This window comes from Stenotrophomonas sp. YJH_SMC_6, assembly GCF_059371335.1.
Genome location: NZ_JCAFUM010000019.1, coordinates 1 through 56,424, shown reverse-complemented (window position 1 = coordinate 56,424; position 56,424 = coordinate 1). Strand labels below are relative to the sequence as shown.

The following is a 56,424-nucleotide window of genomic DNA, read 5'->3' as shown; positions in this document are numbered from 1 at the left end:
GCACTTCCTGAACACCCAGGACTGGAGCCGCAGCGATCTTGACGCGCTGCTGACCCAGGCCGCGCTATTCAAGCGCAACAAGCTCGGCGACCAGCTCAAGGGCAAGTCGATCGCGCTGGTGTTCTTCAACCCCTCCATGCGCACCCGCACCAGCTTCGAACTGGGCGCGTTCCAGCTCGGCGCCCACGCGGTGGTGCTGCAGCCGGGCAAGGATGCGTGGCCGATCGAGTTCAACCTCGGCACGGTGATGGACGGCGATACCGAGGAGCACATTGCGGAAGTGGCCAAGGTGCTGGGGCGTTACTGCGACATCATCGCCGTGCGTGCGTTCCCCAAGTTCATCGACTGGGCCTACGACCGCCAGGACATCGTCCTCAACAGCTTCGCCAAGTATTCGCCGGTGCCGGTCATCAACATGGAGACCATCACCCACCCGTGCCAGGAACTGGCCCACGTCATGGCCCTGCAGGAGCACTTCGGCACCCAGGACCTGCGTGGCAAGAAGTACGTGCTGACCTGGACCTACCACCCCAAGCCGCTGAACACCGCCGTGGCCAACTCGGCACTGACCATCGCCACCCGCATGGGCATGGACGTGACCCTGCTGTGCCCGACCGCCGACTACATCCTCGACGATCGCTACATGGGCTGGGCCGAGCAGAACGTGGCCGAGAGCGGCGGTTCGCTGAAGATCAGCCATGACATCGACAGCGCCTACGCCGGCGCCGACGTGGTCTACGCCAAGAGCTGGGGCGCGCTGCCGTTCTTCGGCAACTGGGAGCCGGAGAAGCCGATCCGCGACCAGTTCAAGCACTTCATCGTGGACGAGCGGAAGATGGCACTGACCAACAACGGTGTGTTCAGCCACTGCCTGCCGCTGCGCCGGAACGTGAAGGCCACCGACGCGGTGATGAATTCGCCGCAGTGCATCGCCATCAACGAAGCCGAGAACCGCCTGCACGTGCAGAAGGCGATCATGGCGGCGGTTGCCGGGCGCTAGATCGAACAAGGGGTAGCGCCGACCGTTGGTCGGCTGCTCCCGCAGCGGCGCATCCAACATTCCAGCCGACCAACGGTCGGCTCTACCGAATTCCCATCCCCCAAGTGGACCTGACTCCCATGAGCAACAAAGACGTCGTTCTCGCCTTCTCCGGCGGCCTGGATACCAGCTTCTGCGTGCCGTACCTGCAGGAGCGCGGCTACAACGTGCACACCGTGTTCGCCGACACCGGCGGCGTGGATGATGAAGAGCGCGATTTCATCGAAAAGCGCGCCGCCGAACTGGGCGTGACCAGCCACGTCACCGTCAACGGTGGCCCGGCCATCTGGGAGGGCTTCGTCAAGCCGTTCGTGTGGGCCGGCGAAGGCTACCAGGGCCAGTACCCGCTGCTGGTCTCGGACCGCTACCTGATCGTCGATGCCGCGCTGAAGCGTGCCGCCGAACTGGGCACCAACATCATCGCCCACGGCTGCACCGGCATGGGCAACGACCAGGTCCGCTTCGACCTGGCCGTGAAGGCGCTGGGTGACTACCAGATCATCGCGCCGATCCGCGAGATCCAGAAGGAACACACCCAGACCCGCGCCTACGAGCAGAAGTACCTGGAAGAGCGCGGCTTCGGCGTGCGCGCCAAGCAGCAGGCCTACACCATCAACGAGAACCTGCTGGGCCTGACCATGTCCGGCGGCGAGATCGACCGTTGGGAAGCCCCGGGCGAGGGCGCTCGTGGCTGGTGCGCACCGCGCAGCGAGTGGCCGGAGCAGGCGCTGACCGTCACCCTGAAGTTCGTTGAAGGCGAAGCCGTTGAACTGAACGGCAAGGCGCTGCCGGGCGACCAGATCCTGGCCCAGCTCAACAAGCTGTTCGCCCCGTACGGCGTCGGTCGCGGCGTGTACACCGGCGACACCGTGATCGGCCTGAAGGGCCGCATCGTGTTCGAGGCCCCGGGCCTGGTCTCGCTGCTGGCCGCACACCGCGCGCTGGAAGATGCGGTGCTGACCAAGCAGCAGAACCGCTTCAAGCCGGACGTTGCACGCAAGTGGGTGGAGCTGGTGTACGAAGGTTTCTACCACGACCCGCTGAAGACCGACATCGAAGCCTTCCTGAAGTCCTCGCAGGCCAAGGTGAACGGTGAAGTGGTGCTGGAAACCCGCGGTGGCCGCGTCGATGCAGTGGCGGTGAAGTCGCCGCACCTGCTCAACACCAAGGGTGCCACCTACGCGCAGTCGGCCGACTGGGGCGTGGAAGAGGCCGAAGGCTTCATCAAGCTGTTCGGGATGAGCTCCACTGTCTATGCGCAGGTCAATCGTGGTTGACCTGTGACGGGGTGCCGGCCGCTGGCCGGCGCCTCGCAACGTCGATGGAGGGTAGTGCCGGCCGCTGGCCGGCTCGTGGCACGGCTGGATCATTGCGGAGCCGGCCAGCGGCCGGCACTACCGATTTCGAACCCTACGGATATTCAGACACATGCTTGAACAGACGCTCGATCACCTGCAGGCCCTGGTGTCTTTCGACACCCGCAACCCGCCGCGTGCGATCACCACCGGTGGCATCTTCGATTACCTGCGCGCGAACCTGCCCGGATTCAATGTCGAGGTGATCGACCATGGCGCGGGCGCGGTCAGCCTGTACGCCGTGCGTGGTACGCCGAAGTACCTGTTCAACGTGCACCTGGATACGGTGCCGGACTCGCCGCACTGGAGTGCCGACCCGCATGTGATGCGGCGCCTGGACGACCGCGTGGTCGGCCTGGGCGTGTGTGACATCAAGGGCGCGGCCGCTGCACTGGTGGCTGCGGCCAATGCCAGCGATGGTGATGCCGCGTTCCTGTTCTCCAGCGATGAAGAAGCCAACGATCCGCGCTGCATCGCCGCGTTCCTGGCCCGCGGCATTCCGTACGAAGCGGTGCTGGTGGCCGAGCCGACCATGAGCGAAGCGGTGCTGGCGCATCGCGGCATCAGCTCGGTGCTGATGCAGTTCGCCGGTCGTGCAGGGCACGCCTCGGGCAAGCAGGATGCGGCTGCCAGCGCGCTGCACCAGGCGATGCGCTGGGGCAATCGCGCGCTGGACCATGTGGAATCGCTGGCTTCGGCGCGCTTCGGTGGGCTGACGGGCTTGCGCTTCAACATCGGCCGCGTCGAAGGCGGGATCAAGGCCAACATGATCGCGCCCGCTGCCGAAGTGCGCTTCGGCTTCCGGCCGCTGCCGTCGATGAACATCGACGCGTTGCTGGCCACCTTCGCCGGTTTCGCCGAGCCGGAAGCGGCGGTATTCACCGAAACCTTCCGTGGCCCCAGCCTGCCGGCCGGCGACATCGCCGAAGCCGAGAACCGCCGCCTGCTGGCACGTGACGTGGCCGATGCGCTGGAACTGCCGATCGGCAACGCGGTGGACTTCTGGACCGAGGCCTCGCTGTTCTCGGCCGGTGGTTACACCACGCTGGTGTTCGGCCCGGGTGACATCGCCCAGGCCCACACCGCCGATGAGTTCGTGACGCTGGAGCAGTTGCAGCGCTACACCGAAGCCGTGCACCGCATCATCGCCGCCGGCGCCTGATTCTTCCCTTTCCGACGAAACCGAAATGTCTCCTGCCCTCCAGCCCCATCGCCAGACCCGCCAGACCATCGTGCGCCTGCTTTCCAGCATGGCCAGCGCGAAGGAGATCAGCCAGTACCTCAAGCGCTTCTCGCAGCTGGATGCCAAGCGCTTCGCCGTGGTCAAGGTCGGCGGCGCGGTGCTGCGCGACGACCTCGACGCGCTGACCTCTTCGCTGTCGTTCCTGCAGGAAGTCGGGCTGACCCCGATCGTGCTGCACGGCGCCGGCCCGCAGCTGGATGCCGAACTGTCGGCCGCCGGCATCGAGAAGCAGACCGTGAACGGCCTGCGCGTGACCTCGCCGGAAGCGCTGGCGATCGTGCGCCGGGTGTTCCAGCAGTCCAACCTGCGGCTGGTCGAGGCGCTGCAGCAGAACGGCGCGCGCGCCACCTCGATCACCGGCGGCGTGTTCGAAGCCGAGTACCTGGATGTGGATACCTACGGCCTGGTCGGCGAAGTGAAGAAGGTCAACCTGGCACCGATCGAGGCCAGCCTGCGCGCCGGCTCGATCCCGGTCATTACCAGCCTGGGCGAGACCGCCGGCGGCCAGATCCTCAACGTCAACGCCGACTTCGCCGCCAACGAGCTGGTACAGGAACTGCAGCCGTACAAGATCATCTTCCTGACCGGCACGGGCGGCCTGCTGGACGAGGCGGGCAACGTGATCGATTCGATCAACCTGTCCACCGAGTACGACCACCTGATCGCGCAGCCGTGGATCCACGGCGGCATGAAGGTGAAGATCGAACAGATCAAGGATCTGCTCGACCGCCTGCCGCTGGAATCGTCGGTGTCGATCACGCGCCCGGCCGACCTGGCCAAGGAACTGTTCACCCACAAGGGTTCGGGCACGCTGGTGCGCAAGGGTGAAAAGGTGCTGCGCGCCACCGCCTGGAACGAACTGGACCTGCCGCGCCTGAAGGGCCTGATCGAATCCAGCTTCGGCCGCGCGCTGGTGCCGGACTATTTCGAGAAGACCAAGCTGTTGCGCGCCTACGTCAGCGAGAACTACCGCACCGCGGTCATCCTCACCGACGAGGCAGAGGGCGTGTACCTGGACAAGTTCGCCGTGCTCGACGACGCGCAGGGCGAGGGCCTGGGCCGTGCGGTCTGGAACGTGATGCTGGAAGAGACGCCGCAGCTGTTCTGGCGCTCGCGCCATGGCAACCCGATCAATCACTTCTACTACGCCGAATCCGACGGCTGCTACAAGCAGGACCACTGGAAGGTATTCTGGTTCGGTGCCGATGGCATCGACCGGATCAAGACCTATGTCGATCATTGCGCGCAGCGCACCCCGAGCCTGCAGGGCTGAGCAATGAGCAACCTCGATGCCTGGAACACGGTTCCTACCCTGCGCGGCCAGCACGTAACCCTGCAGCCGCTGCAGATGGAACACGTGCCCGGCCTGCGCGATGCGCTTGAAGGCAGCGGCCTGGACCAGCTCTGGTACACCCAGGTGCCGTCGCCGGAACAGGCCGAGACCTATGTGCGGGCCGCGCTGCAGGCGCAGAGCGAAGGCAAGGTGCTGCCGTTCGTGATCCGTGATGCGGCTGGCGGAATCGTCGGCAGTACCCGTTTCTATGACATGGATGCCGGTGTGCCGAAACTCAGCCTCGGCTACACCTGGTATGCGCCGCGCGTGCAGCGTACCGGCGCCAACACCGAAGCCAAGCTGTTGCTGCTGCAGCACGCCTTCGAAACGCTGGGCTGCATCAGCGTGGTGCTGGAAACCAGCTGGTTCAACGCCACCTCGCGCACTGCCATCGCCCGCCTCGGCGCCAAGCAGGACGGCGTGCTGCGCAACCACAAGCGGCATGCCGACGGCACGCCGCGCGACACCGTCATCTTCTCCATCATCGATGCGGAATGGCAGGGCGTGAAGCGCCACCTGCAGTTCCGCCTGGACAGTCACGCATGAACGATTCGACCTTTACCCTTGGCATCGTCGGTGCCCGCGGCCATACCGGCGCCGAGCTGATCAAGCTGGTGGCCGCCCATCCGCGGCTGGAACTGGCTTTCGTCTCCTCGCGCGAGCGCGCCGGGCAGCGCCTGTCCGACCATCACCCGGAATTCCAGGGCGATCTGCAGTACGAGAACCTGGACGCCGACGCGGTGGCGGCCAAGGGTGTGGACGCAGTGATCCTGGCCCTGCCCAATGGCCTGGCCGCACCGTTCGTGGCTGCGCTGGAAGCGGCGAAGCCGGACACCGTCATCGTCGATCTCTCGGCCGACTATCGCTTCGACAACAGCTGGTACTACGGCCTGCCGGAGCTGACCCGCGGCCGCTACAACGGCCAGAAGCACATCAGCAACCCGGGCTGCTATGCCACGGCGATGCAGCTGGCGGTGCATCCGCTGCTGGACCTGCTGGCCGGTCCGCCGCAGTGCTTCGGTGTCTCCGGCTACTCCGGCGCCGGTACCACGCCGTCGGACAAGAACAACGTCGAACTGCTGGCCGACAACCTGATGCCCTACGCGCTGACCAACCACGTGCACGAGCGCGAGGTGTCGGTGCAGCTGGGCGTGGCTGTTGAATTCATGCCACATGTCGCGCCGCATTTCCGGGGCATCACGCTTACCGCCAACCTGTGGCTGAACCGCGTGCAGACCCGCGAACAGATCGTCGAGCGCTTCCAGCAGGCCTATGCCGGCGAACCCCTGATCGACGTGGTGGATGAAGCGCCGTGGGTCAGCCGCATCGCCGGCCGACACGGTGCCCAGGTCGGTGGCTTCACGCTCGCGCCGGGCGGCAAGCGGGTCGTCGTGGTGGCGACCCTGGACAACCTGCTCAAGGGCGCAGCCACCCAGGCCATGCAGAACCTCAACCTCGCGCTGGGCATCGATGAACTGATGTCCATCCCGCACTGAACACGCCTTCCGGAGCCCCCATGGCAGACCTTCTTTGGCAGAAGCCCGGCGTCGCTGTCGACGCCCAGATCCAGACCTTCCTCGCCGGCGACGACGTGATCCTCGACCGCGAGTTCTTCCTGCATGACATCGCCGCCAGCGCCGCACATGCACAAGGCCTGCAGCACATCGGCATCCTCAGTGCCGACGAGCTGGACGGCCTGCTGCGCGAACTGGAGGTGCTGGCGCAGGACTTCCGCGAAGGCCGCTTCGTGCTCGATACCCAGTATGAGGATGGCCACTCGGCGATCGAAGCCCGCCTGACCGAACGCCTCGGCGATGCCGGCCGCAAGATCCACACCGGCCGCAGCCGCAACGACCAGATCCTGGTCGCCACCCGCCTGTGGCTGAAGGAGAAGCTGCAGCGCGTGGCACAGCTCAGCGCCGAAGTGGCCAAGGTCGCGCTGGACCGCGCACAGGCCGAGAAGGACCTGCCGATTCCCGGCTACACCCACATCCAGCGCGCCGTAGTGTCCTCGGCCGGCATGTGGTGGGCGGGCTGGGCCGAGGCCTTCATCGACAATGCCATCCGCGCGCGTGACACCCATGCGCTGGTCGATGCCAATCCACTGGGCACGGCTGCCGGCTACGGCGTGAACCTGCCGCTGGACCGCGAGCACACCACGGCTGCGCTCGGTTTTGCGCGCATGCAGATCTCGCCGATCTACGCACAGCTGTCGCGCGGCAAATTCGAGCTGGCCGCGCTGGAAGCGCTCGGTGGTGCCACGCTGGACCTGCGCCGCATCGCCTGGGACCTGTCGCTGTTCACCAGCGCCGAGTTCGGCTTCGTCGCGCTGCCGGCGCAGTACACCACCGGCAGTTCGATCATGCCCAACAAGCGCAACCCGGACGTGATCGAGCTGATGCGTGCGACCCACGCCAGCGTCGCCGCAGCGCGCACCGAGATCGAGCAGCTGCTGTCGCTGCCGTCGGGCTACCACCGCGACCTGCAGTCGTCCAAGGGTGCCATCTTCCACGGCTTCGGCCGTGGCCTGGCCGCGCTGGAGCTGCTGCCGGCGCTGCTGGCCAACCTGGAATGGCGTGACGACAAGCTGCGTTCGGCCATCGATTCGGGCATGTATGCCACCGACGTGGCGGTGGAAGCGGCCGTGGCCGGCGTGCCGTTCCGTGAGGCTTACAAGGCCGCTGCGGCCGGTGCCGACAGTGCAGGGCAGGGGCGTACCCCGGAAGGCAGCCTCGCCGCGCGCGTGTCGCCGGGTTCGGCCGCCGACCTGCGCCTGGACGAACTGCGCGCGCGCTGGCAGGCGCTGTCCTGATGGCGGGCACTGTCTACCTGGTGATGGCGATGCGCCGGCCGGACTTCAACGATGCAGCGGTGCAGCCGCACCGCGATTTCCTCGATGCGTTGCAGGCGCAGGGCAAGCTGCAGCTGACTGGTGGTTTCGCCGACGGCAGTGGTGGCGCCTATGTGCTGTGCAACGTGGACAGCCTGGCGCAGGCGCAGGCCATCGTCGCCACCGATCCGCTGGTGACGATGCAGGCCTCCGAGCTGACCGTGCACGAATGGAACACCCGCTGAGACACTGACCGATGATCCAGCACGCTGCCAACGTCGCCTCGCCGTTCCCCGAACAAGCGCTGCCGCCATGGCGGCGTGCGGTGCTGAAGGTCGGCAGCAGCCTGCTGGCAGCCGATGGCGGCGGCCTGTCACCACGCCACGCGCTGGGCCTGGCGCAGTTCGTCTCGGCCAATGTCCTGGCCGGGCGCGAGGTGGTGATCGTGTCTTCCGGCGCGGTCGCTGCCGGGCGCGCGATCCTGCCGCGGGCCGATGAGCCTGGCGCGGCGATGGCGGCGCGGCAGGCGCTGGCTGCGCTCGGCCAGGCCCAGCTGATCGGGCTCTGGCAGCGCTTCTTCGAGCGCCCGGTGGCGCAGGTGCTGCTGACCCATGACGACCTGCGCAACCGCCGCCGCTACCTCAACGCACGCGCCACGCTCAACGAACTGCTGCGGCTGGGCGCGTTGCCGGTGGTCAACGAGAACGACACCGTGTCGGTGGACGAGCTCAAGCTTGGCGACAACGACAACCTGGCGGCGACGGTGGCGGCGCTGGTCGATGCCGATGCGCTGTTCATCGCCACCGATATCGATGGCCTGTACAGCGCCGACCCGCGCACCGTGGCCGACGCGCGGCCGCTGCACGACGTGCCGGAACTGAGTGACGAGGTGCTGGCGATGGCCGGCGGCGCCGGCTCGCGCGCCGGTACCGGCGGCATGCGGACCAAGCTGGAAGCGGCAGCGAAGGCGGGTCGTCTCGGCATCGAAACCTATCTGTTCAATGGCCGCAGCGGTGACGTGGTACGCGCGCTGGCCCAGGACCGCCTGTTCGGTACCCGTATCCACGCCGCGCGCAGCCGTGAGGCGGCCCGCAAGCACTGGCTGCGGCACGCGCCGCTGGTCGAGGGTGCGATCGTGATCGATGCCGGCGCGGCGCAGGCGATGCGCGAGAAGGGCGCCTCGCTGCTGCCCGGCGGCATCACCGGCGCGGAGGGCATGTTCCGCCGTGGCGACATGGTGCAGGTGTGCTGGAACGCGCCACAGGGCCGCGTCTGCGTGGCGCGCGGGGTCAGCCAGTACGCGGCCGATGATGTGCGCCGGATCGCTGGCCGCCATTCGCGCGACATCGAGGCCGTGCTGGGCTACAACTACGGTGGCAGTGTCGTCCATCGCGACGATCTGGTGCTGCCATGACCGGTTTGAAGGACTCCCCGATGAGCGAAATCGAAGCGCAGGCGCGTGCCTGCCGTGACGCGGCCCAGATCGTTGCCGGCCTCGACAGTGCGGCGCGCCGCACGCTGCTGCTGGCAATGGCCCAGGCGCTGGAAGTGAATGCCGGGCTGATCCTGGCCGGTAATGCGCGCGACCTTGCCGCTGCGCGCGAGAAAGGCATTGGCAGTGCCATGCTCGACCGCTTGGCGCTGGACCCGGCACGCCTGTTCGCGATGGCCGAAGCCGTGCGTGAGGTCGCCGCGCTGCCCGATCCCGTCGGCCAGATCACCCGCGACGATGTGCGTCCAAACGGCATCCGCGTGCAGAAGGTGCGCGTGCCGCTGGGCGTGATCGCGATGATCTACGAGGCGCGCCCGAACGTGACCGCCGAAGCGGCCGCGCTGTGCCTGAAGGCGGGCAATGGCGTGATCCTGCGCGGTGGTTCCGAAGCGATCCACTCCAACACCGCCATCGCCCAGGCGCTGGCCGGCGCCCTGCAGGCCAATGGCGTACCGGCGGCGGCAGTGACCGTGCTGACCGACCTGCGCCGCGAAGCAATGCTGGAGCTGCTGCAGCTGCATGAACTGATCGATCTGGCGATTCCGCGCGGCGGCGAAGGCCTGATCCGCTTCGTTGCCGAGCATGCGCGGGTGCCGGTGATCAAGCACTACAAGGGTGTCTGCCACCTGTTCGTGGATGCCAGCGCCGACCTCGGCAAAGCCATCGACCTTCTGGTGGACGGCAAGTGCAGCCGTCCGTCGGCCTGCAACTCGTTGGAAACCCTGCTGGTGCATCGTGATGTGGCCGAAGCCTTCCTGCCGCGCGTGGCGCAGGCGCTCGGTGAGCGTGGCGTGGAGCTGCGCGCGGACACGAACGCGCAGCCGCTGCTGCCGGGCAGCACCGCCGCCAGCGAAGACGACTACGCTGCCGAGTTCCTCGACCTGGTGCTGGCCGTGCGCGTGGTTGATGACCTCGAGGCGGCCATCGCGCACATCCGTGCCTATACCTCCGACCATACCGAAGTGATCGCCACCGAAGACGCCGGCCATGCCGAGCGCTTCGTCAACGCACTGCGCTCGGCGGTGGTGATGGTCAATGCCTCGTCGCGCTTCTCCGACGGTGGACAGCTGGGCTTGGGCAGCGAGATCGGCATTTCCACCACGCGCCTGCATGCGTACGGCCCAATGGGCCTGGAAGCACTCACCGTCGAACGATTCGTCGTGCGCGGTGAAGGGCAGACGCGCAAGTAGATCCACGCGATGCGCGGATGCCCTTCGCGGTAGACCCCGGTGCCGACCAAGGTCGGCGCCCACCAGGCCCAAGCGCCGACCAGGGTCGGCAGCTACCCAAGCAAGCGCCGACCCGGGTCGGCGACTACCGGGGCGTCACACCACCTCGCGGCGGATACCGATCGGCCGCGCGTGATCGTCCATGTGCAGCGTGGCGGCCTTGCAGCCCAGCAGGCGCTCGGCAAGGCCGGTGCTGGCACCCAGATCGGCCGCGACTTCATTGAGGCTGGCCAGCGGTCGCGGCAGGCGTCGCTCGTGGCCACGGAAGCGCGCGCGGTTGTACTCGGCCCAGCCGATCAGCAGCACGCTGGCACACAGCAGCATCAGCGGCAGTGCCACCAGCACATAGGGGTCGAACTGGCTTTGCCGTTCGTACAGCTGCTGCCAGGCCAGCTGGCCGCCGATCAGCCACGAGAACAGGGTCACCAACGGTGCCCACAGGTAGAAGTAGAACCCCCAGAACGCGAGGGTGACGAAGCCCCAGGCGGTGCGCTGGAAGCGTGGTTGGCGATGCGGCTTGCGGATCATCCGCGAGTCGAAGCGGTTGGACGGGCGTTGTGCGTTCATCGGATCCCCCGATCGGGACTGGTCCAGGTGGCGCGCTTGCTGCGACGGCGCAGCAGGGTCTTCGGCAACGCCACCAGGGTGGTGGAAAGACTGATCAGCCAGTACGCCATCGGGTACCAGATGACCCAGAAGTAGTTGCGTCCAATCTGTGTTTCGTAACGACGGTCGATGATCAGGCTGCTGGCGAACTGCATCAGGCAGACCAGGGCCAGGATCACGCCATGCCATTGCGGCAGCAGGCTGGCGATGTACAGCTGCGGCGGCATGTCGATGAGCTTGCCCAGCACCCACAGCACCACGATGAACAACATGGTGTAGGCCCAGATCACGCTCAGCACGTACTCCAGCAGTACGCCCCACATGCGCCGTTCCTTCCAGTGCAGCAGTGAACGCGCATGCCGCAGCATCACTTCCACGCCACCCTGCGCCCAGCGCAGCCGTTGCCGCCACAGACCCTTCAGCGTTTCCGGCATCAGGATGAAGCACAGCGCGTTGGGTTCGTAGCGGATGTCCCAATGCGCACGCTGCAGGCGCCAGCTGATGTCGATGTCTTCGGTCACCATGTCGTCCGACCACCAGCCGACCTGGTGCAGGGCGGTGCGGCGAAAGCCGGCGATCACTCCGGAGATGGTGAAGATGCGCCCGTACACGCGCTGCGCGCGCTTGATCATGCCGATGATCGAGGAGAATTCGGCCACCTGCAGGCGTCCAAGCAGGGTGGAACGGTTGCGGATGCGCGGGTTGCCGGTGACCGCACCGACGCGGTTGCCGCTGACCAGGTGCCAGACCATCCAGTGCAGGGCGTGTTCCTCCAGCATGGCATCGCCATCGATGCACACCAGGTACTCCGAGCGGGCCGCCAGCGCACCCATGCGCAGCGCGTTGGCCTTGCCGAGGTTGCGGTCCAGGTGCAGCACGCGCAGCCGCGGATGCTTCGCCGCCAGCACGTCGAGCCGGGCGCCGGTGTCATCACTGCTGCCATCGTCGATGGCGATCACCTCGTAGTCGGCCGGATAGCGCTGTGCCAGCGCCGCGCCGAGTGTGTCGTCGAGGTTCGCGGACTCGTTGTGGCAGGGAATCAACAGGCTCGCGAACGGTGGATCGACCATCAGCGGCGGGTCGTTGCGTGGGCGCGAATGGCGTTCGCGCCGGAAGTAGTAATACAGGCCGCCCGACATCCAGAAGAACGCCATCACCATCGGGTAGTAGAAGGCGAACTGGAACAGGACCTGCAGCAGCGGGTGCATGTCCATGTCACTTCTCCGGGTACGGGAAGTTGCCGGCGGACATCGCCGCGCGGGCATCATGGGTGGAAGGCTGGCTGGCGATGAAGTCGTCCGGGTACCAGGCGAAGTGGTGCACGCCCTGCGCCTGCAGCTGGCGGATCTGCGCGCGCAGCCGCTCGGCGGGAATCGGTTGCCCGCTGCGCCAATCGACGGTCTGCAGTTCGAACAGGGTGTGCTGCAACTGGGGATCGTGCGCACGCACCGCGGCCAGCAGCTGGTCGAGCCAGCGTTCCGGATGCCTGCTGCCTTCCATCCACGGCATCGCCATCAGTGCGGTCTGGTCGTAGGCCTTGTTGAACAGGTCCAGGCGCTGCGCGAACCAGGCTTCGCTCTGCGGACGCAGTACCGGCTCCGCGTACAGGTTGCGCACCGTGGCCAGCTTCGGCCGCCAACGCTGCGCACTGTCGCGCAGGGCCAGGGTGAAGTCGATCAGCGCCCGGGTGCGAGCGCTGCCATCGTCGCCGGCCGCCAGCGTCGGCAGTTCTGTGTCGCGCAGGTAGCCATCATCATGGAAGAGCAGGCCTTCGAAGTACGAGTTGACGGCCAGATCCTCGTAGATGTCGAGCATGATCTGGCGTGCCTTCGGATTGGTGAAGTCCAGCCGGTACATGCCGTCGGCATCGCCGTTGTGGATCGCCAGTGCCTTGCGCTGCACGGGGTCGGGCAGCTCGAAGCCGAGCACCGGCAGCCATGCGTAGACCTTCACCCCCGCGCGCGACTTCAGCTGCCAGGCGACCCGGCTGAACAGGTCCGCGCGCATCGGCATGTGCCGGTTGGGGAAGTACAGTGCATCGGCGGTGTTGTTGCCGTCCGGATCGGCGAACGCCTGCAGGTAGACGTGGGTGGGCGAGATGCGTTTGACCCGCTCGATCAGCGCATCGAGGTTGCGCCCCTGCTGCGCCGGGTCCGGGTCGTACACATCATCCAGGTCGACCTGCAACGCGCGGATGCCGTCGAGCGCAACGTCGCGCCGCAGCTCGTAGGCCAGGCCCTCCACGGTCGGGTTGTCGCTGAGCAGGAAGCGCGCCAGCCCATGCAGGTCGCTGGCCACTGGCGTGCTGCGGCCTTCCAGATCGAAGGACACCGGCATGCCCAGCTGTTCGGCGATGTCGTTGCTCAACTGGTTGTAGGCCGCGTACGGCCAGACGATGGCGCGCGGGCGCACGCCCAGATGCTGCTGGATGCGCTGCACGCTGCGGCCGAGATCGGCGCGCAGGCGCTGCTCGTACTGCGCCTCGCTCTCGTAGCTGCGCGTGGCCGGCCGGTAGATGCGGGTGACCACCGCTGGCGTCGAATTGCCCTGCGGATTGGCAAGCACTCCGTGGTGCAGGTCGTCTGTATGGCTGGCCACTTCGATCAGGCCGCTGTCGTGCATCTGCTTCAGCTGCGCCCAGGTAACGAAGTCATCGTGGCCGAACGGCCGGTAGCCATAGTCGATCGTGCGCCCGGGCGCCATGTCCACGTAATCGGTGATCACTGCCACCAGCGCCGGGTAGCGGTACGCCTGCAGCAGCGGGAACGCCTTGTCGTAGACGCTGCGCAGGCCATCATCGAAGGTCAGCAGTACCGGTTTCGGTGGCAGCGTGGCGCGTCCCTGGGAGGCGTCGATCACCTGCGACAGCGACACCGGGTGGTAGCCGTGTGCCCCCAGCCAATCCAGGTGCGCGGCGAAGTTCTGCGTGCTCACCGCGTAGGTGTCGGCGTCTCCCTTGGCCGCGACCCGGTCGCGGATGTCGTGGTAGCTGAGGATCAGCAGGCCGTTGTCAGTGGCATCGAGATGCAGGGCCTGCTGCGCGAATGCCGGCGGCGTGGCGGCCAGCAGCAGGAGCACGATCAGTCGCAGGATGCGGGCCATGTCACTCTCCCCAGCGCAGTGCGGCTTCGAAGCCGATATGACGCTCGCGGTGGCCGTCGTAGACCGGCCGCGACCAGCGCACGCCGTACTCGAACACGCGGCCCTGGCCCAGCTGCCATTCGTGCATGTAGGACACCGAAGGGACCAGAGCGCTGCCGAAGCCATCCTGCCAGTAGTCACCCAGCGAGACCGTCAGGCGGTGCCGGAAGTGGCGCTCGTAGTGCCGCCACAGCTGCTGGTCGATGCGCAGCCCGATCTCGACCATGCGGTCGCGCTTCGGGTTGAAGTAGGGCGCGTCGTCGCGGCTGCCCCGGCTGGTGTAGGCACTGGCCAGGCCGTCGATCAACCAGCGCGGGCGGGTCAGCAGGCGCTGTTCGATGCTGGTGCTGAACAGCTCGCGGTGGTTGCCGTCGTCGTAGCGGAAGCGGCTGGCGCCGAACATCCAGTGGGTCAGCTCGCTGCGCCGGTAGTCGACCTGCGCGCTCACGCTGTCAGCGGTGATGCCCGCCACGCGCGCCTGCATCGAGGCTTCCGGGTCATTGCGTGCGGCCACCAGCCCGGCATGCCAGTAATCGTTGAACTGCCAACCCACGCCGATGCGCAGGCCGGTATCGCCAATGTGGTCGTTGGCGCGCAGTACCGCCGCTTCCGCATCCAGCTGGCCAAAGCGGTAGCGTACGCCCGCGCCCAGCCACAGCGGGTCGATGCGCTGGTCCTGGAAGTCGACCGAGCGCCTGTCGGCGAAGGCGAACAACCGCCAGCGGTCGTCGAGCACCGGTGTCTGCACTTCCATGCCGTAGTGACGGTCGTTGTTGCCCAGCGGCGAGGTGCCGCCACCGCCGGAGCTGCGACCAATGTCGGTCCATGCCTTCAGCTGCCAACCGCGATGCGCGCGCCAGGCCTGGTCCATGCGTTCGACGGCGGGTTGGGTCGGGTAGCGTGCGACAAGATCGTCGTGCAGTGGCCTTGCCAGGTCATCGCGCTGCAGGGCGACGTAGGCCTCCTCCATGCCCAGCCGCGGCTCGATGTCGCGAGGGTCCAGCGCATGTGCCATCTGCTGGCGCTGCAGTGCCATGCGTGGCCATCCGCGCATCATGTACACGCTGCCCAGCGCGCTCTGCAGGCCGCCGTTGCCCGGTGCGATGTCGACCATCGATTCCAGGTCGTGCTGTGCGGTGCGCAGGTCGCCGCTGTAGGCGCGTACCATCGCCAGATTCAGGTCGGCCTCGTAACGTGACCAGTTCGCGTACGGTGACTTGCCGTTGCTCCAGCGCCACGCCGGCTCCTTGTCACGCCAGGCCTGCAGCAGGTCGATCGCCTTTTCCTGCTGCTCGCTCTCCAGGTAGGCATAGGCCAGTTCCGAATGCGAGGCATCGCGTGCCGGGTCGCCGGCCACTGCCGCCTGCAGCACCGGTATGGCTTCTTCCGGATGCAGGGTGCCCATCAGCGAATCGCCGACCGCAGGCAGCACATAGTCGGGCAGGGCATGGCCTTCGGCCTGCAGTGCGCGGGCTTCCTCGCGCACCTGCGCATGGCGGCCCAGCCGGTTGAGCAGGATCAGCCGGTCCATGCGGACGCGAAGCGGCGCCTGCGCGGGCGGGGTGCCTTCGCTGCCCAGGTAGCGCTGCATGCGCGCCAGGGTCGATTCGGCTTCTTCCAGGCGGCTGTCTTCGCTGCTGCTGTAGGCCAGGCTCCAGACCACCAGCTTGGCCAGGTAGTCGCCTTCGATGCGTTGCTTCTGTGCAGCGTCGAACAGCTGCGGGCGCTGCTGGTACAGCTCCCAAGCGCGCCAGGCGTTGCCGATGTCGCCCAGGGTCAGTACGCGCAGCTTGAACAGCAGGTCGTCGTTGGGTTGCTCTTGGCTGGCGCGCTCGATCGCGCCGAGGGCATCCAGCCAGCGGGCCTGGTCGCGGTAGCGGCCGATCTCGGCCAGGGCCGCCTCGCGGTCAGGCGGGGCAGCGCTGCTGGCCCAGGCCAGGGCGGTACAGGCAAGGCCGACGCAGAGCGCCAGCCGGCGGTGGACAACCATTGGGGACCCCCTTGGCTTCCGAACCAGACAACCTGAGAAATGTGACGCACATCACATGCCAGCTTTTGGCGTGGCCGTGGCCCGCGTCACTCCCTTCGTGCATTCCCGTCCAGCAAGGACGGATACAAACCCGGACAGCGACCTGCAATGTCTTGTCTGAAACGAGAGTCCCCCGCACACCGAATGGCGGCCTGGGCGGCGCTGCCGCCCCCATGCCCGATGCCGGCACGCGGCAAGGATGGGCATTCGTGGGCACTATCCGCCCGGAATTGTCAGCCCGGTGTCAAAATGCGCAGACGGGCTGACGAGCGGTAGGTAGGGCCGGTTGCGAGGCCCTGCGCGGCTTACCAGAGGTCTTCCAGCTTGCGCGGCTTGCAGGCCACCCAGGAGGCGCACAGCATCAGGGTGGCGCAGCCGAACAGGAAGCTGAACGGGAGCGTCCAGCCGTTGCTGACCGTATGCAGCCAGCCGACCAGGAACGGCCCCAGACAGCTGAAGCTGTAACCCACGCCCTGCATGAAGCCGGACAGTGCCGCCGAGCCGGTGGGGGTGCGCGTGCGCAGGTTGATCAGGGTCAGCGCCAGCGGGAAGGTGGATGGACCGACGCCGAGCAGGCACGCCCACAGCAGGGGGGCCTTCATCGGTGCCAGCAGCAGGCCGGTGAAGGCGATCACGAACGAGAAGAAGCCGATCAGCACCAGCGGGAACGGGTTCTGCATGCGAACTGCCATGGATGGAATGACCAGCGACGGCAGCAGCCCGAGCGCCGAGAACACCGCCACCATCACGCCACCAAAGGCCGGTGTGCCGCCGGCCTCGACCACGATGCGTGGCAGCCAGGTGAACATCGAATAGGTCATCAGCGAAGTCATGCCGAACATCAGCGTCATGCTCCAGCCCAGTGAGGTGCGCCAGACTTTCCCATGCGGCTGTGCGGCCGGGTCGGTGGCATCTGCCTGCGGCTTCGGTGCGCGCCTGGCCAGAACCAGCCACGGCAATGCTGCGGCCAGTGCCAGCAGTGCCCACATGCCCAGCGACACGCGCCAGCCAGCGGCGTTGGCCATCGGCACCGCGAGCAATGCGGGCAGCATGGTGCCCAGCTGCAGCACGCTGATGTAGAGCGTGCTCATGGTGCCGACCTTGTTGGCGAAATAGCGCTTCACCAGCGGCGGCACCACCACGTTGCCGATGCCCATGCCGGCCAGTGCCAGCACCGAACCCAACAGCAGCGTACCGACGTTGCCGGCGCTGGAACGCAGCAGCAGGCCGGCCATCGCCATCACCATCGCCAGCAGCGTGGTGCGCTCCAGGCCCAGGCGCCGCGCCAGCGCCGGCGTGGCCACGCCGAACAGCGCGAACGAGGCGGTCGGCAGCATGCCCAGCACGCCGGTCATGGTGGTGCCGAAGCCGAACTGCTGGCCGAGCACGTCCAGCAGCGGGGTGATCGAGGTGACCGCAGTGCGCAGGTTGACCGCTGCCAGCAGGATCGCGGCAAACGCGAGGACACGACCGTGCAGCAGCGACGGCGAATCGGAAGTGGAGGAACTCATCGGTGGTCCTTGCAGGTGTCGCACGCCGGTGCAATGGCATGCAGCGCCGGCATCGGTCTACGCCGAAGCGGCAGGTGGGGGTGGGGGCTGCTGGCGGGCCGGCAGCGCGGCCATTGTACGTGCGGGCTCCGGCAAGGTCCCGTCATGCGGGCGGCCAGGTGCCCTGATACAAAAAAACCCGGAGGACAGTGATGTCTTCCAGGCTTCTTGGTGACCACCGAAGTGGTCGGGGAGACAGGATTCGAACCTGCGACCTCTACGTCCCGAACGTAGCGCTCTACCAGACTGAGCTACACCCCGAAGGGAGCCGCCTATTCTAGCGATTCACCCCGATGGCGGCAAGGGGTGAATGCTGTTTTCTTCACACTGCCGAAGCAGTGCCACTTCAGGGAACAAAAAAGCCTGGACGACTTCACCAGGCTTCAATGCGACCACGTGAGTGGTCGGGGAGACAGGATTCGAACCTGCGACCTCTACGTCCCGAACGTAGCGCTCTACCAGACTGAGCTACACCCCGAAGGAGCCGCCTAAGATACCGTGTGAAGGCCAAGGCGGCAAGGCTTTTTTACAGCTCAGCGACGATTTTCCTTCTCGATGCGGTTCTGCTCGCGGGCTTCGAACCACATGCCGTTGAGGATGGCCACCGTCGAGGCGAGGCCGGCACCGAGAATCCAGGCGAAATACCACATGATCAGTCTCCTTCATTCCGGGTAGGTGCCGACCGTTGGTCGGCACACGTGCAAGCAATCAATACGCGTTCGGGTTGTTGCCCATCTCTTCGGTGGTGGTCTTGCCCTTCAGCACGCGGTACACCCAGGTGGTGTAGGCGAGGATGATCGGCAGGAACACCGCCGTGGCCAGCAGCATGATCCACAGGGTCAGGTGGCTGGACGAGGCGTCCCACACGGTCAGGCTGGAGGTGGGCTGGCTCGAGGACGGCAGCAGGAACGGGAAGATCGCAAAGCCGACGGTCAGGATGATGCCGGCGATGGCTGCCCCGGAGGCGATGAAGGCCAGGCCGCCGCGACGGGCCCGCAGCAGTACCGCACTGGCCAGCAGGCCGGCCAGGCCCAGCAGCGGCGCCAGGATCGTGGCCGGCATGGCGCTGTAGTTGCGCATCCAGCCACCGGCGGCGCCGAGTTCGGCGGTCTTCAGCAGCGGATTGGTGGCGCCGTCGGTGACCACCTGCGAGGTGACCTGGTAACCCGGCAGGCCGAAGGCCACCCAGGCACCGCCCACCGCGAACAGCACGAAGGCGATGATCGCGGCGATGCTGCCGAAACGGGCCGCACGTTCGGCCACCGGGCCGTCGGTCTTCAGCACCAGCATGGCGGCACCGTGGGCGACCAGCATCGACACGCTGAGCAGGCCGGCCAGCAGCGCGAAGGGCATCAGCAGGCCGAAGAACGAGCCGGTGTAGAAGATGCGCATGCTGTCATCGAAGTGGAACGGCACGCCCAGCACCACGTTGCCCACCGCCACGCCCATGATCAGCGCCGGGATGAAGCCACCGATGAACAGCGCCCAGTCCCAGGTGTTGCGCCAGCGCTCGCTGGGCATCTTGCTGCGGAACTTGAAGCCGACCGGTCGCAGGATCAGCGCGAACAGGATCACGAACATCGCCAGGTAGAACCCGGAGAAGCTGACCGCGTAGAGCGGCGGCCATGCGGCGAAGATCGCGCCGCCGCCCAGGATCAGCCACACCTGGTTGCCTTCCCATACCGGACCGATGGTATTGATCACCAGCCGGCGCTCAGCGTCGTTGCGGGCGACGAAGGGCAGCAGGGTGCCCACGCCCAGGTCGAAACCATCCATCACGGCGAAACCGATCAGCAGGATGCCGAGCAGCAGCCACCAGATCACGCGCAGCGTGGTGTAGTCCAGAAGAATGAAATCCATCTTGGTTCTCCTGCCTCAGGCCTGGCCGGCGGCCGGCGCCGAGGCATTGTGGGAAGCATGCGGCTGGGGCGACTGCAGTGACGGCAGCACCTCGTCCGGACCCTTGCGGATCGCCTTGAGCATCAGCTTGATCTCGACCACGATCAGCGCGGTGTAGATGGCAGTGAAGCCGGCCAGGGTCAGCACGATTTCATGCAGGGCCAGCCCCGATGCTGCATAGAAGGTCGGCAGCACGCCATCGACCGCCCACGGCTGGCGACCATACTCGGCCACGAACCAGCCGCACTCGATCGCGATCCACGGTGCCGGCAGCGTCCACAGGGCCAGCTTGAGGAACCAGCGCTTGTCCTGGAAATTGTTGCGGCAGGAGTAGTAGAAGGCCAGGGCGAAGAAAGCGATGAGGTAGAAGCCGAGGCCGGCCATCACGCGGAAGGTCCAGAACAACGGCATCACGCGCGGCACCGTGTCCATCGCCGCCTGCGAGATTTCCTGCGGGGTGGCGTTGAGGATGTCATCACGATAGCGCTTGAGCAGCAGGCCGTGGCCCAGGTCCTGCCAGTGACGGTCGAACATCTCGCGCGCTTCAACGTCGTTCTTGTTGGCGCGCAGGCGTTCCAATGCACCGTAGGCCAGCTGGCCGCCACGCACGCGGTGTTCGGCGCGCTCGACCAGTTCCAGGATGCCGGGAATCGGCTGGTTCAACGAGCGGGTGGCGATCAGGCCCATCAGGTAGGGGATCTTCACCGCGTAGTCGTTCTGGTGGGTCTCCTGGTTCGGGATGCCGAAGGCGGTGAAGTCGGCCGGCGCACGCTCGGTCTCCCACATCGCTTCGATCGCGGCCAGCTTCATCTTCTGGTGTTCGCTGGCGGCGTAACCGCTCTCGTCACCCAGCACGACCACCGACAGCGATGACAGCAGGCCGAACGCCGCGGCCACCGCAAACGAACGACGGGCCAGGTCCTTGTGCTTGTTGCGCAGCAGGAACAGCGCGCTGATCGCCATCACGAACACCGCACCGGTCACGTAGCCGGCGCTGACGGTGTGCACGAACTTGGCCTGCGCCACCGGGTTGAACACCACCGCCATGAAGTCGACCACTTCCATGCGCATGGTTTCCGGGTTGAACACCGCACCGGTCGGGTTCTGCATCCAGCCATTGGCCACCAGGATCCAGATCGCCGACAGGTTGGTCCCCAGCGCCATCAGCCAGGTCACCATCAGGTGCTTGACCTTGCTCAGGCGGTTCCAGCCGAAGAAGAACAGGCCGACGAAGGTCGCTTCCAGGAAGAACGCCATCAGGCCTTCGATGGCCAGTGGCGCACCGAAGATGTCACCCACGTAGTGGCTGTAGTAGGACCAGTTCATGCCGAACTGGAATTCCATGACGATGCCGGTGGCAACGCCCATGGCAAAGTTGATGCCGAACAGGACGCCCCAGAACAGGGTCATCCTGCGCCAGATCTCCTTGCCGGTCATCACATACACGCTCTCCATGATGGCCACCATGAAGGACAGGCCGAGGGTGAGCGGTACGAATAGGAAGTGGTACATCGCGGTCAGCGCGAATTGCAGCCGCGACAGTTCTACGACTGTCTGATCAATCATGGCCTGGCTACCTCGTTGGATAGTGCCGTTGCAGGTGGCGGGAAGGGTGGTCTACGACGTGAATGATGTGACCGACTACTTCAAACAGCCTTGATCCAGATCAATGTATGAACAGGTGCCCCGGTTGATCGTATGCCAACCTGATGAAGACTGCGACCGCCGGCCGCAGGGGCGGGCTATTGCCTGCGCCTACAATGCCGTGTCTCCCCCGTTGCCCGTGAAGACCTCTTGAGCGCTGCCGAAACGACCCCTGATGGCCTGTCCCCGGAAGCTGAAACCGCCCGCCAGCGGCGTGTGCGCACGGCCTGGCTGGCCGACCTGGCACGCTCCGCCCGGGGCCGCCAGCGCCTGGCCGCGCTGTGCATCAGCCTGTCCGGCGCACTGTTGATCGGCCAGGCTGCCGCCATCGCCTGGCTGGTGCAGCAGGTGCTGGTGGAGCGCGTGCCGCTGGCCTCTGGCCTGCCGGTGCTGGCGGGATTGGCGGTGATCCTGGTGCTGCGCACCCTGCTGGGCAGCGCCACCCAGGCCGCCGCCGGTGACGTGGCCGACGCCGCACGCCTGGCATTGCGCGAACGCGTGTTCGCACGCCTGCTGGGCCACGGCCCACTGTGGCTGCGGCAGCGCCGCACCGGCGAACTGGGCGAACTGATGCTGCATCACGGTGATGCGATCGAGAGCTATTACAGCGGCTTCCTGCCGGTGCGCACTGAAGTGGTGGTGGTGCCGCTGCTGATCCTGGCCGCGGTGGCCTGGGTGGACTGGGTGGTGGCGCTGATCCTGCTGTTCACCGCGCCACTGGTGCCGTTCTTCATGATGCTGGTGGGCTGGGGCGCCGAAGCGGCCGGCCGTGCGCAGCTGGGTGAGCTGGCACGCATGAGCGGCCATTTCGCCGACCGGATCAAGGGCCTGGGCCTGCTACGCCTGTATGGCCGCGGTGACGCCGAGCTGGAGGGTATCGAGGCCGCCGCTGAAGGCGTGCGCGTGCGCACGCTGAAGGTGCTGCGGATTGCCTTCCTGTCGTCCACGGTGCTGGAATTCTTCGCCTCGGTGAGCGTGGCGATGGTGGCGCTGTACCTGGGCCTGAGCTATCTGGGCATGATGTCGCTGCATGCAGCGGTGCCGACGCTGGGTGCGGGGCTGTTCTGCCTGCTGCTGGCACCGGAATTCTATGCGCCGCTGCGACGGCTGGCCGCGCACTACCATGATCGCGCCAATGCACTGGCCGCCGCCGCCGAAGTGGAGCGCCTGCTGCAGTCGCTGCCCGATGAGCAGGGCCTGGTCGAGAACGAGGTTGCACCGCTGGCGGTGGAGCCGGCCGAGGCCGCGTTGCCGCCGCTGCAGGCACAAGGGCTGGTGCTGCGCCCGCTGGGCGCGCCGCAGGATGTGCTGCAGGATCTGGACCTGCGGCTGGAGCCGGGCCAGCGCCTGGCCCTGGTTGGTCCCAGCGGCTCCGGTAAAAGCACCCTGCTGGAAGCGCTGGCCGGCTGGCTGCCGCCGCGCGCCGGCAAGCTGCAGCTGCGGCCTGGCGTGCAGGTGGCTTATGCCAGCCAGCGCCCCTACCTGTTCCACGGCAGCATCGCCGACAACCTGCGGCTGGCTGATCCCGGTGCCAGCGATGCGCGGCTGCGCGCGGTGGCCGAGGCCGCGCAGGTGCTGCAGTTCGCACAGCGCCTGCCACAGGGCCTGGACACGGTGATCGGCGAACGTGGCTTCGGCCTGTCCGGCGGCGAAGCCCGTCGTATCGGCCTGGCCCGGTTGTTGCTGCGCGACCCGCAGGTCCTGTTGCTGGACGAACCCACCGCGTTTCTCGACGCCGATACCGAGGCCGCACTGCTGCGCAGCCTGGCTGCCTATGCGCGGGGTCGCAGTGTGGTGGTCGCCACCCACAGCCCGGCGGTGATCGCCTGGGCCGACCGCTGCCTGCTGCTGCCGGAAGGGCGCCTGGTCGAACCGGCACAGGCGGTGCGCGCATGAGCCGTTCGCCTGATTCGCTGCGCGCGGTGTTTCTGCGCCATCGGCCGCGCCTGCTGCTGACCGTGCTGCTGCTGTGGACCACCATGCTGGCCGGCACCGCATTGCTCGGCCTGTCCGGTGGCTTTCTCACCGCCGCCGCGTTGGCTGGTGCGGCCGGCCTCGGCCAAGGCTTCAACTTCTTCTCACCGTCCGCGGGCATACGCGGGCTGACGATGGCGCGCATCGTGTCGCGCTATTTCGAGAAGCTGGTCGGCCACGACGCCACGCTGCGCATCGCCCGCGACCTGCGCGTGTGGTTCTTCCGCCGCGCGTTGCCGCTGGCACCCGCACGGTTGGGGGCTACGCGCACCGGCGACCTTCTGGCGCGCCTGCTCGGCGACATCGGTGAAGTGGACGGCCTGCTGGTGCGTGCGATCGGGCCGCTGCTGGCGTTGGGCGGATTGTCGCTGGTCGCGATCGTTTCGGCAGCACTGATCCTGCCGTCGGCTGCGGTGCTGCTGGCGGTGCTGGCGCTGCTGATCGCCTTCGGCGTGCCGTGGCTGGGCGTGCGTGGCCATGACGACGAAGAGGCCGACCGTGCCGCGCACCGTGCCGCATTGCGCACCGCGGCCTTTGAAGGGTTGGAAGGTGCGGGTGACCTGGCCGCGCTGCATGCCGATGCAGCGTGGCAGCTGAAGGTGCGCGTGGCAGCCAAGCAGCTGGCCTCGCGTGACCGCCGCCGCCGCTGGCGCCTGATCGCGGCCTCGACCCTGCACGGCCTGGTGGCGGGGCTGGGCCTGGTGGCGATGCTGGCGTTGGCCCTGCACGCGGCCGAGCAGCAGCGCATCGCACCGGAAATGGCCGCAGGTTTGGTGTTCCTCACCGTGGCGTTGGTCGAGCTGTGGGCCGGCATGGGCCTGGCCTGGCAGTCGCTGCAGTCCGGGCGCATTGCCGCCGATCGCCTGCAGGCGATCGTCGAGCAACCGCCGACGGTGGACGATCCGCAGGCGCCACAGGTGGTGCCGCCGGCTGCGCGCGTGCATTGGGATGACGTGCATTTCCAGTGGCCAGGCGGCGCGCGGCCGGTGTTGTCCGGCCTGCAGCTGACCCTGGCGCCAGGCGAACGCATCGCGATTCGCGGCGACAGCGGCAGTGGCAAGACCACGCTGTCGAGCCTGCTGCTGCGGCTGTGGGATCCGCAGCAGGGACGGCTGACCTACGGTGGCCGCGACCTGCGTGATTTCGCCCAGGCCGAATGGCACCGGCAACTGGCGTGGCTGCCGCAGAACGCGCCGGTGTTTGCCGGCAGCGTGGCCGAGAACCTGCGGTTGGGTGATCCCGATGCCAGCGACGCCGCCTTGTGGGCGGTGCTGCGCCGCGTGCGCCTGGGCGAATGGGCCGAGCGCAACGGCGGCCTGCAGGCCTGGGTGGGCGAGAACGGCGCGACGATGTCGGCCGGGCAGGCGCGGCGGTTGGCGTTGGCCCGTGCACTGCTGCGCAATGCGCCGATCCTGCTGCTGGACGAACCGACCGAAGGCCTCGACGTGGATACCGCACGCGCGCTGTTGCAGGACCTTTCCGGTTTGCTGGACGGGCGCAGCCTGTTGATGATCACCCACGACGACCTGCCCGAAGGCGTGGTCGATGCGCAGTACCGGTTGCGCGACGGGGCTCTGGTCCGCGAAGCGTGAACCGGTAGTGCCGGCCGCTGGCCGGCAACCTCATGGCGCCTGATACGGACACGGAATTGCCGGCCAGCGGCCGGCATTACCCATTCGAACGGTTACCGCGAGAACTCGCGCAGCATCACCGCGATCGAGGCCACGTTGGCCAGCACGCACAACCAGAACACCCACTGGAATGCGGCCTTGCGGTGCTTGTGTCGGAACAGCGCCTGGCCCAGCAGCGCGCCCGGCCAGCCACCGGCAAAGGCCAGCAGTTGCAGGGTGCGTTCGGGAATGCGCCATTGCTTTCGCTGCGCCGCGCGCTTGTCCTGGCCGTACAGCGCGAACGACACCGCGCTGGTCAGCATGCACCAGCCGCCCAGCCACAGCGGCAGCACACCGCTGACCATCAGCGCGATCAACGCGCCGAACGCGGCCAACGCGAGGTTACGCCGCCACGCCACTTACAGCGCGTCGAGGAAGCCGCGCACGGCGGGGCCGAAACGCTCGAAATCGACCAGGAAGGCGTCGTGACCCTGCGGTGACTCCAATCCGATGAAATGGGCGTCAGCGCCTCCGGCACGCAGGCCATCGGCGACCTGTTGCTGCTGCTGCACCGGGAACAGGATGTCGGTGTTGGCGCCGATGGCCAGCGCCTTCTCCACCCGGATCTTCGCCAGCCCGGCCAGCACATCGCCATCGGCATACTCGGCCAGGTCGAACCAGTCCATCGAGCGGCTCAGGTACAGATAGCAGTTGGGGTCGAAGAAACGCACGAAGCGCCGTGCGTGGCCTTCCAGGTAGCTTTCCACCTGGAATTCCAGACCGAACGGATCGTCGTCGGTCTGGTCCGAATCCAGCCGCACGCGGCCGAAGCGGCCATCCCATTCCAGTGCCGAGCGGTAGGTGATCACGCCCAGCTTGCGCGCCATGCGCATGCCGGACTCGGGATACGCGTCGTCGTCGTAGTGGCCACCATTCCAGCGTGGATCAAGGCGGATCGCTTCGCGCTGCAGCGAGCGGATCGCGATGGAGAACGGCAGCGCCTGCGCACTGCCGGAAATGTTGACGTGGCTGCGCGCGATGCCCGGGTGAAGCATCAGCACGGCCAGCGCGGTCATGCCGCCCATCGAATTGCCGACCACGCAGGCCAGCTGTTCGATGCCCAGGGCGCGCACGACTTCGATCGCGGCGCGCGCGCCGTCTTCGATCGACAGCTCGGGGAAGTCGAGACGATACGGTTGGCCGGTGGCCGGGTTGAGCGAGGCCGGACCGGTCGAGCCCTTGCAGCTGCCCAGCGAGTTCACGCAGACCACGAACCAGCGGTCGGTATCGATCGCCTTGCCGGGTCCGACCATGCCTTCCCACCAGCCCGCTGCCGGGTTGGCGTCGTTGGCTGCCGCATGTGCATCCGGCGAGAGGCCGGTCACGATCAGGATCGCGTTGCTGGCGTCGGCCGCCAGTGTTCCCCAGGTCTCATAGGCGACGCGCGCGCCGTGCAGGGCGCCGCCGCGCTTGAACGGGAAGGGCGAGGGCAGGGCGTGGAAGCGGGTGCCGGGCGGGATGAATTCGGTCATGCAGGCATTCTAGCGGGGCCGCATGTGGAGCTGGCGACACGCTGGTTTCCATCGGCGATGCAGGTAGTGCCGGCCGCTGGCCGGCAACCTCGCAGGCGCATCACGATTCATGAGGTTGCCGGCCAGCGCCCGGCACTACCGCGGCGCGTTACGGGAAGCGCAGCTCCACAACACCGTCGTGGGGCAGGCTCACCTTCACCGGCACGCTCTGCAGGTCATCTTCGCTGCGGTTGGCGCTGCCGGTGCGCGAGATGCGTGCCAGCACTTCCACTTCGCGATGGGCCGACAGCGGTGCGGTTGGCATCGGGCTGTCAGCGTCACCCAGCCCGACCGTGGCCGGGAATCCGGCCAAGGGCAGCTTGCGTGCGGCCACCGGCATCGGCGGTCCACCCACGGCGCGGGCCAGCACGAATACCTGGGTGCTGGCCGGCCACTCGGTGCCCTTCAACGCAGGCAACTGCACGCGCACCTGCAACAGCGCCGGTGGCGCCGCAACGGCTGCATCGGACGGCTGACCGGCGGCTTCACGGGCGATGGCGATCTGCGCCTGCAGCGCCTGCGCGGCGCCGGGCTCAAGCCGTGGCAGCAGGCCGCTCCACACATCTGCGGCCTCGGCATTCTTTCCGCGCTGGCGCAGGGCGATACCCAGCAGCCAGCTGGCACGCTCGGCATCGGGCGCCAGCGCACGCGCCTGCTGCAGCCAGGCCATCGCCGTGTCATCGAACTGCTTGCCGGCATCGGCCTGCGCACGTGCCTGCGCCGCCTCCACCAGCACGCCGGGGTCTTCCGGGGCGAGAGTGGCGGCCCGCGCGAACGCGTCCGCCGCGGCTGCGGCATTGCCCAGTTCGGCTTGCGACCGGCCCAGCAGCGCCCAGCCATCGGCCCGCTGTGGGTCACGCTTCAGTGCATCCTGCAGGGCCTGCACGCCATCGCGCAGGGTGGCTACCGAAGGCGTCGGTTGCACCTGTGCTGCACGCGGATCACCGACCAGCAGATACAGGCAGGCACCGGCCACGCCCAGTGCGAACACGCCGACCACGAAACCGCGGCGGCCAGAGTGGCGCAGCGGCCACAGCACCAGCGCTGCCATCAACGCAGCAACCAGACCGGCCAGCATCGGCAGCCAATGGCTCACCATCCGTCTCCTTCATCGGCCTTGCCGGCCGCTGCGGCGCCAACCGTACGGCCACGGCGGCGGACGATGCCCAGCACCACCAGAGCACCCGCACCGAGCATCAGCAGGGGACCGCCCCACAGCAGCCAGGTGCCCGGCTGCAACGGTGGCTGATAGAGCACGAACTCACCGTAGCGCGCGACCAGGAACTGCTTGATCTGCGCGTCGTCGTGGCCCTGCTGCATCAGCTGCAGCACCTCGCGGCGCAGGTCCTGCGCGATCTGCGCGTTGGAATCGGCCAGCGACTGGTTCTGGCACTGCACGCAGCGCAGCTGCGCGGCCAGGTCGTGGAAGCGGCGTTCTTCGGCGCCATCGCGGAACTGCAGCGGCTGCGGATCATGCAGCGGCTGCTGTGCCAGCGCGGCCAGCGGCAGCATCAGGAGCAGCAGCGCCAGCAGCCAGCGCATGGGCTCAGGGCGCCGTGTGCAACGTGCTGCCGGCATTGCCCTGGGCCTTCTCGATCTTCTCCAGCGCCGGGATCAGCTTCTCGTCGACCACGCGCTGGGTCATCGCACCGCTGTACTTCCAGCGCACGATGCCGCTGCCGTCGACAAGGAAGGTTTCCGGTGCGGCGGTCACGCCCCAGTCGATCGCGGTGCGGCCTTCCACGTCGCTGAGCACGACCATGAACGGGTTGCCCAGCTGTTCCAGCCAATGCAGGGCATCGGTCGGTTCATCCTTCCAGTTGTAGCCGATCACGCGCACGCGCTTGCTCTCGGCGAAACGGGTCAGCACCGGGTGTTCCTCGCGGCAGGCCGCGCACCAGCTGCCCCACACGTTCAACAGGTACGGCGCGCCACGCAGTTCGTCGCTGTGCACGATCATTTCCGGGTCGTGCAGCACCGGCAGCGCGAACGCTGGCGCCGGCTTGTCGATCAGCGCCGATGGCAGCACGTCGCGCTGCGGATCACCCGATTTCATAACCCCGTAGATCATCAGCCCGAGCAGGCCGAAGAAAAACAGCACGCCGATCACGATGGCTACCGGCGGCAGCGGGCGGGAGGGGCGCGGGGCGGGGGACTCGGACATGGAAACTCCTACGGACGACGGAAACGGCGGTCGGCGGCGGCGATGAATCCGCCCAGGGCCATCAGCAGCGCGCCCAGCCAGATCCAGCGCACGAACGGCTTGATGTGCACCCGTACCGCCCATGCATTGTTGCCCAGCGGCTCGCCCAATGCCACGTAGACATCGCCGTCGAAGCGTGCATCGATGCCGGCCTCGGTCATCACTTGGCCGCCGCTGGCGTACTGGCGCTTCTCCGGGTGCAGCAGGGCCAGTTCGCGGCCGTCGCGGAACACCCGCAGGTGACCGCGGTCGGCGATGAAATTGGGGCCTTCGCGATGGTCCACGCCCTCGAAGCGCACTTCGTAGCGACCGACCACCAGCTGCTGACCCGGGGCCAGCGCCACTTCGCGCTGCACGTTCAAGGCTTCCACCAGCAGCGCGCCGGCCAGGAACACGGCGATGCCGGCGTGGGCAACGATCATGCCGAGCATTTCGGCGGTGAAGCGGCCGTTGCCGCGCAGTCGCTGCCAGACGAAGCGTGCGGTACCGAGTGCGACCCAGGCCGCAGCGGCCACGCCGATGCCGGCCTTCCAGCCGTTCTGCGGCGCCTGCCACCAGGCCATCGCGCCCAGCAGCAGCGCCAGGCCCAGCCACGGTGCCAGCAGCGCGAAGGCGCGCGAGGGCTGGTCATGCTGCCATTTCACCAGTGGGCCGAACGGCAGCAGCAGGATCATTGGCGCCATCAGCAGCAGGAACAGGCTGCCGAAGTAGGGCGGGCCGACCGAGATCTTGCCCAGCGACAGCGCATCGGCCAGCAACGGATACAGCGTGCCGAGCAGCACCATCGCGCAGGCCGTGGCCAGCAGCAGGTTGTTGGCCAGCAGCAGGGTCTCGCGCGAGGTGGCGGTGAAACCACGGCGCGGGTCGTCGGCATCCACGCTCAGCTGGCTGGCGCGCAGCGCGTACAGCAGCAGGCTGCCGCCGACCAGCACCGACAGGAACACCAGGATGAACAGGCCGCGCGAGGGATCGGCAGCGAACGAATGCACGCTGGTCAGCACACCGGAGCGCACCAGGAAGGTGCCCAGCAGCGACAGCGCGAAGGCGGCGATCGCCAGCAGCAGGGTCCAGCTGCCGAAGGTGCCGCGCTTCTCAGTGACCGCCTGCGAATGGATCAGTGCCGCGCCGACCAGCCAGGGCATGAAGCTGGCATTTTCCACCGGGTCCCAGAACCACCAGCCACCCCAGCCCAGCTCGTAGTAGGCCCACCAGCTGCCCAGCGCGATGCCCAGGGTCAGGAAGCCCCACGCGACGTTCGTCCACGGCCGCGTCCAGCGCAGCCAGCGCGCATCCACGCGACCTTCCAGCAGCGCCGCCACCGCGAATGCGAACGGAACGGCGAAACCCACGTAACCGATGTACAGCATCGGTGGATGGATGATCAGCCCCGGGTCCTGCAGCAGTGGGTTGAGATCGCGTCCTTCCAGCGGCGCCGGGTTCAGGCGCAGGAACGGGTTGGAAGTGAAGATCAGGAAGGCGAGGAAGCCGACGCTGACGATGCCCATCACCGCCAGTACACGCGCCTGCACCGGTGCCGGCAGGTGCCGGGAGAACAGCGCCACCGCGCCGGTCCACAATGCCAGCACCAGCGCCCACATCAGCAGTGAGCCTTCATGCGCGCCCCAGACCGCCGAATAGCGGTAGATCATCGGCAGCAGCGAATTGGAGTTCTCGGCCACGTAGCGCACTGAGAAATCCTGCTGCACGAACGCGGCGGTCAGCACCGCGAACGCGCCGGCGAGCAGCAGCAGCTGCGCGAGCGCGGCTGGCCGTGCGACCGCCATCCATGCCGTGTTGTTGCGATGTGCGCCGAGCAGCGGCAGGCCGGCCTGCAGCAGCGAGGCCAGCAATGCGCACATCAGCAGGATCTGACCCAGTTCGGGCAGCACTCAGCGCACCTCGGGGGCCGTCACCGGCACATCGTGCTTGCGGTGGGCATCGCCCATCTTGTCGGCCACTTCCTTCGGCACGTACTTCTCATCGTGCTTGGCCAGCACTTCGTCGGCGACGAAGGTGCCGTCCTGCAGGCGGCCGCTGGCGACCACCGCCGTGCCTTCGGCGAACATGTCCGGCAGGATCCGCGAGGTGGTCACTGCCAGCTGCGCGTCGCCGTCGGTCACTTCGAAACGTGCTTCCAGCGAGCCGACCGGCCGATTGAAAGAGCCCTTCACCACCATGCCGCCCAAGCGGAAGCGCGACTGCGCATCGACATCACCGCGCAGCACTTCCGAAGGCGTGTACAGGTAGGCAATGTTGCGCTCCAGTGCCATCGCCACCAGCGCAGTGGCCAGGCCGGAGGCGAGCAGGGCCAGCAGCACCCATGCCAAGCGGCGACGCTGTACCGGGGTCATCGTTCCAGCTCCGTCGACAGCGGCACAGCTGCGTCCTGCCTGCCGGCGCGGGTCTGCTGACGCTGCTGGCGGGCCAGTGCCAGCCGGCGTGCCACGCGCAGGCGCAGCCACGAACCGATGGCGTCGGCGCCGAGCACCAGCACGAACACGGCGTAGGCGCCGATCACATAGGGAAGGTGGGTCATGGCTGGGCCTCCCGGACCGGGCGTTCGGCACCGACGCGTCCACCGACCCAGGCCTTGCCGGCCTCGCGGTCGAGATTGTCGGCGCGCGCCTTGGCCAGCACCGAACCGGCGAACCAGAACTTGGTGCCGATCACCATCCACCACAGCGGCGCGATCATCGCGCTGCTGATCGCCGATTCACCGAACACGTTGATCGACTGGCGCTGATGCAGGCCGCCCCACCAGTCCACCGAATAGCGGATCACCGGCAGCAGGCTGACGCCGACGATGGCCAGCAGTCCCGCCGCACGTGCGGCGCTGCGGCGGTCCTCGATGGCGTGGTAGAGGCCGATCACGCCCAGGTACAGGAACAGCAGCACCAGCTCGCTGGTCATGCGCGGGTCCCAGTCCCACCAGGTGCCCCAGGTGCCCTTGCCCCAGATGCTGCCGGTCAGCAGGGTGATCAGGGTGAAACCGGCGCCCATCGGCGCGCAGGCCATGGCCAGGATCTCGCAGACCTTGATCCGCCAGATCAGCGCGATGGCGGCATACAGCGCCATCAGCGCGAATACGAACAGGCTCATCCAGGCACTGGGCACGTGGATGTAAAGGATGCGGAAGCTGTCCAGCTGCTTGGCTTCCGGCGGCACCACCAGCAGCGCCTGCCACATGCCGACCAGCAGTACCGGCACCGCCGCGAGGTAGAACACCCGCGACCAGCGGGCAGCGAAACGGTCGAACGTGGGAGGCGAACCGAGTTGGTGGAACCAGCGGACAATCGGATTCATGCGTGGCGGCTATCCAGCAGGGGTGGATTGGCTCTCAGCTCGGTCAACTCAGAGAAATACGTATTGCAGCGGCAGTGGCCAGCGGAGCCAGCACCAGCGCGAGCAGCAGGCCAGCGCCCAGCATCAGCAGCGCACCGACCGGATCCTGCCCGCGTCCGGCTGCCGCCAGGCTGCCGGCGCCGAACACAAGCACCGGCACGTACAGCGGCAGCGACAGCAGCGCCACGAGAATACCAGAGCGTCGGATGCCAACGGTCAGTGCGGCGACCACGCCACCGATCAGGCTCAGCAACGGCGTTCCCAGCAGCAACGATGCCAGCAACATCGGCAGCTGGTCATGCGGCAGATGCAGCATTTCGGCCAACAGCGGGCTGACCACGATCAGCGGCAGCGCAGTGGTCGCCCAGTGCAGCAGCACGCGCACCAGCACCAGCCAGGCCAGCGGCACCGGCGCCAGCAGCCACTGTTCCAGCGAGCCATCTTCGGCGTCGGAACGGAACAGTGAATCCAGCGACAGCTGTCCCGCCAGCAGCACGGCCAGCCACAGCACCGCGCCCGCGGTGGCGGCCAGCAGCTGTGGTTCGCGGCCTTGGGCCAGCGCGAACAGCACCACTACCAGCACCGCGAACAGCAGGGGTTGCAGCGCATCGCCGCGGCGGCGCCAGAGCAGGCGCAGGTCGCGCTTGAGCAGGGCGCCTGCGGTCTGCCACAGGCCTGGCTCGGTACCCGGCGCGATCATGCGGCACCGCCGAGGTCGAGCTGGCGGGTACGCACCGGCGGTGCGGCATAGGCGCCATGGGTGGTGACCAGCGCAGCGCCGCCGGCACGCAGGTGCGCCGAGATCATCCGGTTGACCAGGGTGATGCCCTCCAGGTCGAGGTTGGCATAGGGCTCGTCCAGCAGCCACAGCGGCGCCGGCGACAGCCAGATGCGTGCCAGTGCCAGCCGCCGCTTCTGCCCGGCGGACAGATGCCGAACGAGGGTGTCCTCATAACCGGCCAGGCCCACGATGGCCAGCGCGTTGCCGGGCATCTGCCGCGCACGCCGTCCATGCAGGCCGCACAGGAAGTGCAGGTTCTCCAGCGTGTCCAGGTCTGGCTTCAGGGCCGGCAGATGGCTGAGGTAGGCCACGTAGCGTGCACGTTCGGCATTGCTCGCCGGCTTGCCGTCGATCCGCACCTGGCCGGCGCCGGGCCGGGCCAGGCCGGCCAGCACGCGCAGCAGGGTGGTCTTGCCGGCGCCATTGCCGCCCTGCACCAGCAGGGCTTCGCCGGCGTCCACATGGAAGTCCAGCGGGCCGAACACCGGCTCGTCATTGCGGGAGAAGCTCAGGCCGCTGGCGGCCAGCAATGCAGGGGTGTTCAAGGGGCAGGGGTCTTCATGCCGGAGTGCGATGGCAATTGTAGCGGTGAATGCCGATGGTAGTGCCGGCCGCTGGCCGGCAGATGCGACCCGGCGCCGCAGATCGTCCCAGGAGTGCCGGCCAGCGGCCGGCACTACCGACGCGCGGATTGCGTAAACTCGCAGGCCTGTTCCCCCACAGCCCAGGCCGATGCAACCGAACACCAAGCTGCCCAAGGTCGGTACCACGATCTTCACCGTGATGTCCCAGCTCGCCGCCGAACACGGCGCAGTCAACCTGGGCCAGGGTTTCCCGGACTTTTCGGCGCCGCAGCGCCTGATCGACGAGACCGCCAGGGCGATGGCCGCCGGGCTGAACCAGTACCCGCCGATGACCGGCGTGGCGCCGCTGCGCCAGGCCATCGCGCAGAAGGCACTGGACTGCTACGGCGCGCAGGTCGATGCGGACAGCGAGATCACCGTCACCAGTGGCGGTACCGAGGCCATCTTCAACGCCATCCACGCCGTGGTGCGTGCCGGCGAGGAAGTGATCGTGCTCGACCCGGCGTATGACTGCTATGAACCGGCGATCGACCTGGCCGGTGCCAAGGCCGTGCATGTGTCGCTGGATCCGCAGACCTTCGCGGTCGACTGGGACCGCGTGCGTGCGGCGATCACCCCGCGCACCCGCATGCTGATCGTCAACACCCCGCACAACCCGTCCGGCGCGATGCTGTCGGCGCAGGACATGCAGGCACTGGCCGAGCTGCTGCGTGGCACGCAGATCTACCTGATCTCCGATGAGGTGTACGAACACATCATCTACGACGGCCGCCGCCATGAATCGGCGCTGCGCTACCCGGAACTGCGCGAGCGCGCGTTCGTCATCTCCAGCTTCGGCAAGACCTATCACTGCACCGGCTGGAAGATCGGCTATGCGATCGCACCGCCGGCACTGACCGCCGAGTTCCGCAAGGTGCACCAGTACAACACCTTCACCAGCTTCGGCCCGGCGCAGTACGGCTTCGCCGCGATGATCCGCGACGAACCCGAACACCACCTGGAGCTGGGCGCGTTCTACCAGGCCAAGCGCGACCGTTTCCGCGAGCAGCTGGCCGGCACCCGCCTGAAGGCGCTGCCGGTCCCCGGCGGCTACTTCCAGCTGGTCGACTACTCGGCCATCAGCGACCTGCCGGACCATGAGTTCGTGAAGTGGCTGACCATCGAGAAGGGCGTGACCGCGATCCCGCTGTCGCCGTTCTACGAAAACCCGCCGGCCGGCCAGCGCCTGGTGCGCCTGTGCTTTGCCAAGAATGAAGCAACGATGGACGCGGCGATCGAACGCCTGCGCCTGCTCTGAGCGAGGCTTGAACATGCAGGACCTGCGCATTTCCCTCGTCCAGGGCGACACCCGCTGGCACGATCCGGCCGGCAACCGCGCCTACTACGGCGCGCTGCTCGCACCGCTGGCCGGCACCACTGACCTGGTGATCCTTCCGGAGACCTTCACCAGTGGTTTCTCCAACGACGCCATTGCCCAGGCCGAAGGCATGGACGGCCCGACCGTGGCCTGGGTGCGCGAACAGGCCAGGACCTTGAACGCGGCGGTGATCGGCAGCGTGCAGCTGCGCGACGGCGAGGGCGTCTACAACCGCCTGCTGTTCGCCACGCCCGATGGCGACCTGCAGTACTACGACAAGCGCCACCTGTTCCGTTACGGCGGCGAGCACGAGCGCTATGCCGCCGGTCGCGACCGCCTGAGCGTGGAATGGAAGGGCTGGCGGATCAATCCGCAGGTCTGCTACGACCTGCGTTTCCCGGTGTTCTGCCGCAACCGCTACAACGTGGAGCGTCCGCAGCAGCTGGATTTCGACCTGCAGATCTTCGTCGCCAACTGGCCGTCGGCGCGCGCCTATGCGTGGAAGACCCTGCTGCGTGCGCGGGCGATCGAGAACCTGTGCTTCGTGGCAGCGGTGAACCGCGTCGGTGTCGATGGCAACGGGCTGCACTACGCAGGCGACAGCGCGGTGCTGGATTTCCTCGGCCAGCCGCAGGTGGAGATCCGCGAGCGCGAACAGGTGGTCACCACCACCATCTCGGCCGAGGCGCTGGCCGCACACCGCGCGCGTTTCCCGGCGATGCTCGATGCCGATGCCTTCCACCTGGACGAACAGGCCTGAGCACCGGCCTGAACACTGCTGCACCAGCGCGTGCGCCTGCATCCAGCGTGCACGCGCGCGCTGCTAGATTCGCCGGCAGTCCGACCGAACTGGAAGTCCTGCCATGAACAAGCCCTTCGCCCTGCTGCTTGCCCTGTCTGCCGCATCGCTGGCCCCGGCCGCGCACGCCGCTGGCAACCTCGACTGTGAGCTGCGCTACAACCTCTCTGGCTGGTCGCTGATCTACAAGACTGCATCCGGCAATGGCACGGTCACCTGCAGCAATGGCGCCAGCATGCCGGTGCGCATCCAGATGAAGGGCGGCGGCCTGACCGTGGGCAAGTCGAAGATCACCAACGGACGTGGCAGCTTCACCGGCGCAGTCAGCGTCAACGAGCTGCTGGGTACTTACGCCTCGGTGGGCGCGCATGCCGGTGCGGTGAAGTCCAGCAACGCGCAGGTGATGACCAAGGGCGACATCTCGCTGGCCCTGTCCGGTACCGGCAAGGGCTGGGATCTGGGCGTGGACGGCACCGCGTTCACCCTCAGCCGGCGCTGAGGCGCGACGGCGCGGCAGTTCCCCAGCTGATGCGGATGTAGTGCTGTTCGGAATCGCTCAACAACCGTTCGACACCGAAACCATTCTTCAGCAGCTGTGCGACCACGTCTTCGACGAGCTGCTCGCTGGCCATCACCTGGCTGAAGCCGAACACGATGTAGCGGCGGCCATTTTCCGAGCCGATCTGGATGGCGTTGTCGAGATCGCGGTAGAACAGTTCGATCGGGCGCTTGGCGGCATCGACGTTGGCGCGGGCCTGTTCGGCGGTGATGGTGATCATGGGCATCTGCCTTGTGTGGGAGCGCGCGCACGATAGCCGGGGAATCAAAGCCGTTCCCGGAAGGCCAGCACAGTGCGCTGCTTTTGCAGCAATTCCTAGGCTGCAGCGGGACGCCGCCGTTGCAGCCACAAGGCCAGCAGGCCACACGCGATAACGGTCGGTGCCAGCATCTGCACTGCACCGACCAGCGCCATTGCCGCACCGATCAACAGGTAGTAGAGCAGGCCGAACAGCGCGCCTGCGCTGCCGAGACAGTGTGGATAGCCGCGCAGGGCCTGGCCGAGCACATTGGGAATGGCAAGGCCGAAGCCCGTCACCACCGGCACCATCGCCGCGATCAGGGCAGGGTGATCATGCAGCAGCGCGGCCAGCAGGCCTCCCGTCAGAACCAGTACTGCGGCGATGCGGATACGCGTGGTTGCGGCAACGCCTGCACGCAGCAGGCGGCCATTGCCCCACGCGCCCAGTGCCGAGCCCAGTGCCAGCACCGCGCCGCTGGCGCCGAACCAGGTGACTGGCCAGTGCAGGCGCGCAAACACGAAGGGGCCGAGCACATACCAGCTGTACATCGCCACGTTGAAGGCCATCACCAGCAACGCGTGTGACCAGATCCAGCGATCGCGCAGCAGTTCCCGCAGCAGCGGCAGCATGGGCACGTGCGGGATCTGTGCAGGGCGGCTTTCGCGCAGGCCCGTCAGGCATGCGACTGCCAGCAGGGCAGCGATCAGCAGCAGGCCGGACTGTACGCCGACATAGCCATGGGCGGCGACCAGCAGCGTGCCCAGTGCAAGGCCGATGGCCGGGCTCAGGGCCAGGGCCATGCCGATCCAGGAGAACGCCTGCGCCAACGCGGGTCCCTGCAGGTGGTCGCGCAGTACGGTCTGGGTTACCACCGAGGCCGCCGCCGCACCCAGTGCGGCCAGTGCCTGTGCCAGCAGGACCTGGCCGAAGGTGCTGGCCAGCAGGCCGCCGCAGGCGGCCAGTGCGAACACGGCCAGGCCGCATAGCAGGGCAGGGCGACGACCGATACGATCGGCCAGGCGCCCCCACAGCAGCACGCCTGCGGCGAAGCCGAACAGGTACAGGCTCATGGCCTGGCTGGCGGCACTCGGCGGCAGGGCGAAGCGTTCGGCCAGATCGGCCAGGGCCGGGCTGTAAAGGGTCTGTGCCAACTGCGGGAACATCAGCAGTGCAATGGCGAGCAACAACAGGCGGCGCGACATGCGGGCGCTCCAGGAACAGGGCCGCGCATTGTGGTCGCGTCCGCAATGGCGCACTCTGTCTATCCTGTCATCGAATGTATGAAATAAGACATGGCCTGGTTGCAGCCGCACGCGCACTTCGACGCCGATGCCTGGAGTGCTCCGGTGCTGGGGATTGCAGCCTCACTGGCGGATCACGACTCGGGTTGGCACCAGCATGCACGCGCGCAGCTGCTGTACACCCGGCAGGGCTGCACGCGCCTGACCTACGGTGATCGCATCAGCCTGCTGCCGCCCGCGCGTGCCGCGTGGATTCCGGGCGGGCTGCGCCATCGCGCGCAGATGCGCCAGGCGGTCGACTACCGTTCGTTGTACTTCGACGCCGCGCTGTCGGCTCAGCTGCCCCGGCAGCCTGCGATCATCGGCGTGGGGCCGCTGCTGCAGGCCTTGCTGGAGCCGATCGCGCAGGCGCCGTTCGACCATGACTGGCAGTCGCCGCGCGCGCACCACCAACTGGCGTTGTGCGTGCTGGAAATCGCTGCTGCACCGGTGGCGCCGATGGACCTGCCTCTGCCTCGTGATCCGCGGATCGCACGGTGCCTCCCGGTGGCCGAACAGCTGCCGCCCGAACTGGGGGAGCTGGCCGCGCGCACGGGCCTGAGCGCGCGTACTGTCGGCCGGTTGATGCAGCGTGATACCGGCATGAGCTACCAGGCCTGGCGCCAGCAATGGCGCCTGATGCGGGCCATGGAGTTGCTGCTGCTGGGCCAACGCGTGGCGCACGTGGCGCAGGACACCGGCTTCTCCGCCGAGAGCCCGTTCATCGCCTTCTTCCGCGGCATGACCGGCACCACACCCGCCGCGTTCCAGCGCCACGCAAAAGGGGACGGAGGGGATTAAGTCGCTCTCGCCCCTTTGACACAGGCCGTGACAAAAACGACTTAATCCCCTCCGTCCCCTTTTCAACGAAAAACCCCGGCCTGCGCCGGGGTTTTTCATTTCAGGCGTGCCGGTGATCAGCCGCCGCGCGGGCCGCTGCGGCGCGGGCCGCCCGGACCGCGGTTGCCGCCGGGGCCACCCGGGCCACGGTTGCCACCCGGACCGCCGGGGCCGCGATTGCCGCCCGGACCACGGTTGCCACCACCCGGCCCGCGACCGCCCGGACGGGCGCCCTGCGCCGGCTTGGGGCTGCCATACGGGTTGAAGCCCGGCGTGGCGTGGTCGGACGGGAAGCTCGGGGCATTGCCCGGATGACCATACGGGTGCTTGTTGCCCTGGCCCTGCGAGCGGTTGCCGGCACCGGCCGGACGACCCTGGCCGCCTGCGCCGCCACGGCCTTCACCGCCGAAACCGCCACGGCCCTGTCCGCCACCGGCGCCCGGACCCTTCGGCTTGCCGTACGGACGGCCCTGGCCGCCTGCGCCCGGACCACGGGCACCCGGGCCGCGCGCGCCCGGACCGGCATTGCGATGGCCGCTCGGGCCCGTGCTCACGCCATCCGGCACGTACCAGGTGCGGAACGCGGCCGGGTTGCCTTCCGGCAGCGAACGGTCATTCTTCTGGGTGCGCTGCTTGAACGGCTTCTGCGACTGCTTGGCTGCTGCTTCACCGCTGACCGTCAGGCCACCCTTGAAACCGCCGCCCTTGCCGCCGCGGCCACGGCCGCGGTCTTCGCGGACGTTGTCGAAGCGACGCAGCTCGCGGCCTTCGTCTGCGGTGTTATGGCCGTTGACGTAGGCATTGCCACGGCCACCTTCGCGCACGCGCACGGTGGTCTTGGCGGCGCGGCGCTGGCCGATCACCGGCTGCAGGGTCAGAGCCGACGGCGCGCCTTCTTCCAGCTTCAGCTGCGCACGCAGGGCTTCAACCTGGGCGGTGCCCAGTTCCACCGAATGGCCACGGGCCAGTTCGCGCGGCAGGCTCACCTTGCCGTAGCGGGTGCGCTTCAGGCGGCTGACCTGGCAGCCCTGCGACTCCCACAGGCGGCGCACTTCGCGGTTGCGGCCTTCCTTCACCACGACGCGGAACCAGTCGTGCGAGTCGGTGCCGCCGATGCGTTCGATCTCGTCGAACTTGGCCGGGCCGTCTTCCAGTGCCACGCCGCGTGCGAGGCGGTCGACGATGGCGTCGGAGACCTTCTCCTCGCCTTCCGGGGCGCGCACGCGCACCACGTACTCGCGCTCGACCTCGAACGACGGGTGCATCATGGCGTTGGCCAGTTCACCGTCGGTGGTGGCCAGCAGCAGGCCGGTGGTGTTGATGTCCAGGCGGCCGATGGCGATCCAGCGCGCGCCCTTCAGCGGCGGCAGCGATTCGAACACGGTCGGGCGGCCTTCGGGGTCTTCGCGGGTGGTCACTTCGCCTTCCGGCTTGTTGTAGACCAGCACGCGCGACGGTTCGGCCAGGGCGGTGGCGACGAAGCCGCGGCCATCCAGCTCGATCTTGTCGCCGCTCTTGACCGACATGCCGGTCTGCGCGACTTCACCGTTGACCTTGACCAGGCCTTCGGCGATGCGCTGTTCCAGCGCGCGGCGCGAACCCAGGCCGGCCTGGGCCAGCACCTTGTGCAGGCGCTCTTCCAGCTTGAACTGTTCGGAGGTGGCTTCGCGCTTGAGCGAGAGCTTGTTACGGGGGGTGTCACTCATCAGTTTTGCTCCGGCCGACGGTTTCGGGGTCGGCCTCTGGTTCGGAATCGGCTTGGTCAACAGCCACGGTCGTCATCGCGACGGCGTTGTCTTCGCGTTCGTTCAGGGGCACCGCGCGCTCGCCCGGCGCGGAATCGGGGTGCCCATCATCAAGGGGCGAAGGTGCTTGCTCATCGGAAGCCGACGCAGACGCTGCGTCGGCGGAATCGGGGGTGTCGCTGCCGGCCAGGCCGGCGTCATCGTTGGCAGCAGCGCCATCGGCGCCAGCCGAAATGTCCGGACCCTCGGCACTGGCGGCGGCCGGTGCGTCGCGGTCCAGGGCCAGCTGGGGTTCCAGCTCGCCCAGGTCCTTCAGTTCCGACAGCGGCGGCAACTCGTCCAGGCGCTTCAGGCCGAAGTAGTCCAGGAAGCCCTTGGTGGTGCCGAACAGGGCAGGCTTGCCGGGCACGTCGCGGTGGCCGACCACGCGGATCCACTCGCGTTCCTCCAGCGCCTGGATGATGTTGCTGCTGACCGCCACGCCGCGCACCTGCTCGATCTCGCCACGAGTGATCGGCTGCCGGTAGGCGATCAGCGCCAGGGTTTCCAGGGTGGCACGGGTATAGCGGGTCTTGCGTTCGGTCCACAGCCGGCTGATCCAGCCATGCACTTCGCCGGTCACCTGGTAGCGGAAGCCGGAGGCGACCTCGACCAGTTCCACGCCACGGCCTTCGCAGGCTTCGCGCAGGCGCTCAAGCGCACGTTCGATGCTGCCCGGCGGTGCCGGCTCCTCTTCCGGGAACAGGTCTTTCAGCTGGGCCAGGGTGAGCGGCTGGCTGGAGGCCAGCAGGGCACCCTCGACAATGCGGTTGATCAGCGTTTGGTCCATCGGCAGTCAGCGCTCACTCGTTCTCGTTGGCGGCGTCGTTGTCGTCGAACTCGCTGCTGAACTGCAGCGGGGCATTGGTGTTGCCGGCGGCCAGGGACTTCACGTAGATCGGCGCCAGCGGCTCTTCCTGGACGATGTCCAGCAGCTGTTCCTTGGCCAGTTCCAGCACCGCCAGGAACGTGACCAGCACGCCCAGCTTGCCTTCTTCTGCGGTGAACAGCCCTTCAAAACGGTAGAACTTGCCATCTTCAAGCCGGCCCAGCACTTCGCCCATGCGTTGCCGCACGCTCAGCGCCTCGCGCTTGATGGCGTGGCCACTGAACAGCTCGGCGCGCTTGAGCACGTCGTGCAGGGCCAGCAGCATTTCCTTCAGGTCCACCGGCGGCGGCAGCTTCACCGCAGCACGTTCGGGCATGAAGGCGTGTGCCACCGTGGTGTCGCGGTCCTGGCGGGGCAGGGCGTCGATGTCCTCGGCGGCCTGCTTGAAGCGTTCGTACTCCTGCAGGCGGCGCACCAGTTCGGCGCGCGGGTCGGCCTCATCGCCTTCCTCGCTGACCGGGCGCGGCAGCAGCATGCGCGACTTCACCTCGGCCAGGATCGCGGCCATGACCAGGTACTCGGCGGCCAGCTCGAAGCGCAGCTCGCGCATCACGGTGATGTATTCCACGTACTGCCGGGTGATCTCGGCCACGGGAATGTCCAGTACGTCCAGGTTCTGGCGGCGGATCAGGTACAACAGCAGGTCCAGCGGGCCTTCGAAGGCATCCAGGATGACTTCCAGCGCGTCCGGCGGGATGTACAGGTCCTGCGGAATCTGCAGGACCGGTTGCCCATGCACCACGGCCAGCGGCATTTCCTGCTGCTGGGGGGCGGGCGGCCGGGTTGGCGGGTTCGCGTCGAGCGCGAGTTCGGAAGTCATCTAATGGACATCAGGATTGCATCGGACCAGTCGCGGCAGCGGGTTCACCGGGCCAACGCCACGGCGCCCCACGGCACCAGACACGCCGGGATCGGCGCGATTCCACACATATCAAACAGCAGGACGCGCCGCAGTAAACGGCAGCGACGGAACTACGGGGAGGTCGTCTACGTGGCCCGGCCAGGTGGTCCGGTTCGAAGCAGCGGGACGGTCGTCGGGGGCTGCGTTGGCCGCAAAAACCGACGGGCTGCTGCATCCAGCCACGTGCAATGGAGCCTAGGGTAAGCCTTTGTCGGGCCAGTGTCCAGCCGGGCCGGGGCGGGGGCCGCATTGGCTAGAATCTGCGCACCCGACAACGCAAGCGAGGAAATGCCGTGTGGTATGTGATTGAAGGCTATGACGGCCAGGACGTGCTGGCACAGCGACTGCAGGCACGTCCGGAACACCTGGCGCGCCTGTACGCGCTGCGCGACGAAGGCCGCCTGCTGCTGGCCGGACCGTGCCCGGCAGTAGACAGCGAGGACCCGGGCCCGGCCGGCTTCAGTGGTTCGGTGGTGATCGCGCAGTTCGAGTCGCTCGTGCAGGCCCAGGCCTGGGCTGATGCCGACCCTTACGTAGCCGCGGGCGTCTACACCCATGTACAGGTGCGTCCGTTCCGCAAGGTCCTGCCGTGAACGCGGAGCGGATCGAGCGGATGCGTGACGCACTGCAGCAGGCGCTGGCCCCGAGCGTGCTGGAAATCGAAGACGACAGTCATCGTCATGCAGGCCACGCCGGTGCGCGCGATGGCCGCGGCCATTTCAACGTGCATGTGGTCAGTGAACGCTTCGCCGGACTGGGTCCACTGGCCCGGCATCGCGCGGTCTATGCCGCGCTGGGCGCGATGATGGAGACCGACATCCACGCGCTGTCCATTCGTGCATTGACACCGTCAGAACAGGGCTGAGCCCTTGTCCCACACTGTCCTGGCGGGTCCGTCAGCGGGCCCGCCACAGACAGATTTCCATGTCCATTTCAGGACATTCGCCTAACGGACTGTTTACAAGCCCAGATGGAAACGCTTACATTCCGCGCCAATGCTGGTAGGTCCAAGCCGTGGAGGGCGGCTTCGTGAACAAGGCAGCTATCACAATCAAAGACGTCGCTCGCGAAGCCCGGGTCTCCGTGGCCACGGTTTCCCGCGCGCTCAACGGGCATGAAAATGTCGCCGAACCGGTCCGCCAGCTTGTGCTGGAGGTGGCCGCACGGCTGCGTTACACCCCGCACGCCGCCGCCCGCAGCCTCAGCAGCCGTCGCACCAATACGGTGGGCGTGGTACTGCCTGACCTGTACGGCGAATTCTTCTCCGAGCTGATGCGCGGCATCGACAACGTCGCCCGCAACCGCCGCCAGCACCTGCTGGTGTCCAGTTACCACGGTGACCAGGAGCAGCAGGGCGCGGCCCTGCGCGCCATGCGCGGCCGCGTCGACGGCCTGCTGGTGCTCTCGCCCTATGCGGAGAGCCCTGGATTCCTGACCGACAACCTGCCGCAGTCATTGCCAACGGTGCTGATCAACACCTATCTGCCCGGGCAGGACCACCCGGTGCTGAGCATCGATGACCATGCCGGTGCGATGGCGATGACCCGCCATCTGCTTGACGCGGGTCACCGCCGTATCGCTTTCATTTCTGGCCCGGACCTCAACTTCGACGCGCGCGAGCGCCTGCGTGGCTTCCGTGACGCGTTGGCGGCTTTCGGCAGTGACGCCGAAGGCATCGAGCTGCCCGGTGATTTCGACGAAGCTTCCGGCCATCGTGCCGGTCAGGAGTTGTTGGCAGCCGGAGCGCTGCCTGATGCCGTGTTCGCCGCCAACGACATGATGGCGCTGGGTTGCCTGTATGCGTTCACGCAGGCAGGTGTCCACGTTCCGTCCGACGTCGCCCTGGCCGGTTTCGATGACATTCCACTGGCGCGTTTCGTCCACCCGTCGCTGACCACCATGCAGGTCAGCATCGCCGAACTCGGCGATCGGGCCATGACGCGCCTGATGCAGTTGATGGACGGCACCTCCACGGATGGGACAGGGGACAAGCAGACCCTGGTTCCCCGCTTGATAGTTCGCGATTCCACCACTCCGCCATCCGGCCGTTGAAGCCGGAGGCGTTCCTTCTTTTTTGATTGATCGCAGGGACCGCGCAAGCGGTTACCGCCACCCGGAGATTGAGTTGATGATGCACACCACCTTCCGCACGCCGGCACGCCGGCTGCTGAGCACCGCACTGGTCAGCTGCCTGATGCTGGCTGCTGCTCCGAACGTCATGGCGCAGTCGGCCAATGCCAGCCTGCGCGGCCAGGTTTCCGGCGCGCAGGCCGGCGCTGAGGTGACCGCCACCAACGTGGCCACCGGCACCGTCCGTCGCGGTACCGTCCGTGCCGATGGAAGCTACTCGCTGATGGGCCTGGACCCGGGCACCTATGACGTGGTCGCCAACGGCCAGTCGCAGAAGGTCACCGTCACCGTGGCCTCGACCGCTACCCTGAACTTTGCCGGCGCTGCCAGCAGCACCCCGGGTACGACCGCAGCCACCAACCTGGACACTGTCAACGTCGTCGCGCCGACCCTGCTGCAGGAAGTGCGCACGTCCGAAGTCGGCAAGACCGTCAGCCTGCAGCAGATCCAGACCACCCCGCAGGTCTCGCGCAACTTCCTGGAGTTCGCCGACGCGGTGCCGGGCATGATCTTCACCCGCGACGCCAAGGGCAACACCTCGCTGCGCGGCGGTGCCACCAACTCCGACGGCACCAACGTGTACATCGACGGTGTGGGCCAGAAGAGCTACGTCAAGGGCGGCGGCGTGGCCGGTCAGTCCGGCAGTGCCGGTAACCCGTTCCCGCAGCTGGCCATCGGCGAGTACAAGGTCATCACCGGCAACTACAAGGCCGAGTACGGCCAGGTGTCCAGTGCAGCGGTCACGGCCGCGACCAAGTCGGGTACCAACGAGTTCAAGGGTGAAACCTTCTACCGTTATACCAACGACAGCATGCGCGCGATGACCCCGGCCGAGCGTCAGCCGGGCAAGGGCAAGGAGGATTCGGCCGAGAAGGAATACGGCTTCGCCCTGGGCGGCCCGATCGTCAAGGACAAGGCCCACTTCTTCGTGACCTATGAAGCCAAGCGCTTCGATCTGCCGGTGACCATCGCACCGCATGGTTCGGTGACCAACAAGGCCAACCGCGTCCCGGCTGATGCCCAGGCCGGCCTGGGCCCGGCCAGCCAGCCGTTCCAGCAGGACCTGATCTTCGCCAAGGTCGACTTCGAGCCGACCGACAACGATCGCCTGGAACTGACCTTCCAGGACCGTGATGAAACCCAGCAGCAGTTCTCGGACCAGACCGCGCCGATGCACGGCAAGGAAACCAAGAACACTGACCGCCGTTACGCGCTGCGCTGGAACCACAGCGGTGAGCGTTACTACAACGAGCTGATGGTTACCCACGAGGATTCGTTCAACAATCCCAAGCCGCTGAGCATGGGCAACGGTTTCAACTACACCGCGCCGGACGGCAAGAACGAGGAGCGCGCCATCGTCTCGATCGGTGGTTCCTCGGCAATGTCGTCGCAGGTGAAGGGCCAGAAGGGCTGGTCGGTCGAAGACAACCTGACCCTGGATGGCATCCAGTGGGCGGGCGACCACACCATCAAGATGGGTGCCAAGTACAAGCAGATCGACCTGTACGCCTCCGATGCGGCGCAGATCAATCCGCAGTTCTACTACACCATCGACAACCCGACCTTCCCGGACAGCATCCCGTACAAGGCCCAGTTCGTGAAGCCGGTCACCGGCGTGTCCGGCGTGTCCGGCGAAGTGCGCTCGAAGGTGAAGCAGATCGGTCTGTTCATCCAGGATGACTGGCAGGTCAACGACCACCTGCAGCTGAACCTCGGCCTGCGCTGGGACTACGAGAAGAACCCGTCCTATCTGGACTTCGTGACCCCGCCGGAAGTGGTCAATGCGCTGTTCGCGCAGGATCCGCGTGCCGCCGCTGGCCAGAGCTACGCCGACACGCTGGCGCTGAGCGGCCTGAACATCAACGATTACATCAGCAACGGCCACAACCGCAAGGCATTCAAGAATGCCTGGCAGCCGCGTCTGGGTTTCTCGTATGACATCAATGCCGACGAGCAGCACGTGATCCACGGTGGTGCCGGTCGTTCCTACGACCGCGACCTGTTCGACTACCTGCAGCTGGAAACCACCAAGCTGGCCCTGCCGCAGCCGACGATCTACTTCCGCAATCCGGCAACCGGTCAGTGCTTCCAGGGCAACGCCGCGTGCTATGACTGGAACCCGAACCTGCTCAACGGTATCGGCAACCTCCAGAGCCTGGTCGGTTCGACCAGCAATGCCGGCCTGGAAGTCGACCTGCTGAACAACAATCTGAAGGTGCCCTACGCTGACCAGTTCAGCCTGGGCATGAGCAACCAGATCGGCGACTGGCTGACCGACGCCACCATCTCGCGCACGCTCACCTATGACGGCTTCGCCTTCACCCTGGGCAATCGCTACCCGACCGGCAACTTCTTCGACGATCCGCGTCTGTGCGGTGGCACCGAAGCCGGTCTGGGCCAGGCGTGGAGCTGCAACGTACCGGGCTTCGGCAGCCTGATCATCGGCCAGCAGGGCATCAAGACCCGTGCTACCCAGATCCTGTTGTCGGCGCAGAAGCCGTTCACCCAGGAAAGCGGCTGGGGCACCTCCATCGCCTATACCTGGACCACCGCCCGCCACAACCGTGACATCAACGAGCACTACGCGTTCGACCGTGGCGTGATCGGTGACTACCCGACCATCCGCTCCAACGGCGCGCCGCGTCACCGCCTGGTGGTGACCGGTTCGTATGCGGGCTTCTGGGGCATCACCTTCGGTGGCAAGATCACCCTGGCCACCCCGACCGCGATCAACGACTGGTACGGCGTGCCGCAGGCCAATGGCTTCGACCTGCCGACCCCGATGGCGGCGGTTCCGGGTGGCAACGGCAAGTTCCTGCTGGGTGGCAAGATCTTCGGTTATCGCTCGGTCGACCTGCAGGCGACGAAGACGTTCAAGATGCCGGGCGATACCGAGCTGTATGCGCGTATCGACATCATCAACGTGTTCAACTTCGACAATTTCTCGAACTACAACTACTACAAGAATGGCAAGTTGACCGCGAGCTACAACGAGACCGGCGACATCGTCGGTACGCCGCGCCAGGTCAAGGCCGAAGTGGGCTTCCGCTTCTAAGCCCGGATGGATGCATGACCCCGATGCCGCCGCTCCGCCGGCGGCATCGGGCGCGTGAAAACAGCAATGGCCGGCCCTGTGCCGGTCCATTGCCCATGCCGCTGCCGGTCAGGGGGCATCGGCATGGGCAATGATCGCGGTGTCAAACCACGTTTTTCGTGGTTTTTTAAGAACGCACCTTGTAAACGATTTCAGATCATTGGACGGTATGCTTTCCCATCGATCAGACCACCGGAGAAATCGCGCCATGCAGGCACGTCATCTGTTGTCCGCCGCAGCGTTGAGCCTGGCCGTGGCCGCCTGCCAGCCGGCCCAGCAGGAGCCTGCCAAGCCGCGGCCGCCGGTGATCCTGATCGAGGCCGATGCACCGCCGCGGCCGATGAAACCTGAGCTGCCGCCGCTGTTCGATGACATCGAGCGCCGCACCTTCCAGTTCTTCTGGGATACCACCAACGAGATCAATGGCCTGACCCCGGACCGCTATCCGTCGCGGCCGTTCGCCAGCATCGCCTCGGTCGGCTTCGCACTGACCGCGTATCCGATCGGCATCGAGAACGGCTGGGTCAGCCGCAACCAGGCGATCGACCGCACCCTGACTACCCTGAAATTCTTCCGCGACGTGCCGATGGGCCCGCAGCGTACCGGCAAGGCGGGTTACAAGGGCTTCTATTACCACTTCCTGGACATGCAGGAAGGTCGTCGCTACGACAGCTGGGTCGAACTGTCCTCGGTGGATACCGCGCTGCTGATGATGGGGGTGCTGTTCGCGCAGTCGTACTACGACGGTGACGATCCGCGCGAGAAGGAAATCCGCCAGATCGCCGACACGTTGTACAAGAAGGTCGACTGGCCCTGGCTGCAGCAGCGTGCGCCGCTGATCTCGATGGGCTGGTTCCCCGAGAGCGGTTTCATCGACCACGACTGGATGGGCTACAACGAGGCCATGATGGTCTACATCCTTGCCCTGGGTTCGCCGACGCACCCGGTCAGCCCGGATGCGTGGACGGTGTGGACGCGCACCTATGACAACGACTGGGGGGTCTACCAGGGCCAGGAATACCTGTCCTTCGGCCCGCTGTTCGGCCACCAGTACAGCCACGTCTGGATCGACTTCCGCGACATCCAGGACGCCTACATGCGCGAGCGCGGCAGCACCTACTTCCTCAACAGCCGCTCGGCCGCACTTGCCCAGCGTGAGTACGCCATCGCCAACCCGATGCAGTGGAAGGATTACGGCGAGAACGTCTGGGGCCTGACCGCCAGCGATGGTCCGCAGAACACCACGCAGGAATACCGTGGCGAGCAGCGCCAGTTCCGCCATTACTCTTCGCGCGGCGCTGGCCTGCGCGAGAACTTCGATGACGGCACCATCGCTCCGACCGCCGCGATCGCGTCGGTGGTGTTCGCGCCGGAACAGGTGATCCCGGCCACGCTGGAAATGCACAAGCGCTACGGCGATTACATCTATTCCAGCTACGGCTTCCTGGATTCGTTCAATCCCAGCTTCAACTACGACATCCCGATCAAGACCGGCCGCGTGGTGCCGGATCGTGGCTGGGTCGCCAGCGACTACATCGCCATCGACCAGGGGCCGATCCTGACCATGATCGCCAACTATCGCAATGATTTCGTCTGGGAAGTGATGAAGAAGAACCCGTACATCCGCAAGGGCCTGGAGCGGGCGGGGTTCAGTGGTGGCTGGCTGGCGCCGGAAGGTTCGTTCCAGCCGCTGGAACTGCAGAAAGACGAAAAGGCCGCGGCGGCACGCGCGGTGGGTATCGCCGAATCACGCGCGGCTGCCGCGCAGGAACAGAAGAACAATGCCAACCGCAACACAGGCCAGGGCAAGTAACCCGATGCCGAACTGGATCGACCGTCTGCGCCGCTGGACACTGCCAGCCCTGGCCGCACTGGCCGTGGCCGGCTGCGCCCGCACCGAACCGGACACGACCACTGTGCGCTTCTGGGCAATGGGCCGGGAAGCCGAGGTGGTCAGCGAACTGATCCATGAGTTCGAAGCCGAGAACCCGGGCATCAAGGTGGACGTGCAGAACATCCCGTGGACCGCTGCGCACGAAAAGCTGCTGACCGCGTTCGCCGCCGACGGCCTGCCGGACGTGTGCCAGCTCGGCAACACCTGGGTGCCGGAGTTCGCCGAGCTCGATGCGCTGACCCCGTTGCAGCCGTTCGTCGATCGCTCTGCCGTGGTCGATGAGAAGGATTATTTCCAGGGCATCTGGGACACCAACGTGATCCACGGCAAGCTGGTCGGCGTGCCGTGGTATGTCGATACGCGCCTGATCTACTACCGCAAGGACCTGCTGGCCAAGGCCGGCTACGACCACCCGCCGCGCACGTGGCAGGAGTGGGATGAGCAGATGGCAGCGATCAAGCGCATGCAGGGCCCGAACCGCTATGCGGTGCTGATGCCGATCAACGAGTTCGAGCAGCAGCTGTCGCTGGCACTGCAGCAGCCCGATCCGCTGCTGCGCGATGATGACACCCGCGGCAACTTCAGCAGCCCCGGCTTCCGCCGCACGCTGGCGTTCTACGCCAACATGTTCGAGCAGGGCTGGGCGCCGAAGATGTCCGAGACGCAGATATCAAACGTCTGGGATGAGTTCTTCCGCGGCTTCAACGTCTTCTACATTTCCGGCCCATGGAACATCCGCGAGTTCAAGAAGCTGCAGCCGAAGGAACTGGAAGGGCAGTGGGGCACCGCAGCGCTGCCGGGGCCGGAAGGTCCGGGCGCGGGCATCGCCGGTGGCACCAGCCTGGTGATCTTCCGCAAGTCGCAGCAGAAGGAGGCGTCGTGGAAGCTGATCGAGTTCCTGTCGCGCCCGCAGATCCAGGCACGTTTCCATTCGATCATCGGCGACCTGCCGCCACGCCGCAGCACGTGGAGTGCGCCGTCGCTGGCCAAAGATCCGCTGGCCGCAGCGTTCCGTGACCAGCTGGAGCGGGTCAAGCCGACGCCGAAGGTGCTCGAATGGGAGCGCATCGTGCAGGAAATGCGCATCGTCACCGAGAAGGTGGTGCGCGGTGGCCTGCCGCAGGACAAGGCCGTCGAAGAACTCGACCAGCGCGTGGACAAGGTGCTGGCAAAGCGCCGCTGGATGCATGAACAACAACGCCTGCAGCAGCGCGTTCCGTCGCCGCAATCGAGCAGTGCCGTGGCCGCCGGGAGCGCGCAATGAAACGTACTTCGCTTGCCGGCTGGATTTTCGCCGGTCCCTCGCTGATCGTGCTGGGCGTGTTCTTCGGCCTGCCGGTGGCTTCGGCGCTGGCGCTGAGCGTGACCGACTTCGACCTGTATGCCCTGGCTGACAGCAGCAACCTGCGCTTTGTCGGCCTCGGCAACTACATCGATCTGCTGCAGACACCGATGTTCTGGAAGTCGCTGTGGAATACCACTTACTTCGTGTTGATCGGCGTGCCCTTGTCGATCGGCGTATCGCTGGGCGCGGCAATGCTGCTGAATGCGCCGGCCGCGCGCTTCAAGGCGCTGTTCCGCACTGCGTTGTTCGCGCCGGTGGTGACCACGCTGGTGGCGGTGGCGGTGATCTGGCGCTACCTGTTCCATACCAGCTACGGCCTGGTGAACTACGGCCTGGGCCATCTGGGCATCAGCCCGATCGACTGGCTGGGCGATCCCAACTGGGCGATGCCAACCATCATGCTGTTCGCGGTGTGGAAGAACTTCGGCTACAACATGGTGATCTTCCTGGCCGGCCTGCAGGCGATCCCGCATGACCTGTACGAGGCCGCGCGCATCGACGGTGCCTCGCGCTGGAAGCAGTTCCTGCACATCACCCTGCCGATGCTCGGCCCGGTGCTGCTGGTGGTCGGCGTGATTACCGTGTCCGGCTACTTCCAGCTGTTCGCCGAACCCTACGTGATGACCCGCGGCGACCCACTGCAGAGCACCGTCAGCGTGCTGTATTTCATGTTCGAGGAAGGCTTCAAGTGGTGGAACCTGGGACGCGCCTCCGCCGTGGCGTTCCTGCTGTTCCTGATCATCCTGGCGGTGACCACCGTGATGCTGCGTTTCGGCCGCAAGAGGCAGTTGGTATGAGTCGTGAAATCGGCCAGTCGCGCTGGTACCCGTGGTTGATCAATGGTGCGTTGCTGGTGCTGGCCCTGGTCAGCCTGGCACCGCTGTTGTGGATGCTCTCGGTCTCGTTCATGCCGCAGGGCGAGGCCAGCCATTTCCCACCGCCGCTGCTGCCTTCCAGCATCACCACGCACAACTACCATGAGCTGTTCGCGCGCACTGGCATGGGCGGCAACTTCGCCAACAGCCTGCTGGTGTCGCTCGGCATCACGGTCGGTTCGCTGCTGCTCAACACCATGGCCGGCTACGCGTTCGCCAAGCTCAACTTCGTCGGCCGCGAGCGCCTGTTCCAGGTGCTGATGGCGGCGCTGGTGATTCCGGCGCAGGTGGCGATGCTGCCGCTGTTCCTGCTGATGAAGCAGCTGGGCCTGGTCAACAGCTTCGGTGGCGTGATCGTGCCAGCGCTGGCCAGCGTGTTCGGCATCTTCCTGGTACGCCAGTACGCGCGTTCCATCCCGGACGAACTGCTGGAAGCGGCGCGCATCGACGGGGCAGGGGAGCTGCGCATCTTCTTCCAGATCGTGCTGCCGATGCTCAAGCCGGTGCTGGTGACCCTGGCGATCTTCACCTTCATGGGCGCATGGAACGATTTCATGTGGCCGTTGATCGTGCTGACCGACCAGGAGCACTACACTTTGCCGGTGGCACTGGCCACCCTCTCGCGCGAGCACATCATGGACGTGGAAATGATGATGGCTGGCGCGGTGGTCACCGTGGTCCCGGTGCTGGCGTTGTTCTTGGTGCTGCAGCGGTACTACATCCAAGGTCTGTTGCTGGGGAGCGTCAAGGGATGAAGCGAGCGATCGCCGTTGGACTGGGCCTGTTGTGGACTTCCCTGGCGATCGCCGCACCACCGGCGCTGCCGGCACCGAAGGTGCTGGACGACTTCGACGACATCGCGGCCTGGACGCTGGTGCTGTCCGACCAGGTCAGCGGTTCGCTGCGCCCGGTCAGTGGTGCCGGTGGTGGCCGCGCGCTGTGCCTGGACTATGACTTCCACGATGTCTCCGGCTACGTCGGCATCCGCCGCGCGCTGAACATCGAATACCCGGTCAATTACCGCTTCGGATTCCAGCTGCGTGGCGAATCGCCGGGCAACGACCTGCAGTTCAAGTTGATCGATGCCAGCGGCGACAACGTCTGGTGGGTCAACCGGCCCGGCTACAGCTTCCCCAAGGCGTGGACGCCGGTCGAGTACCGCCGCCGCCAGATCGACAAGGCGTGGGGTCCCTCGCCCGAGAAGGAGATGGCACGAAGCGCCGCCGTCGAGTTCACGATCTACAGCAAGGTCGGTGGCCGCGGCACGGTGTGCTTCGACAAGCTGACCCTGCAGGGCCTGCCGCCGCAGGATGATTCGGCGTTGGTGCCATCGGTGATTGCCGATACGGCCACCGCGCTGCAGGACCGCATGATCGACGGCAAGAGCGACACGTTCTGGATCAGCGGTGGCGTCAAGCAGCAGACCATCAGCCTGGACCTGCACAAGAGCCGCGAGATCGGCGGTGTAGTGATCGATTGGCTGCCGAACCTGGAAGCCAATCGCTACACCGTGCGGACGTCCGAGGATGGCCGGGACTGGCGCACTGTGCGCGAGGTGACCGGCGGTGCGGGGGGGCGCGATTGGCTGGCGCTGCCGGATACCGACGCGCGCTACGTGCGTTTCGATCTGCGCGACGGCCCGAACTGGCGCTATGGCATCCGTGACATCGCACTCAAGCCGCTGGCGTTCGCCGCCACGCCCAATGCCTTCCTGTCCTCGGTGGCCGCCGATCTGCCGCGCGGTTCGTTGCCGCGTGCCTATGTGGGCGAACAGCCGTACTGGACCCTGCTCGGCCTCGATGGTGGCCAGGAGCAGGCGCTGATCAGCGAGGATGGCGCGCTGGAGCCGGCCAAGGGCAGCTTCAGCATCGAGCCGTTCATCCGCCTGGATGGCAAGCTGCTGGACTGGTCGAAGGTCGCCATCACCCAGTCGCTGCAGGATCACTACCTGCCGATCGCCACCGTCGACTGGGTGCATGAGAAGGCCGGGCTTTCGGTGACCAGTTTCGTGCAGGGCACGCCCGAGCGCGCGCAGCTGATCGGCCGCTACCGGCTGAGCAATCCGGACAAGGTCGCCCACGAGTACACCCTGGCGTTGGCAATCCGTCCGTGGCAGGTCAACCCGCCCACCCAGTTCCTCAACACCGTCGGTGGCTTCAGCCGCATCGATGCACTGGATGTGGGCGAACAGCTGGTTCGGGTCAACGGTGAGCCGCGCATCTATCCGCTGCAGGTGCCGGATGCGCGCTTTGCCAGTACGTTCGATGGCAAGCTCGATGCGATGCATCTGGAAAGCGGCAAGTACCCGGCCACGACCGCAGTGAAGGACAGCACCGGCATGGCGTCGGGTGCGCTGATGTACACGATCAAGCTCGAGCCCGGGCAGAGCCGCGAAGTGGCGGTGGTGCTGCCGCAGACCGGTGGCTGGGCGCCGCAGGCGCTGGACGTGGCCAAGGCGCAGGCGCAGGTGGCCGATCAATGGCGGCAGAAGCTGGGCGTGGTTTCGCTGCAGGTGCCGGCTGCGGGCCAGGCACTGGTCGATACCCTGCGCACGGCCGTCGCGCACATGCTGATCTCGCGGGTTGGCCCACGCCTGCAGCCGGGCACGCGCTCGTACGCGCGCAGCTGGATCCGCGATGGCGCGATGATTTCCGAGGGCCTGCTGCGCATGGGGCGCAGCGATGCCGTGCGTGACTACATCAACTGGTATGCGCCGTACCAGTTCGAGAACGGCAAGGTGCCGTGCTGCGTCGACGCGCGCGGCAGCGACCCGGTGCCGGAGAACGACAGCCACGGTGAGCTGATCTACAGCATCGCCGAGTACGGGCGCTATACCGGCGACAGCACGTTCACCGAGCTGATGTGGCCGCACGTGCAGGGCGCTTACACCTACATGGAGCAGCTGCGCGCCAGCGAGCGCACCGAGGAGAACCGCGCACGCAATCCTGCCTTCTACGGGATGATGCCGGCCTCGATCAGCCACGAAGGCTATTCGGCCAAGCCGATGCACTCGTACTGGGATAATTTCTGGGCGTTGCGCGGCTACAAGGACGCGGCATCGCTGGCGGCCCAGCTGGGCAAGGTCGAGGCGATGCAGATCGCCGGATCGCGTGACCAGTTCCGTGATGACCTGCAGGCCTCGCTGCTGTCGGCGATGCAGCAGCACGACATCGACTACCTGCCGGGCTCGGCCGAGCTGGGCGATTTCGATGCGACCTCGACCACCATCGCGCTGGCGCCGGGCGGCGAGCAGGGCCGACTGCCCCAACAGGCGCTGGAGGCGACCTTCGAGCGCTATTGGAAGGAGTTCGTGGCCCGCCGCGACGGCAAGCGTGAGTGGAAGGACTACACCCCGTACGAGTGGCGCAACGTGGCGGCGTTCGTACGCCTGGGCTGGCGTGACCGCGCCTGGCAGGCCACCGAGTTCTTCTTCAGGGACCGTGCGCCGCAGGCCTGGAACCAATGGGCCGAGGTGGTCTCGCGCACGCCGCGCAAGCCGTTCTTCGTCGGTGACCTGCCGCACGCCTGGGTAGCCTCGGACTTCGTGCGCTCGGCCTTGGACATGTTCGCGTACAGTCGTGACATGGACGATGCGCTGGTGCTGGCCGCCGGCATTCCGAGCGCGTGGCTGCAGGGCGAGGGCATCGCCGTGCAGGGCCTGCGCACGCCGCAGGGCCAGCTCAACTACCGCCTGCAGCGCAGCGACAAGCAGCTGGTGCTGGAGGTGCAGCCGGGCCTGGTGCCACCGCTCGGTGGCGTGGTGTTGCCGTGGCCGTACGCCGGTGATCCGGGCGAGGCGACCATCAACGGCGAAGCGGCCGAATGGGTCAACAAGGAACTGCACGTGCACCAGCTGCCGGCGCGGGTCGAGATCGATGTACCGAGCGCGGTGCGCCGCGCCGAGCGCAAGGGGCAGTAACGATGAAGCAGCAGGGGGCAAGGGTGCGCACGATCGTGCGCGCCCTGGGGCTGGCCATTGCATTGGCACTGCCGGGCGCCGTGATGGCGGCCGATCCAGCCGCCGGGGCAGCGGCTGATGTCGCCACCGCGCCAGGCATGAGCATGGTCACCTTCAACCTGCATCATGACCGCGAGGACTGGCCACGCCGGCGCCGCACCATCCTGGCCGAACTCAAGCGCCTGCAGCCGGATGCGGTTGCCCTGCAGGAGGTGATCCAACGCCGCAACGTGCGAAACCAGGCGCAATGGCTGGCCAGCCAACTTGGTTACAGGTACGTGTTCGTGTCCACCGATGCGGTCGGCGCGCCCAAGCGCTACGGCAATGCGCTTCTGACCCGGCGGCCGATCCTTGCCCAGGGGGATCATCTGCTGCAGCCCTTGGACGACTACCGCACCGTGGCCCACCTGCGCATCGACGTCGATGGCACGCCGGTAAACGTCTACGCCACGCATCTGAACGAGCGCAGTGATGAGAGCGGACAACGCATCCGTCGCAGCCAGGTCGAGGACCTGCTGCGCTTCATCAGCGCGACGTCGGCGGGCGCGCCGGTGGTGATCGCAGGTGACTTCAATGCACTGGTGGATGCCGGCGATCTGAGCGAGCTGCGCAGCCATTACGGCGACAGTTACGGCAGCGTGCACGTCAACACCGATCTGTCCGGGGTCAGTACGCTCAACCGCCACTATTACCAGGCGCCGTCGCGGATCGACCACATCTTCTTCCAGCAGGACGAGATGGTCGCGCGCGAGGCGAAGATCCTGTTCGACCAGCCCGACGACAGCGGTCGCTGGGCCTCGGACCACTACGGCGTGTGGACCCGCCTGCAGTTCGCGCCGAAACCCTGACGGGACACGCTTGGGTAGGTGCCAACCTTGGTTGGCACGGGCGTGTCCGCGTGCACTCGATCAACGGCGCCAACCAAGGTTGGCCTCTACCAAAGCGGTGACCGTGCGCGGGTTGTGCCCTGGTGGGTGCCAACCTTGGTTGGCACGGTTCGGCCCGAAGCACAAACAAAAACGG

Annotated in this window: 50 protein-coding genes and 2 tRNA genes (1 of these 52 only partly in view); 26 read left to right on the top strand and 26 right to left on the bottom strand. The window is 66.8% G+C overall.

The window, feature by feature from the left end; translation table 11 throughout:
* The 10 genes from AC5P9N_RS20010 to AC5P9N_RS19965 all read left to right on the top strand — a co-directional run.
* On the top strand, nt 1-1,000 hold the 3' portion of the coding sequence (locus tag AC5P9N_RS20010) for an N-acetylornithine carbamoyltransferase (protein WP_099484818.1). It extends 11 nt beyond the left edge of the window; the window shows 1,000 of its 1,011 coding nt (coding positions 12-1,011); its start codon lies beyond the left edge, outside the window; it ends in the stop codon at nt 998-1,000.
* A 119-nt stretch (nt 1,001-1,119) separates the two neighbouring features.
* Nucleotides 1,120-2,316, top strand: coding sequence for an argininosuccinate synthase (locus tag AC5P9N_RS20005; RefSeq protein WP_005410368.1), 1,197 nt, complete (start codon nt 1,120-1,122; stop codon nt 2,314-2,316).
* Between the two features lie 151 nt (nt 2,317-2,467).
* Complete coding sequence (locus tag AC5P9N_RS20000) at nt 2,468-3,556, top strand: acetylornithine deacetylase (RefSeq protein WP_099484817.1); 1,089 nt, start codon at nt 2,468-2,470, stop codon at nt 3,554-3,556.
* Between the two features lie 25 nt (nt 3,557-3,581).
* A complete protein-coding gene (locus AC5P9N_RS19995; protein WP_005410366.1) occupies nt 3,582-4,910 on the top strand; it encodes an acetylglutamate kinase in 1,329 nt (442 codons plus the stop codon).
* Nucleotides 4,911-4,913: 3 nt separating this feature from the next.
* A complete protein-coding gene (locus AC5P9N_RS19990; protein WP_065183461.1) occupies nt 4,914-5,516 on the top strand; it encodes a GNAT family N-acetyltransferase in 603 nt (200 codons plus the stop codon).
* Nucleotides 5,513-6,466, top strand: a complete 954-nt coding sequence (gene argC, locus AC5P9N_RS19985; RefSeq protein WP_005414005.1) for an N-acetyl-gamma-glutamyl-phosphate reductase — start codon at nt 5,513-5,515, stop codon at nt 6,464-6,466. Before AC5P9N_RS19990 ends, argC begins: the two co-directional genes overlap by 4 nt.
* Before the next feature lie 20 nt (nt 6,467-6,486).
* Complete coding sequence (gene argH / locus AC5P9N_RS19980) at nt 6,487-7,782, top strand: argininosuccinate lyase (RefSeq protein WP_049460530.1); 1,296 nt, start codon at nt 6,487-6,489, stop codon at nt 7,780-7,782.
* Nucleotides 7,782-8,045 (top strand): YciI family protein, encoded by a 264-nt coding sequence (locus tag AC5P9N_RS19975; RefSeq protein ID WP_005414003.1) that lies wholly within the window; start codon nt 7,782-7,784, stop codon nt 8,043-8,045. Before argH ends, AC5P9N_RS19975 begins: the two co-directional genes overlap by 1 nt.
* Before the next feature lie 11 nt (nt 8,046-8,056).
* Nucleotides 8,057-9,214 carry a glutamate 5-kinase gene (proB, locus tag AC5P9N_RS19970; RefSeq protein WP_024958393.1) on the top strand — a complete coding sequence of 386 codons (1,158 nt, stop codon included), beginning with the start codon at nt 8,057-8,059 and terminating at the stop codon, nt 9,212-9,214.
* Nucleotides 9,211-10,482: a glutamate-5-semialdehyde dehydrogenase gene (locus tag AC5P9N_RS19965; protein WP_099484816.1), complete on the top strand. Its 1,272-nt coding sequence runs from the start codon at nt 9,211-9,213 to the stop codon at nt 10,480-10,482. The genes proB and AC5P9N_RS19965 overlap by 4 nt, the downstream gene beginning before the upstream one ends.
* A gap of 135 nt (nt 10,483-10,617) precedes the next feature.
* Here AC5P9N_RS19965 and pgaD read toward each other — a convergent pair whose 3' ends face one another.
* The 10 genes from pgaD to AC5P9N_RS19915 form a co-directional block, all read right to left on the bottom strand.
* The gene (gene pgaD / locus AC5P9N_RS19960) at nt 10,618-11,088 is read right to left on the bottom strand and encodes a poly-beta-1,6-N-acetyl-D-glucosamine biosynthesis protein PgaD (RefSeq protein WP_005410359.1); all 471 of its coding nucleotides are present in this window, start codon (nt 11,086-11,088) and stop codon (nt 10,618-10,620) included.
* A complete protein-coding gene (gene pgaC, locus AC5P9N_RS19955; protein ID WP_005414000.1) occupies nt 11,085-12,341 on the bottom strand; it encodes a poly-beta-1,6-N-acetyl-D-glucosamine synthase in 1,257 nt (418 codons plus the stop codon). Before pgaC ends, pgaD begins: the two co-directional genes overlap by 4 nt.
* Nucleotide 12,342: 1 nt before the next feature.
* Nucleotides 12,343-14,229, bottom strand: a complete 1,887-nt coding sequence (gene pgaB / locus AC5P9N_RS19950) for a poly-beta-1,6-N-acetyl-D-glucosamine N-deacetylase PgaB (protein WP_164212679.1) — start codon at nt 14,227-14,229, stop codon at nt 12,343-12,345.
* Nucleotide 14,230: 1 nt separating this feature from the next.
* Entirely contained in the window at nt 14,231-16,258 is a 2,028-nt protein-coding gene (pgaA, locus tag AC5P9N_RS19945; RefSeq protein ID WP_099484814.1) for a poly-beta-1,6 N-acetyl-D-glucosamine export porin PgaA, read from the bottom strand.
* Nucleotides 16,259-16,602: 344 nt separating this feature from the next.
* The gene (locus AC5P9N_RS19940; RefSeq protein WP_005413997.1) at nt 16,603-17,808 is read right to left on the bottom strand and encodes a CynX/NimT family MFS transporter; all 1,206 of its coding nucleotides are present in this window, start codon (nt 17,806-17,808) and stop codon (nt 16,603-16,605) included.
* Nucleotides 17,809-18,031: 223 nt separating this feature from the next.
* Nucleotides 18,032-18,108: transfer RNA gene (locus AC5P9N_RS19935), tRNA-Pro, on the bottom strand.
* Between the two features lie 140 nt (nt 18,109-18,248).
* Nucleotides 18,249-18,325: transfer RNA gene (locus tag AC5P9N_RS19930), tRNA-Pro, on the bottom strand.
* Nucleotides 18,326-18,380: 55 nt separating this feature from the next.
* A complete protein-coding gene (gene cydX / locus AC5P9N_RS19925; RefSeq protein ID WP_005410354.1) occupies nt 18,381-18,497 on the bottom strand; it encodes a cytochrome bd-I oxidase subunit CydX in 117 nt (38 codons plus the stop codon).
* A gap of 58 nt (nt 18,498-18,555) precedes the next feature.
* A complete protein-coding gene (gene cydB, locus AC5P9N_RS19920; protein WP_099484813.1) occupies nt 18,556-19,707 on the bottom strand; it encodes a cytochrome d ubiquinol oxidase subunit II in 1,152 nt (383 codons plus the stop codon).
* Nucleotides 19,708-19,722: 15 nt separating this feature from the next.
* A complete protein-coding gene (locus AC5P9N_RS19915) occupies nt 19,723-21,312 on the bottom strand; it encodes a cytochrome ubiquinol oxidase subunit I (RefSeq protein ID WP_005410352.1) in 1,590 nt (529 codons plus the stop codon).
* A gap of 228 nt (nt 21,313-21,540) precedes the next feature.
* Here AC5P9N_RS19915 and cydD point away from each other — a divergent pair, with 228 nt between their 5' ends.
* Together cydD and cydC are read left to right on the top strand one after the other, a co-directional pair.
* Entirely contained in the window at nt 21,541-23,286 is a 1,746-nt protein-coding gene (gene cydD / locus AC5P9N_RS19910; protein WP_049397940.1) for a thiol reductant ABC exporter subunit CydD, read from the top strand.
* A complete protein-coding gene (gene cydC, locus AC5P9N_RS19905; RefSeq protein WP_043035341.1) occupies nt 23,283-24,956 on the top strand; it encodes a thiol reductant ABC exporter subunit CydC in 1,674 nt (557 codons plus the stop codon). Before cydD ends, cydC begins: the two co-directional genes overlap by 4 nt.
* A gap of 92 nt (nt 24,957-25,048) precedes the next feature.
* On the opposite strand, the gene AC5P9N_RS19900 is transcribed toward cydC, so the two are convergent.
* The 11 genes from AC5P9N_RS19900 to ccmA all read right to left on the bottom strand — a co-directional run bounded on the left by AC5P9N_RS19900 (nt 25,049) and on the right by ccmA (nt 33,356).
* Nucleotides 25,049-25,393 (bottom strand): DUF1294 domain-containing protein, encoded by a 345-nt coding sequence (locus AC5P9N_RS19900; RefSeq protein WP_043035340.1) that lies wholly within the window; start codon nt 25,391-25,393, stop codon nt 25,049-25,051.
* The gene (gene metX, locus AC5P9N_RS19895) at nt 25,394-26,506 is read right to left on the bottom strand and encodes a homoserine O-acetyltransferase MetX (RefSeq protein ID WP_043035339.1); all 1,113 of its coding nucleotides are present in this window, start codon (nt 26,504-26,506) and stop codon (nt 25,394-25,396) included.
* A gap of 148 nt (nt 26,507-26,654) precedes the next feature.
* On the bottom strand, nt 26,655-27,644 hold the full coding sequence (locus AC5P9N_RS19890) for a tetratricopeptide repeat protein (RefSeq protein ID WP_049459788.1): 990 nt from the start codon (nt 27,642-27,644) through the stop codon (nt 26,655-26,657).
* The gene (locus AC5P9N_RS19885; RefSeq protein ID WP_005413991.1) at nt 27,638-28,087 is read right to left on the bottom strand and encodes a cytochrome c-type biogenesis protein; all 450 of its coding nucleotides are present in this window, start codon (nt 28,085-28,087) and stop codon (nt 27,638-27,640) included. Before AC5P9N_RS19885 ends, AC5P9N_RS19890 begins: the two co-directional genes overlap by 7 nt.
* Nucleotides 28,088-28,091: 4 nt before the next feature.
* Nucleotides 28,092-28,709, bottom strand: coding sequence for a DsbE family thiol:disulfide interchange protein (locus AC5P9N_RS19880; RefSeq protein WP_005410345.1), 618 nt, complete (start codon nt 28,707-28,709; stop codon nt 28,092-28,094).
* Between the two features lie 8 nt (nt 28,710-28,717).
* Nucleotides 28,718-30,637 (bottom strand): heme lyase CcmF/NrfE family subunit, encoded by a 1,920-nt coding sequence (locus AC5P9N_RS19875; RefSeq protein WP_099484812.1) that lies wholly within the window; start codon nt 30,635-30,637, stop codon nt 28,718-28,720.
* Entirely contained in the window at nt 30,638-31,099 is a 462-nt protein-coding gene (ccmE, locus tag AC5P9N_RS19870) for a cytochrome c maturation protein CcmE (RefSeq protein WP_005410343.1), read from the bottom strand.
* A complete protein-coding gene (ccmD, locus tag AC5P9N_RS19865) occupies nt 31,096-31,284 on the bottom strand; it encodes a heme exporter protein CcmD (RefSeq protein WP_005413988.1) in 189 nt (62 codons plus the stop codon). The genes ccmE and ccmD overlap by 4 nt, the downstream gene beginning before the upstream one ends.
* Nucleotides 31,281-32,051, bottom strand: coding sequence for a heme ABC transporter permease CcmC (gene ccmC / locus AC5P9N_RS19860; RefSeq protein WP_005410341.1), 771 nt, complete (start codon nt 32,049-32,051; stop codon nt 31,281-31,283). The genes ccmD and ccmC overlap by 4 nt, the downstream gene beginning before the upstream one ends.
* A gap of 43 nt (nt 32,052-32,094) precedes the next feature.
* On the bottom strand, nt 32,095-32,790 hold the full coding sequence (ccmB, locus tag AC5P9N_RS19855) for a heme exporter protein CcmB (RefSeq protein WP_005410340.1): 696 nt from the start codon (nt 32,788-32,790) through the stop codon (nt 32,095-32,097).
* Entirely contained in the window at nt 32,787-33,356 is a 570-nt protein-coding gene (gene ccmA / locus AC5P9N_RS19850) for a heme ABC exporter ATP-binding protein CcmA (protein WP_407070841.1), read from the bottom strand. Before ccmA ends, ccmB begins: the two co-directional genes overlap by 4 nt.
* A 247-nt stretch (nt 33,357-33,603) precedes the next feature.
* Between ccmA and AC5P9N_RS19845 the strand changes: the two genes are divergently transcribed.
* From AC5P9N_RS19845 to AC5P9N_RS19835, 3 genes are all read left to right on the top strand, one after another.
* The gene (locus tag AC5P9N_RS19845) at nt 33,604-34,752 is read left to right on the top strand and encodes a pyridoxal phosphate-dependent aminotransferase (protein ID WP_005410338.1); all 1,149 of its coding nucleotides are present in this window, start codon (nt 33,604-33,606) and stop codon (nt 34,750-34,752) included.
* A 13-nt stretch (nt 34,753-34,765) separates the two neighbouring features.
* A complete protein-coding gene (locus AC5P9N_RS19840) occupies nt 34,766-35,572 on the top strand; it encodes an amidohydrolase (RefSeq protein WP_012480813.1) in 807 nt (268 codons plus the stop codon).
* Between the two features lie 103 nt (nt 35,573-35,675).
* Nucleotides 35,676-36,110: a hypothetical protein gene (locus tag AC5P9N_RS19835; protein ID WP_005410336.1), complete on the top strand. Its 435-nt coding sequence runs from the start codon at nt 35,676-35,678 to the stop codon at nt 36,108-36,110.
* Here AC5P9N_RS19835 and AC5P9N_RS19830 read toward each other — a convergent pair.
* Together AC5P9N_RS19830 and AC5P9N_RS19825 are read right to left on the bottom strand one after the other, a co-directional pair.
* Nucleotides 36,097-36,390, bottom strand: coding sequence for a hypothetical protein (locus AC5P9N_RS19830; RefSeq protein WP_005413984.1), 294 nt, complete (start codon nt 36,388-36,390; stop codon nt 36,097-36,099). The two genes, AC5P9N_RS19835 and AC5P9N_RS19830, sit on opposite strands and share 14 nt — an antisense overlap.
* Before the next feature lie 95 nt (nt 36,391-36,485).
* Nucleotides 36,486-37,613 carry an MFS transporter gene (locus tag AC5P9N_RS19825; protein ID WP_099484811.1) on the bottom strand — a complete coding sequence of 376 codons (1,128 nt, stop codon included), beginning with the start codon at nt 37,611-37,613 and terminating at the stop codon, nt 36,486-36,488.
* Between the two features lie 90 nt (nt 37,614-37,703).
* Between AC5P9N_RS19825 and AC5P9N_RS19820 the strand changes: the two genes are divergently transcribed.
* Nucleotides 37,704-38,492 (top strand): AraC family transcriptional regulator, encoded by a 789-nt coding sequence (locus tag AC5P9N_RS19820; protein WP_024956626.1) that lies wholly within the window; start codon nt 37,704-37,706, stop codon nt 38,490-38,492.
* A 116-nt stretch (nt 38,493-38,608) separates the two neighbouring features.
* On the opposite strand, the gene AC5P9N_RS19815 is transcribed toward AC5P9N_RS19820, so the two are convergent.
* The 3 genes from AC5P9N_RS19815 to AC5P9N_RS19805 are packed head-to-tail and all read right to left on the bottom strand — an operon-like array spanning nt 38,609 to nt 42,024.
* The gene (locus AC5P9N_RS19815) at nt 38,609-40,237 is read right to left on the bottom strand and encodes a pseudouridine synthase (protein ID WP_005413982.1); all 1,629 of its coding nucleotides are present in this window, start codon (nt 40,235-40,237) and stop codon (nt 38,609-38,611) included.
* A complete protein-coding gene (gene scpB / locus AC5P9N_RS19810) occupies nt 40,230-41,105 on the bottom strand; it encodes an SMC-Scp complex subunit ScpB (RefSeq protein WP_005410331.1) in 876 nt (291 codons plus the stop codon). Before scpB ends, AC5P9N_RS19815 begins: the two co-directional genes overlap by 8 nt.
* 13 nt (nt 41,106-41,118) lie before the next feature.
* Nucleotides 41,119-42,024 carry a segregation and condensation protein A gene (locus AC5P9N_RS19805; protein ID WP_005410330.1) on the bottom strand — a complete coding sequence of 302 codons (906 nt, stop codon included), beginning with the start codon at nt 42,022-42,024 and terminating at the stop codon, nt 41,119-41,121.
* A 374-nt stretch (nt 42,025-42,398) separates the two neighbouring features.
* On the opposite strand from AC5P9N_RS19805, the gene AC5P9N_RS19800 reads away from it, so the two are divergent.
* From AC5P9N_RS19800 to AC5P9N_RS19755, 10 genes are all read left to right on the top strand, one after another.
* Nucleotides 42,399-42,698, top strand: a complete 300-nt coding sequence (locus AC5P9N_RS19800) for a YciI family protein (RefSeq protein ID WP_049451704.1) — start codon at nt 42,399-42,401, stop codon at nt 42,696-42,698.
* A 20-nt stretch (nt 42,699-42,718) separates the two neighbouring features.
* Nucleotides 42,719-42,970: a BolA family protein gene (locus AC5P9N_RS19795; protein WP_032963317.1), complete on the top strand. Its 252-nt coding sequence runs from the start codon at nt 42,719-42,721 to the stop codon at nt 42,968-42,970.
* 149 nt (nt 42,971-43,119) lie between these two features.
* Nucleotides 43,120-44,157 carry a LacI family DNA-binding transcriptional regulator gene (locus tag AC5P9N_RS19790; RefSeq protein WP_012480808.1) on the top strand — a complete coding sequence of 346 codons (1,038 nt, stop codon included), beginning with the start codon at nt 43,120-43,122 and terminating at the stop codon, nt 44,155-44,157.
* A 76-nt stretch (nt 44,158-44,233) separates the two neighbouring features.
* Nucleotides 44,234-47,290: a TonB-dependent receptor gene (locus tag AC5P9N_RS19785; RefSeq protein WP_099484810.1), complete on the top strand. Its 3,057-nt coding sequence runs from the start codon at nt 44,234-44,236 to the stop codon at nt 47,288-47,290.
* A gap of 247 nt (nt 47,291-47,537) precedes the next feature.
* Nucleotides 47,538-49,142: a glucoamylase family protein gene (locus AC5P9N_RS19780; RefSeq protein WP_024956629.1), complete on the top strand. Its 1,605-nt coding sequence runs from the start codon at nt 47,538-47,540 to the stop codon at nt 49,140-49,142.
* A 4-nt stretch (nt 49,143-49,146) separates the two neighbouring features.
* Entirely contained in the window at nt 49,147-50,487 is a 1,341-nt protein-coding gene (locus AC5P9N_RS19775; RefSeq protein ID WP_049459784.1) for a sugar ABC transporter substrate-binding protein, read from the top strand.
* Nucleotides 50,484-51,365 carry a carbohydrate ABC transporter permease gene (locus AC5P9N_RS19770; protein WP_005410323.1) on the top strand — a complete coding sequence of 294 codons (882 nt, stop codon included), beginning with the start codon at nt 50,484-50,486 and terminating at the stop codon, nt 51,363-51,365. The genes AC5P9N_RS19775 and AC5P9N_RS19770 overlap by 4 nt, the downstream gene beginning before the upstream one ends.
* Nucleotides 51,362-52,198, top strand: coding sequence for a carbohydrate ABC transporter permease (locus tag AC5P9N_RS19765; protein WP_005410322.1), 837 nt, complete (start codon nt 51,362-51,364; stop codon nt 52,196-52,198). Before AC5P9N_RS19770 ends, AC5P9N_RS19765 begins: the two co-directional genes overlap by 4 nt.
* Nucleotides 52,195-55,362, top strand: coding sequence for a discoidin domain-containing protein (locus AC5P9N_RS19760; RefSeq protein ID WP_099484809.1), 3,168 nt, complete (start codon nt 52,195-52,197; stop codon nt 55,360-55,362). The genes AC5P9N_RS19765 and AC5P9N_RS19760 overlap by 4 nt, the downstream gene beginning before the upstream one ends.
* Nucleotides 55,363-55,364: 2 nt before the next feature.
* Complete coding sequence (locus AC5P9N_RS19755) at nt 55,365-56,249, top strand: endonuclease/exonuclease/phosphatase family protein (RefSeq protein ID WP_043034728.1); 885 nt, start codon at nt 55,365-55,367, stop codon at nt 56,247-56,249.
* Nucleotides 56,250-56,424 lie beyond the last annotated feature (175 nt).

Excerpts from the sequence above, each read along its gene's own strand:
- AC5P9N_RS20005 (WP_005410368.1), top strand. The coding sequence starts at position 1,120 with ATGAGCAACAAAGACGTCGTTCTCGCCTTCTCCGGCGGCCTGGATACC.
- AC5P9N_RS20000 (WP_099484817.1), top strand. The coding sequence starts at position 2,468 with ATGCTTGAACAGACGCTCGATCACCTGCAGGCCCTGGTGTCTTTCGAC.
- AC5P9N_RS19995 (WP_005410366.1), top strand. The coding sequence starts at position 3,582 with ATGTCTCCTGCCCTCCAGCCCCATCGCCAGACCCGCCAGACCATCGTG.
- AC5P9N_RS19990 (WP_065183461.1), top strand. The coding sequence starts at position 4,914 with ATGAGCAACCTCGATGCCTGGAACACGGTTCCTACCCTGCGCGGCCAG.
- argC (WP_005414005.1), top strand. The coding sequence starts at position 5,513 with ATGAACGATTCGACCTTTACCCTTGGCATCGTCGGTGCCCGCGGCCAT.
- argH (WP_049460530.1), top strand. The coding sequence starts at position 6,487 with ATGGCAGACCTTCTTTGGCAGAAGCCCGGCGTCGCTGTCGACGCCCAG.
- AC5P9N_RS19975 (WP_005414003.1), top strand. The coding sequence starts at position 7,782 with ATGGCGGGCACTGTCTACCTGGTGATGGCGATGCGCCGGCCGGACTTC.
- proB (WP_024958393.1), top strand. The coding sequence starts at position 8,057 with ATGATCCAGCACGCTGCCAACGTCGCCTCGCCGTTCCCCGAACAAGCG.
- AC5P9N_RS19965 (WP_099484816.1), top strand. The coding sequence starts at position 9,211 with ATGACCGGTTTGAAGGACTCCCCGATGAGCGAAATCGAAGCGCAGGCG.
- pgaD (WP_005410359.1), bottom strand. The coding sequence starts at position 11,088 with ATGAACGCACAACGCCCGTCCAACCGCTTCGACTCGCGGATGATCCGC.
- pgaC (WP_005414000.1), bottom strand. The coding sequence starts at position 12,341 with ATGGACATGCACCCGCTGCTGCAGGTCCTGTTCCAGTTCGCCTTCTAC.
- pgaB (WP_164212679.1), bottom strand. The coding sequence starts at position 14,229 with ATGGCCCGCATCCTGCGACTGATCGTGCTCCTGCTGCTGGCCGCCACG.
- pgaA (WP_099484814.1), bottom strand. The coding sequence starts at position 16,258 with ATGGTTGTCCACCGCCGGCTGGCGCTCTGCGTCGGCCTTGCCTGTACC.
- AC5P9N_RS19940 (WP_005413997.1), bottom strand. The coding sequence starts at position 17,808 with ATGAGTTCCTCCACTTCCGATTCGCCGTCGCTGCTGCACGGTCGTGTC.
- cydX (WP_005410354.1), bottom strand. The coding sequence starts at position 18,497 with ATGTGGTATTTCGCCTGGATTCTCGGTGCCGGCCTCGCCTCGACGGTG.
- cydB (WP_099484813.1), bottom strand. The coding sequence starts at position 19,707 with ATGGATTTCATTCTTCTGGACTACACCACGCTGCGCGTGATCTGGTGG.
- AC5P9N_RS19915 (WP_005410352.1), bottom strand. The coding sequence starts at position 21,312 with ATGATTGATCAGACAGTCGTAGAACTGTCGCGGCTGCAATTCGCGCTG.
- cydC (WP_043035341.1), top strand. The coding sequence starts at position 23,283 with ATGAGCCGTTCGCCTGATTCGCTGCGCGCGGTGTTTCTGCGCCATCGG.
- metX (WP_043035339.1), bottom strand. The coding sequence starts at position 26,506 with ATGACCGAATTCATCCCGCCCGGCACCCGCTTCCACGCCCTGCCCTCG.
- AC5P9N_RS19890 (WP_049459788.1), bottom strand. The coding sequence starts at position 27,644 with ATGGTGAGCCATTGGCTGCCGATGCTGGCCGGTCTGGTTGCTGCGTTG.
- AC5P9N_RS19885 (WP_005413991.1), bottom strand. The coding sequence starts at position 28,087 with ATGCGCTGGCTGCTGGCGCTGCTGCTCCTGATGCTGCCGCTGGCCGCG.
- AC5P9N_RS19880 (WP_005410345.1), bottom strand. The coding sequence starts at position 28,709 with ATGTCCGAGTCCCCCGCCCCGCGCCCCTCCCGCCCGCTGCCGCCGGTA.
- ccmE (WP_005410343.1), bottom strand. The coding sequence starts at position 31,099 with ATGACCCCGGTACAGCGTCGCCGCTTGGCATGGGTGCTGCTGGCCCTG.
- ccmD (WP_005413988.1), bottom strand. The coding sequence starts at position 31,284 with ATGACCCACCTTCCCTATGTGATCGGCGCCTACGCCGTGTTCGTGCTG.
- ccmC (WP_005410341.1), bottom strand. The coding sequence starts at position 32,051 with ATGAATCCGATTGTCCGCTGGTTCCACCAACTCGGTTCGCCTCCCACG.
- ccmB (WP_005410340.1), bottom strand. The coding sequence starts at position 32,790 with ATGATCGCGCCGGGTACCGAGCCAGGCCTGTGGCAGACCGCAGGCGCC.
- AC5P9N_RS19845 (WP_005410338.1), top strand. The coding sequence starts at position 33,604 with ATGCAACCGAACACCAAGCTGCCCAAGGTCGGTACCACGATCTTCACC.
- AC5P9N_RS19840 (WP_012480813.1), top strand. The coding sequence starts at position 34,766 with ATGCAGGACCTGCGCATTTCCCTCGTCCAGGGCGACACCCGCTGGCAC.
- AC5P9N_RS19835 (WP_005410336.1), top strand. The coding sequence starts at position 35,676 with ATGAACAAGCCCTTCGCCCTGCTGCTTGCCCTGTCTGCCGCATCGCTG.
- AC5P9N_RS19830 (WP_005413984.1), bottom strand. The coding sequence starts at position 36,390 with ATGATCACCATCACCGCCGAACAGGCCCGCGCCAACGTCGATGCCGCC.
- AC5P9N_RS19825 (WP_099484811.1), bottom strand. The coding sequence starts at position 37,613 with ATGTCGCGCCGCCTGTTGTTGCTCGCCATTGCACTGCTGATGTTCCCG.
- AC5P9N_RS19820 (WP_024956626.1), top strand. The coding sequence starts at position 37,704 with ATGGCCTGGTTGCAGCCGCACGCGCACTTCGACGCCGATGCCTGGAGT.
- AC5P9N_RS19815 (WP_005413982.1), bottom strand. The coding sequence starts at position 40,237 with ATGAGTGACACCCCCCGTAACAAGCTCTCGCTCAAGCGCGAAGCCACC.
- scpB (WP_005410331.1), bottom strand. The coding sequence starts at position 41,105 with ATGGACCAAACGCTGATCAACCGCATTGTCGAGGGTGCCCTGCTGGCC.
- AC5P9N_RS19805 (WP_005410330.1), bottom strand. The coding sequence starts at position 42,024 with ATGACTTCCGAACTCGCGCTCGACGCGAACCCGCCAACCCGGCCGCCC.
- AC5P9N_RS19795 (WP_032963317.1), top strand. The coding sequence starts at position 42,719 with ATGCGTGACGCACTGCAGCAGGCGCTGGCCCCGAGCGTGCTGGAAATC.
- AC5P9N_RS19785 (WP_099484810.1), top strand. The coding sequence starts at position 44,234 with ATGATGCACACCACCTTCCGCACGCCGGCACGCCGGCTGCTGAGCACC.
- AC5P9N_RS19780 (WP_024956629.1), top strand. The coding sequence starts at position 47,538 with ATGCAGGCACGTCATCTGTTGTCCGCCGCAGCGTTGAGCCTGGCCGTG.
- AC5P9N_RS19775 (WP_049459784.1), top strand. The coding sequence starts at position 49,147 with ATGCCGAACTGGATCGACCGTCTGCGCCGCTGGACACTGCCAGCCCTG.
- AC5P9N_RS19770 (WP_005410323.1), top strand. The coding sequence starts at position 50,484 with ATGAAACGTACTTCGCTTGCCGGCTGGATTTTCGCCGGTCCCTCGCTG.
- AC5P9N_RS19765 (WP_005410322.1), top strand. The coding sequence starts at position 51,362 with ATGAGTCGTGAAATCGGCCAGTCGCGCTGGTACCCGTGGTTGATCAAT.
- AC5P9N_RS19760 (WP_099484809.1), top strand. The coding sequence starts at position 52,195 with ATGAAGCGAGCGATCGCCGTTGGACTGGGCCTGTTGTGGACTTCCCTG.
- AC5P9N_RS19755 (WP_043034728.1), top strand. The coding sequence starts at position 55,365 with ATGAAGCAGCAGGGGGCAAGGGTGCGCACGATCGTGCGCGCCCTGGGG.